Source organism: Arcobacter sp. LA11, from assembly GCF_001895145.1.
In the GTDB taxonomy this organism is placed as follows: Bacteria; Campylobacterota; Campylobacteria; order Campylobacterales; family Arcobacteraceae; genus Halarcobacter.
This window is the reverse complement of sequence record NZ_BDIR01000010.1, coordinates 1-57671: the sequence shown is the minus strand read 5'-3', so window position 1 is coordinate 57671 and position 57671 is coordinate 1. Positions and strand designations below refer to the sequence as shown.

59 protein-coding genes and 1 pseudogene (1 of these 60 running past the window's edge) are annotated in these 57671 nt (G+C 27.6%); 37 read left to right on the top strand and 23 right to left on the bottom strand.

The window, feature by feature from the left end; all coding sequences use genetic code 11:
- The 7 genes from aspS to BT997_RS11430 form a co-directional block, all read left to right on the top strand.
- A protein-coding gene (aspS, locus tag BT997_RS11460; RefSeq protein WP_072682039.1) for an aspartate--tRNA ligase crosses the window boundary here: on the top strand, positions 1-896 show its 3' portion. The gene continues 856 nt to the left of window position 1, outside the view; 896 of the gene's 1752 nt are visible here — the last part of the coding sequence; its start codon lies off the left edge, out of view; the stop codon is at positions 894-896.
- 23 nt (positions 897-919) lie between these two features.
- Entirely contained in the window at positions 920-1714 is a 795-nt protein-coding gene (locus BT997_RS11455; protein WP_072682038.1) for a metal ABC transporter solute-binding protein, Zn/Mn family, read from the top strand.
- A gap of 69 nt (positions 1715-1783) precedes the next feature.
- Positions 1784-3514, top strand: a complete 1731-nt coding sequence (locus tag BT997_RS11450; protein ID WP_072682037.1) for a YgiQ family radical SAM protein — start codon at positions 1784-1786, stop codon at positions 3512-3514.
- A gap of 14 nt (positions 3515-3528) precedes the next feature.
- Positions 3529-4818 carry an adenosylmethionine--8-amino-7-oxononanoate transaminase gene (locus tag BT997_RS11445; protein ID WP_072682036.1) on the top strand — a complete coding sequence of 430 codons (1290 nt, stop codon included), beginning with the start codon at positions 3529-3531 and terminating at the stop codon, positions 4816-4818.
- Positions 4819-4877: 59 nt separating this feature from the next.
- Complete coding sequence (locus BT997_RS11440; RefSeq protein ID WP_072682035.1) at positions 4878-5462, top strand: adenylate kinase; 585 nt, start codon at positions 4878-4880, stop codon at positions 5460-5462.
- On the top strand, positions 5463-6197 hold the full coding sequence (locus BT997_RS11435; protein ID WP_072682034.1) for a molybdopterin-binding protein: 735 nt from the start codon (positions 5463-5465) through the stop codon (positions 6195-6197).
- Between the two features lie 128 nt (positions 6198-6325).
- Entirely contained in the window at positions 6326-8986 is a 2661-nt protein-coding gene (locus tag BT997_RS11430) for a methyl-accepting chemotaxis protein (RefSeq protein WP_072682033.1), read from the top strand.
- Positions 8987-9002: 16 nt separating this feature from the next.
- On the opposite strand, the gene BT997_RS11425 is transcribed toward BT997_RS11430, so the two are convergent.
- From BT997_RS11425 to BT997_RS11410, 4 genes are read right to left on the bottom strand one after another with little or no spacing between them, the layout of a single operon-like run.
- Positions 9003-9665: a tetratricopeptide repeat protein gene (locus BT997_RS11425; RefSeq protein ID WP_072682032.1), complete on the bottom strand. Its 663-nt coding sequence runs from the start codon at positions 9663-9665 to the stop codon at positions 9003-9005.
- The gene (locus BT997_RS11420; protein WP_072682031.1) at positions 9662-10684 is read right to left on the bottom strand and encodes an alanine racemase; all 1023 of its coding nucleotides are present in this window, start codon (positions 10682-10684) and stop codon (positions 9662-9664) included. The genes BT997_RS11425 and BT997_RS11420 overlap by 4 nt, the downstream gene beginning before the upstream one ends.
- Before the next feature lie 5 nt (positions 10685-10689).
- A complete protein-coding gene (gene uvrC / locus BT997_RS11415; RefSeq protein ID WP_072682030.1) occupies positions 10690-12522 on the bottom strand; it encodes an excinuclease ABC subunit UvrC in 1833 nt (610 codons plus the stop codon).
- Positions 12523-12580: 58 nt separating this feature from the next.
- Positions 12581-12979, bottom strand: a complete 399-nt coding sequence (locus BT997_RS11410; RefSeq protein WP_072682029.1) for a hypothetical protein — start codon at positions 12977-12979, stop codon at positions 12581-12583.
- Between the two features lie 110 nt (positions 12980-13089).
- On the opposite strand from BT997_RS11410, the gene BT997_RS11405 reads away from it, so the two are divergent.
- Complete coding sequence (locus BT997_RS11405; protein WP_083568712.1) at positions 13090-13776, top strand: SOS response-associated peptidase; 687 nt, start codon at positions 13090-13092, stop codon at positions 13774-13776.
- A 4-nt stretch (positions 13777-13780) separates the two neighbouring features.
- Here the strand turns inward: BT997_RS11405 and BT997_RS11400 are convergent, their stop codons facing one another.
- Positions 13781-14263: a glutathione peroxidase gene (locus BT997_RS11400; protein WP_072682091.1), complete on the bottom strand. Its 483-nt coding sequence runs from the start codon at positions 14261-14263 to the stop codon at positions 13781-13783.
- Between the two features lie 154 nt (positions 14264-14417).
- On the opposite strand from BT997_RS11400, the gene BT997_RS11395 reads away from it, so the two are divergent.
- Both BT997_RS11395 and BT997_RS11390 read left to right on the top strand, forming a co-directional pair.
- Positions 14418-15218 (top strand): AraC family transcriptional regulator, encoded by an 801-nt coding sequence (locus tag BT997_RS11395; RefSeq protein WP_072682090.1) that lies wholly within the window; start codon positions 14418-14420, stop codon positions 15216-15218.
- 62 nt (positions 15219-15280) lie between these two features.
- Entirely contained in the window at positions 15281-15889 is a 609-nt protein-coding gene (locus BT997_RS11390; protein WP_072682028.1) for a LysE family translocator, read from the top strand.
- Between the two features lies 1 nt (position 15890).
- Here the strand turns inward: BT997_RS11390 and BT997_RS11385 are convergent, their stop codons facing one another.
- Complete coding sequence (locus tag BT997_RS11385; protein ID WP_072682027.1) at positions 15891-16388, bottom strand: SprT-like domain-containing protein; 498 nt, start codon at positions 16386-16388, stop codon at positions 15891-15893.
- An 11-nt stretch (positions 16389-16399) separates the two neighbouring features.
- Entirely contained in the window at positions 16400-16891 is a 492-nt protein-coding gene (locus BT997_RS11380; RefSeq protein ID WP_072682026.1) for a J domain-containing protein, read from the bottom strand.
- Positions 16892-17077: 186 nt separating this feature from the next.
- Here BT997_RS11380 and BT997_RS11375 point away from each other — a divergent pair, with 186 nt between their 5' ends.
- Positions 17078-18769 (top strand): L-lactate permease, encoded by a 1692-nt coding sequence (locus BT997_RS11375; RefSeq protein WP_072682025.1) that lies wholly within the window; start codon positions 17078-17080, stop codon positions 18767-18769.
- Between the two features lie 212 nt (positions 18770-18981).
- Positions 18982-20910, top strand: a complete 1929-nt coding sequence (locus tag BT997_RS11370) for a cache domain-containing protein (RefSeq protein ID WP_072682024.1) — start codon at positions 18982-18984, stop codon at positions 20908-20910.
- Between the two features lie 16 nt (positions 20911-20926).
- Here BT997_RS11370 and BT997_RS11365 read toward each other — a convergent pair whose 3' ends face one another.
- Positions 20927-21550 (bottom strand): DsbA family protein, encoded by a 624-nt coding sequence (locus tag BT997_RS11365; RefSeq protein WP_072682023.1) that lies wholly within the window; start codon positions 21548-21550, stop codon positions 20927-20929.
- Positions 21551-21658: 108 nt separating this feature from the next.
- Here BT997_RS11365 and BT997_RS11360 point away from each other — a divergent pair, with 108 nt between their 5' ends.
- Genes BT997_RS11360 through BT997_RS11340 form a run of 5 tightly spaced genes read left to right on the top strand, consistent with a single transcriptional unit; the run spans position 21659 to position 25587 of the window.
- Positions 21659-21922 carry a DnaJ domain-containing protein gene (locus tag BT997_RS11360; protein WP_072682022.1) on the top strand — a complete coding sequence of 88 codons (264 nt, stop codon included), beginning with the start codon at positions 21659-21661 and terminating at the stop codon, positions 21920-21922.
- A 4-nt stretch (positions 21923-21926) separates the two neighbouring features.
- Positions 21927-23396, top strand: coding sequence for a DUF4139 domain-containing protein (locus tag BT997_RS11355; protein WP_072682021.1), 1470 nt, complete (start codon positions 21927-21929; stop codon positions 23394-23396).
- Positions 23397-23406: 10 nt separating this feature from the next.
- Entirely contained in the window at positions 23407-24273 is an 867-nt protein-coding gene (locus BT997_RS11350; protein ID WP_072682020.1) for an ADP-ribosylglycohydrolase family protein, read from the top strand.
- A gap of 8 nt (positions 24274-24281) precedes the next feature.
- Positions 24282-24707 (top strand): phosphate-starvation-inducible PsiE family protein, encoded by a 426-nt coding sequence (locus tag BT997_RS11345; RefSeq protein WP_072682019.1) that lies wholly within the window; start codon positions 24282-24284, stop codon positions 24705-24707.
- Complete coding sequence (locus BT997_RS11340) at positions 24700-25587, top strand: radical SAM protein (RefSeq protein WP_072682018.1); 888 nt, start codon at positions 24700-24702, stop codon at positions 25585-25587. Before BT997_RS11345 ends, BT997_RS11340 begins: the two co-directional genes overlap by 8 nt.
- 60 nt (positions 25588-25647) lie before the next feature.
- Here BT997_RS11340 and BT997_RS11335 read toward each other — a convergent pair whose 3' ends face one another.
- From BT997_RS11335 to BT997_RS11325, 3 genes are all read right to left on the bottom strand, one after another.
- A complete protein-coding gene (locus tag BT997_RS11335) occupies positions 25648-26751 on the bottom strand; it encodes a hypothetical protein (RefSeq protein WP_072682017.1) in 1104 nt (367 codons plus the stop codon).
- 114 nt (positions 26752-26865) lie between these two features.
- Entirely contained in the window at positions 26866-28194 is a 1329-nt protein-coding gene (locus BT997_RS11330) for a serine dehydratase subunit alpha family protein (RefSeq protein WP_072682016.1), read from the bottom strand.
- A 354-nt stretch (positions 28195-28548) separates the two neighbouring features.
- Positions 28549-29097 (bottom strand): helix-turn-helix domain-containing protein, encoded by a 549-nt coding sequence (locus BT997_RS11325; protein WP_072682015.1) that lies wholly within the window; start codon positions 29095-29097, stop codon positions 28549-28551.
- 357 nt (positions 29098-29454) lie between these two features.
- Between BT997_RS11325 and BT997_RS11320 the strand changes: the two genes are divergently transcribed.
- Entirely contained in the window at positions 29455-30660 is a 1206-nt protein-coding gene (locus tag BT997_RS11320) for an NAD/NADP-dependent octopine/nopaline dehydrogenase family protein (protein WP_072682014.1), read from the top strand.
- 55 nt (positions 30661-30715) lie between these two features.
- Here BT997_RS11320 and BT997_RS15370 read toward each other — a convergent pair whose 3' ends face one another.
- Both BT997_RS15370 and BT997_RS11310 read right to left on the bottom strand, forming a co-directional pair.
- On the bottom strand, positions 30716-31033 hold the full coding sequence (locus BT997_RS15370; protein ID WP_258239480.1) for a hypothetical protein: 318 nt from the start codon (positions 31031-31033) through the stop codon (positions 30716-30718).
- A gap of 132 nt (positions 31034-31165) precedes the next feature.
- Positions 31166-32191 (bottom strand): cytochrome-c peroxidase, encoded by a 1026-nt coding sequence (locus tag BT997_RS11310; protein ID WP_072682013.1) that lies wholly within the window; start codon positions 32189-32191, stop codon positions 31166-31168.
- 234 nt (positions 32192-32425) lie between these two features.
- Between BT997_RS11310 and BT997_RS11305 the strand changes: the two genes are divergently transcribed.
- Complete coding sequence (locus BT997_RS11305) at positions 32426-34087, top strand: GGDEF domain-containing protein (protein ID WP_072682012.1); 1662 nt, start codon at positions 32426-32428, stop codon at positions 34085-34087.
- Positions 34088-34109: 22 nt separating this feature from the next.
- Here the strand turns inward: BT997_RS11305 and BT997_RS11300 are convergent, their stop codons facing one another.
- The 6 genes from BT997_RS11300 to BT997_RS11275 all read right to left on the bottom strand — a co-directional run bounded on the left by BT997_RS11300 (position 34110) and on the right by BT997_RS11275 (position 37482).
- Positions 34110-34895, bottom strand: coding sequence for an exodeoxyribonuclease III (locus BT997_RS11300; protein WP_072682011.1), 786 nt, complete (start codon positions 34893-34895; stop codon positions 34110-34112).
- Between the two features lie 10 nt (positions 34896-34905).
- Positions 34906-35478, bottom strand: a complete 573-nt coding sequence (locus tag BT997_RS11295; protein WP_072682010.1) for a TetR/AcrR family transcriptional regulator — start codon at positions 35476-35478, stop codon at positions 34906-34908.
- Positions 35479-35526: 48 nt separating this feature from the next.
- A complete protein-coding gene (locus BT997_RS11290) occupies positions 35527-36201 on the bottom strand; it encodes a haloacid dehalogenase type II (protein WP_072682009.1) in 675 nt (224 codons plus the stop codon).
- A 12-nt stretch (positions 36202-36213) separates the two neighbouring features.
- Complete coding sequence (locus BT997_RS11285) at positions 36214-36867, bottom strand: peroxiredoxin-like family protein (RefSeq protein ID WP_072682008.1); 654 nt, start codon at positions 36865-36867, stop codon at positions 36214-36216.
- Between the two features lie 113 nt (positions 36868-36980).
- Positions 36981-37241, bottom strand: coding sequence for a hypothetical protein (locus BT997_RS11280; protein WP_072682007.1), 261 nt, complete (start codon positions 37239-37241; stop codon positions 36981-36983).
- Positions 37225-37482 (bottom strand): hypothetical protein, encoded by a 258-nt coding sequence (locus BT997_RS11275; RefSeq protein ID WP_072682006.1) that lies wholly within the window; start codon positions 37480-37482, stop codon positions 37225-37227. The genes BT997_RS11280 and BT997_RS11275 overlap by 17 nt, the downstream gene beginning before the upstream one ends.
- Positions 37483-37531: 49 nt before the next feature.
- Between BT997_RS11275 and BT997_RS11270 the strand changes: the two genes are divergently transcribed.
- A complete protein-coding gene (locus BT997_RS11270) occupies positions 37532-38320 on the top strand; it encodes a sulfite exporter TauE/SafE family protein (protein WP_258239479.1) in 789 nt (262 codons plus the stop codon).
- Positions 38321-38374: 54 nt separating this feature from the next.
- Positions 38375-38974, top strand: a complete 600-nt coding sequence (locus BT997_RS11265) for a DUF3365 domain-containing protein (protein WP_072682005.1) — start codon at positions 38375-38377, stop codon at positions 38972-38974.
- A gap of 38 nt (positions 38975-39012) precedes the next feature.
- On the opposite strand, the gene BT997_RS11260 is transcribed toward BT997_RS11265, so the two are convergent.
- A complete protein-coding gene (locus BT997_RS11260; protein ID WP_072682004.1) occupies positions 39013-39717 on the bottom strand; it encodes an SDR family NAD(P)-dependent oxidoreductase in 705 nt (234 codons plus the stop codon).
- Between the two features lie 131 nt (positions 39718-39848).
- On the opposite strand from BT997_RS11260, the gene BT997_RS11255 reads away from it, so the two are divergent.
- The 10 genes from BT997_RS11255 to lhgO all read left to right on the top strand — a co-directional run bounded on the left by BT997_RS11255 (position 39849) and on the right by lhgO (position 52678).
- Positions 39849-40454 (top strand): transcriptional regulator, encoded by a 606-nt coding sequence (locus BT997_RS11255; RefSeq protein WP_072682003.1) that lies wholly within the window; start codon positions 39849-39851, stop codon positions 40452-40454.
- Between the two features lie 138 nt (positions 40455-40592).
- Entirely contained in the window at positions 40593-41774 is a 1182-nt protein-coding gene (locus tag BT997_RS11250; RefSeq protein WP_072682002.1) for an MFS transporter, read from the top strand.
- Positions 41775-41942: 168 nt separating this feature from the next.
- Positions 41943-42734 (top strand): ABC transporter substrate-binding protein, encoded by a 792-nt coding sequence (locus BT997_RS11245; RefSeq protein ID WP_072682001.1) that lies wholly within the window; start codon positions 41943-41945, stop codon positions 42732-42734.
- A 95-nt stretch (positions 42735-42829) separates the two neighbouring features.
- The gene (locus BT997_RS11240; RefSeq protein WP_072682000.1) at positions 42830-44263 is read left to right on the top strand and encodes an ATP-binding protein; all 1434 of its coding nucleotides are present in this window, start codon (positions 42830-42832) and stop codon (positions 44261-44263) included.
- 95 nt (positions 44264-44358) lie between these two features.
- Entirely contained in the window at positions 44359-46977 is a 2619-nt protein-coding gene (locus tag BT997_RS11235) for a PAS domain-containing protein (RefSeq protein WP_072681999.1), read from the top strand.
- An 8-nt stretch (positions 46978-46985) separates the two neighbouring features.
- A complete protein-coding gene (locus tag BT997_RS11230) occupies positions 46986-47690 on the top strand; it encodes a response regulator transcription factor (protein ID WP_072681998.1) in 705 nt (234 codons plus the stop codon).
- A gap of 118 nt (positions 47691-47808) precedes the next feature.
- Positions 47809-48825, top strand: a complete 1017-nt coding sequence (locus tag BT997_RS11225) for a TAXI family TRAP transporter solute-binding subunit (RefSeq protein WP_072681997.1) — start codon at positions 47809-47811, stop codon at positions 48823-48825.
- A gap of 123 nt (positions 48826-48948) precedes the next feature.
- Entirely contained in the window at positions 48949-50898 is a 1950-nt protein-coding gene (locus tag BT997_RS11220; RefSeq protein ID WP_072681996.1) for a TRAP transporter fused permease subunit, read from the top strand.
- Complete coding sequence (locus BT997_RS11215; RefSeq protein WP_072681995.1) at positions 50882-51478, top strand: lactate utilization protein; 597 nt, start codon at positions 50882-50884, stop codon at positions 51476-51478. Before BT997_RS11220 ends, BT997_RS11215 begins: the two co-directional genes overlap by 17 nt.
- A gap of 3 nt (positions 51479-51481) precedes the next feature.
- Positions 51482-52678, top strand: coding sequence for an L-2-hydroxyglutarate oxidase (lhgO, locus tag BT997_RS11210; protein WP_072681994.1), 1197 nt, complete (start codon positions 51482-51484; stop codon positions 52676-52678).
- Positions 52679-52891: 213 nt separating this feature from the next.
- Here lhgO and BT997_RS11200 read toward each other — a convergent pair whose 3' ends face one another.
- On the bottom strand, positions 52892-53473 hold the full coding sequence (locus BT997_RS11200; RefSeq protein ID WP_072681992.1) for a hypothetical protein: 582 nt from the start codon (positions 53471-53473) through the stop codon (positions 52892-52894).
- A gap of 121 nt (positions 53474-53594) precedes the next feature.
- On the opposite strand from BT997_RS11200, the gene BT997_RS11195 reads away from it, so the two are divergent.
- Positions 53595-54221 carry a TetR/AcrR family transcriptional regulator gene (locus BT997_RS11195; protein WP_072681991.1) on the top strand — a complete coding sequence of 209 codons (627 nt, stop codon included), beginning with the start codon at positions 53595-53597 and terminating at the stop codon, positions 54219-54221.
- Here the strand turns inward: BT997_RS11195 and BT997_RS11190 are convergent.
- Positions 54218-55045 (bottom strand): LysR family transcriptional regulator, encoded by an 828-nt coding sequence (locus BT997_RS11190; protein WP_072681990.1) that lies wholly within the window; start codon positions 55043-55045, stop codon positions 54218-54220. The two genes, BT997_RS11195 and BT997_RS11190, sit on opposite strands and share 4 nt — an antisense overlap.
- A 98-nt stretch (positions 55046-55143) precedes the next feature.
- On the opposite strand from BT997_RS11190, the gene BT997_RS11185 reads away from it, so the two are divergent.
- The 3 genes from BT997_RS11185 to BT997_RS11175 are packed head-to-tail and all read left to right on the top strand — an operon-like array spanning position 55144 to position 56873.
- Positions 55144-56334 carry a YbfB/YjiJ family MFS transporter gene (locus BT997_RS11185; protein WP_072681989.1) on the top strand — a complete coding sequence of 397 codons (1191 nt, stop codon included), beginning with the start codon at positions 55144-55146 and terminating at the stop codon, positions 56332-56334.
- Between the two features lie 12 nt (positions 56335-56346).
- Positions 56347-56553 carry a 4-oxalocrotonate tautomerase family protein gene (locus BT997_RS11180; protein ID WP_072681988.1) on the top strand — a complete coding sequence of 69 codons (207 nt, stop codon included), beginning with the start codon at positions 56347-56349 and terminating at the stop codon, positions 56551-56553.
- Positions 56553-56873, top strand: a complete 321-nt coding sequence (locus tag BT997_RS11175; RefSeq protein ID WP_072681987.1) for an antibiotic biosynthesis monooxygenase — start codon at positions 56553-56555, stop codon at positions 56871-56873. Before BT997_RS11180 ends, BT997_RS11175 begins: the two co-directional genes overlap by 1 nt.
- Here the strand turns inward: BT997_RS11175 and BT997_RS15720 are convergent.
- A complete protein-coding gene (locus BT997_RS15720) occupies positions 56870-56992 on the bottom strand; it encodes a hypothetical protein (protein ID WP_258239478.1) in 123 nt (40 codons plus the stop codon). The two genes, BT997_RS11175 and BT997_RS15720, sit on opposite strands and share 4 nt — an antisense overlap.
- Before the next feature lie 156 nt (positions 56993-57148).
- On the opposite strand from BT997_RS15720, the gene BT997_RS11170 reads away from it, so the two are divergent.
- Positions 57149-57337 carry a sodium-dependent tyrosine transporter gene (locus BT997_RS11170; protein WP_072681986.1) on the top strand — a complete coding sequence of 63 codons (189 nt, stop codon included), beginning with the start codon at positions 57149-57151 and terminating at the stop codon, positions 57335-57337.
- Between the two features lie 120 nt (positions 57338-57457).
- Positions 57458-57671, top strand: a pseudogene (locus BT997_RS11165) (sodium:alanine symporter family protein); the annotation flags it as partial.

Sequence of the window (57671 nt, the reverse complement as noted above, 5' to 3'; positions counted from 1 at the left end):
CAGATACTAGATTTGAAATGCCACTTGTTGATGTTATTGATATTTTTGCAAACTCAACAAATGAAATTTTTGCTTCTATAGCTAAAGATAAAAAGAACAATAGAATTAAAGCTCTTAAATGTCCAAATGGAGATAATATTTTCTCTAAAAGACAAATGAAAGGTTTTGAAGATTATGTAAGAAAATTTGGAGCTAAAGGTCTTGGTTACTTCCAAATGAAAGAAGATGGACTTAAAGGACCTCTTACAAAATTCTTCTCAGAAGCTGATTTAGAAGAGATTGTAAAAACTACTGAACTTGAACTTGGAGATGTTGTATTCTTTGGAGCTGGAGATAAGAAAACTGTATGGGATTATATGGGTAGATTTAGACTTTATCTTGCTGAGCAAATGGATATTATTCCTGCAGATGCATTTGAATTCTTATGGGTTGTTGATTTTCCAATGTTTGAAGTTGAAGATGGTAGAACAAAAGCACTTCACCATCCATTTACAATGCCAAAATCACTTGAAGATACATCTGATTTAGAAGCTATTGAATCTATTGCTTATGATATTGTTTTAAATGGTACTGAGCTTGGTGGTGGTTCAATCAGAATTCATAAAGAAGAGATTCAATCAAAAGTATTTGAACTTATGGGAATCTCTGATGAAGAAGCTAGAGAGAAATTTGGTTTCTTACTTGATGCACTTCAATATGGAGCACCTTCTCATGGTGGTTTTGCAATGGGACTTGATAGAATGATTATGTTACTAGCAGGAACAGATTCTATTAGAGATGTTATTGCTTTCCCTAAAACTCAAAAAGCTCAATGTTTATTAACAGCTGCACCAAGTGCTGTTGATGCTGAGCAATTAAAAGAATTAAGCTTAAGAATTAGAAAAGTAGAAGCTTAGTATTTTATGTAGAAAGTAATAATATGTTTAAAATCTTAACACTATTATTGCTTTCTATCTCTTTTTTATATTCAAAAACACATATTACAGTAACTCTTCCTGTTCAAAAATACTTTATTGAAAAGATTACAAAAAATGATTTTGTTATTCATGTAGTAGAAGATAGATATAAAGAGTTTGATAAAAAAAATAAAGATATTATTGAGCCTCTTGCTTATAGTAAAGTTTATTTTACTTTAGCTCTTGATAGAGAAAAAGAGTATATAGATATTCTTAAAGCAAAAAATAAGCACCTAAAAATTAAAGATTTAACAAGAGATATAAAAAAAGATTTTACAAATGGTGAAATAAATCCTTATATTTGGATAGATCCTTTAAAAGTAAGAGAGTTATCAAAGAATATTTTAAATGAGTTAATAAAACTTAAATCACATAGAAAAGAGTTCTTTCTTGAAAACTATAATACATTTTTAAATGAAATTGATGAAATGTTTTTATATATAAAAGGAAGACTAGATAAAAGTGAGTCTTATAATATCTTTGTATATGAACCTTATTGGCACTATTTTGCAAAAAGATTTAGATTAAATTTATATTATAGAGAAAATAGATACACAACTTTAGAAGAAGTTTCTTCAGTTATAAAGTTAGCAAAGAAACATGATATAAGAAAACTTATTATTGAAAAAGGCACTTCATATGAACAAGGAAGATCTCTTGTTAGTCATATAAATGCAAGTATCGTGGAGCATGATGTAAATGCTTACGAATGGCGGTCAAATCTATATTTTTTGACAAGAGAAATTACAAAGAAATAAACTAATCTAGATTTTATATATTAAGTTAACTTTCTTTTGGCAAAATTACAAAAAAATAAAAGAAGATAAATGTTTTTACCTACAACAAAAAAAGAGATGGATAGTCTTGGTTGGGAACAGTGCGATGTTATTCTTGTAAGTGGTGATGCTTATATTGATTCTCCATTTATTGGAGTTGCAACTGTTGGACGTATTTTAGAAAAATTTGGATATAAAGTTGGAATAATAGGTCAACCTGATATCGAAACTGATGATATAAAAAGACTAGGCGAACCAAAACTTTATTGGGGAGTTAGTGGCGGAAGTATTGATTCTATGGTCTCAAACTATACAGCTACTAAAAAATTTAGAAATACAGACGATTATACTCCAGGTGGAGTAAATGATAAAAGACCAGATAGAGCTACACTTGTTTATTCAAACTTAATTAGAAGACATTTTAAAGATACTGTTCCTATTGTTTTAGGTGGAATTGAAGCTAGTTTACGAAGAGTTACACATTATGATTATTGGAGTAATAAGCTAAGAAAACCAGTTTTATTTGATGCAAAAGCTGATTATTTGATTTATGGTATGGGTGAAATAGCAATTGAAGAGTTTACAAATGCTTTAAGAGATGGAACTGATCCAAAAGTTGTACGTGGAGTATCTTATATTTCTAAAGAGCCAAAAGAGGGGTATATCAAAATGCCTTCACATGCTGATTGTTTAGAAGACAAAGAAAAATATATTGATCTTTTTGATATCTTTTATGACAATAACGACCCTATATCGGCACGTGGAATATACCAACAAGTAGATTCTAGATATATGATTCAAAATCCGCCATGTGATTATTTAGATGAAAAAGAGATGGATGAAGTTGCTTCTTTACCATATACAAGGGAATTGCATCCTTATCATGTTCCCCAAGGGAAAGTTAAATGTTTAGAAACAATAAAATTCTCAGTTCAAACTCATCATGGCTGTTGGGGAGAGTGTAACTTTTGTGCAATTGGAGTACACCAAGGGCGAACAATACGTACAAGAAGTGAAAAAAATATTATAGAAGAAGCCAAAGAATTTACTAAGTATAAAGATTTTAAAGGAATTATTTCTGATGTAGGTGGACCTACTGCAAATATGTATGGTTATGAGTGTGGAAAAAAACTCAAGAAGGGAACTTGTGATGATATTAGATGTGTAGACTTTGATAGACTTTGTAAAGTTATGAAAGTTGACCATTCTAGACATCTTAAATTATTAAAAGATATAAGAGAAGTTCCTGGAGTTAAAAAAGCATTTGTGGCTTCTGGAATAAGATATGATTTTATAGCAGCAGATAAAAAACATGGTTATGATTATTTAAAACAATTAGTTAATCATCATATTTCTGGACAAATGAAAGTTGCACCTGAACATACTTCAGATAGAGTTTTAAAACTTATGGGAAAACCTGGGAAGCAACCACTTATAGAGTTTAAAAAGATGTATGATAGATTAAATAAAGAAGCTGGGAAAAAACAGTTTTTAACTTACTATCTAATTGCCGCACACCCTGGATGTGAAGAAAGAGATATGCATGAGTTAAAACAGTTTACTACTCATGAGTTAAAAATGAATCCAGAACAAGCTCAAGTTTTTACACCAACACCTAGTACATATTCAGCAGTAATGTACTATACAGAAATGGATCCAGTAACTAGAAAGAAAATCTTTGTTGAAAAAGATAGAGCTAGAAAAGAAAAACAGAAAAGTATTGTGATTGATAAAAAATATCATCAAAGAAGAAAATGTAGCTCTGCTGGAATGCAAAGTTAAGGAGAAAATATAAAATGACAAATGAAGAATTAATGAATGAGGATTTAAAACATATTTTTCATCCTTGTTCACAAATGAAAGATTATGAAACATTACCATTAATCCCAGTAAAAAAAGGGAAAGGTTCATATATATATGATTTTGATGGAAATGAGTTTTTAGATTGTATTAGTTCTTGGTGGGTTAATATTTTTGGACATAGTAATGATTTTATTAACCAAAGAATTAATGAACAGCTTCAAGATTTAGAGCATGTTATTTTTGCAGGTTTTACTCATAAGCCAGCTATTGATTTAGCTAGAAGATTAGTAAATATGACTGCTGAACCTTTACAAAAAATATTTTTTGCTGATAATGGTTCAAGTGCTATAGAAATATCTTTAAAAATGGCATTTCAATATTTTAAAAACAAAGGTGAAAGTAAACCTTTATTTGTTTCTTTAACAAATTCATATCATGGAGAAACTATGGGAGCCCTTGCTGTTTCTGATACAGGATTGTATAAAGATATTTATGAAGATATTTTAATTAAAACAATACATGCAAAATCTCCTGCTCTTTATGATGAAGATGAAGCTATAGATGATATGAGAAGAGTTTTAGAAGAAAATGCAGGAAAAGTAAACTCTGTAGTAATAGAACCACTTATTCAGTGTGCAGGTTCAATGAAAATGTATAATCCAAGTTATATTGCAAGGTTAAGAGATGTTTGTGATGAATTTGGAGTATTTTTAATAGCAGATGAAATTGCAGTAGGTTTTGGAAGGACTGGAACAATGTTTGCCCATGAACAAGCTGGAATTTCTCCTGATTTTCTTTGTCTTTCAAAGGGTATTACTGGTGGTTATATGCCTTTATCTGTTGTATTATTTACAGATGATATTTATAATGCATTTTATTGTGATTATAATGAAGGTAAATCATTTTTAGATTCACACTCTTATACTGGAAATACAATTGCTTGTGCAGTTGCAAATGCAGTTCTTGATATATTTGAAAATGAAAATATAATAGAAAAAAATCAAGAAAAAATTGAATTTATAAAAGAGCAAACAAAAAAATTTACTGCCTTAGATAATGTAACAGAAGTTAGACAAAGAGGAATGGTATGTGCAATAGAACTTCAAGGTTATGAATCAAATAGAAGAATTAACTTAGAAATTTTCCAAGCAGCCTTAAAAGAAGGGGTTTATATAAGACCTTTAGGTAATGTAATATATTTTATGCCGCCATATTGTTTTACAAAGGAACAACTATCTAAGATGATTGAAGTAACTTATGAAATAGTCTCATCAAAGTTATAAATGGACTTAGATATAATTCCATTTTTTAAATATATATAGTAATGATAAGGAAACAATAAATGAAAAAACTTTTTTTAATTATCGGAGCTCCTGGTTCAGGAAAAACTACTGATGCAGAGTTAATTGCAGCAAAACATGATAGTATTACTCATTACTCAACAGGTGATATGTTAAGAGCAGAAATAGCAAGTGGAAGCCAAAGAGGTCAAACTATTGATTCTTTTGTATCAAAAGGTAAGATAGTGCCAATAGAAATTGTAATCGAAACAATTGTAGGTGCTATTAAAAGTGCTCCAACTAATATTGTAGTAATTGACGGTTATCCAAGATCAATTGAACAAATGACTGAATTAGATAAATATTTAGAAAATGAGGCTGAAGTTTCATTAACAAATGTTATTGAAGTTGAAGTATCTCAAGATACTGCATTTCAAAGAGTTCTAGGTCGTGCAGCAGATGCAAAGGTTGTTAGAACTGATGATAATGAAGAAGTGTTTTTAAATAGAATGAAATTATATATTGAACCTTTATCAGAAATAAAAACATTCTATACTGAAAAAAATCTATTAAAAGTTATCTCTGGTGAAGGTACTATTGAAGAAATTGTATCTGAAATGGATATATTTATTCAATCAAGAGTTTAAATGAACTTTTATAGTGTTATTATTGGCACTGAACTTTTAAATGGGCGTCGTAAGGATGCTCATTTTGCTTTCTTAAATGAACAACTTCTTAAACGAGGTTGGACTCATAAAGCATCTTTTGTTATAGAAGATGATGTAGATTTAATGAAAAATATTTTTGAATTAATTCTTGCAGATAAAGATTCCGTTATGTTTTGTTTTGGAGGTATTGGTGCTACTCCTGATGATTATACAAGAAAAATTGCAGCTGAGGTATTTCGTAAAGGTAAAATGGAATTTCACCCAAAAGCAAAAGAATTAATAGAGAATCAATTTAAACAAGAAGCATATCCTCATCGAATAAATATGTCATATTTACCCACAAAGGCAAAACTTTTAAAAAATGTTGTAAACAATGTTCCTGGATTTTATTTAGATAATAGATTCTTTTTTACACCAGGTTTTCCATCTATGAGTCAATCAATGATAGTTGAAGCATTGGATAAATACTATTTAAAAAATGATATAAAAAAATATAGAAGTACATTAGTTGCTTCATGTGGTGAAAATGAATTAATAAATATAATGCAGACAATTCCCTATAATATAGAGCTTTCTTCCCTTCCTAGAATAAAAGGTGAAAAAAGAGAAGTAGAGGTTTCTTTACTATCAAAATCTAAAGAAGAAACAAATAAGTATTTTAAATTATTTCTTGATTACTTAATCAAGAATAATATCGAATATCTAGTAAAATAACTATTCATTCATAAAAATGTATATTTAATACCTTTCCATATCATTGACAAATAGGCTTAAATATTATATTATTATTTTAAGAATGAAAAAATAATAATTTTTATGAGAAAATTATTTTAGGATATGCAATGTTTAAAAATCTATCAATAAAGAGTAAATTAACAATACTCGTACTTTTACCGACACTATTTATTTTGTTTCTTGCATCTAGGTCAATTATTTCTGACTTTAGTAATGTAAATAAATTATCAGACTTAAAAAATGGAGTGACTTTATCTACAAAAATATCAGCTTTAGTTCATGAAACACAAAAAGAACGTGGTATGACAGCTGGGTATTTAGGAAGTAAAGGTAAGAAATTTGTAGATACCTTACCCAAACAAAGGGCTTTGACAAATACAAGATTAGAAGAATTGAATAAGTTCTTAACTAAAATTGATATAAAAAATATAAGTATAGATATGTCAAAATCTCTTGATTTGGCTATGAAGGATATCTCAAAAATCAAGGATATTAGAGCAAAAGTTACAAATCTAAGTTTACCTATTGGAAAAGCTTTAGGTTATTACACAAAGATGAATGCTAAATATTTAAATGTTGTTATTGAAATCTCTAAAATTTCTAATTCACCAAATGTAACTAAACAATTAGTAGCTTATTCAAATTTTTTACTTAGTAAAGAAAGAGCAGGAATTGAAAGAGCAGTTGGTACAAATACTTTAGCAAAAGATAAATTTGGTGAAGGTATGAGAATCAAATTTAGTAATTTAATCTCTTCGCAAAATTCTTTTATGAATAATTTTATAAGATATGCATCAACTGATGCTAAAAATTTTTATGAAAATACTTTAAAAGGAAAAGATGTAGATGAAGTAAATAGAATTAGAAATACTCTATTATTTTCAGCGAAAAAGCATGAAATAGTCTCTGAAATGAAAAATACATTAGGATATGGAGGATTAATCCATAATTATAAAAACTATGTAATAAATGGAACAGATAATTATTCAAAAAAAGTAAATGAATTTTATTCTAAATTATTAGTAGAAATTAAAAAATATAAATCTATTGAAAATTTATCACAGAAAGAAACTAAACTATTATCAGATTTAGAAAAAGTATTTACAACATATAATAATGGATTAGCAGAAATACTGACAGGAGTTGAAGAAGGTGTTTCTATTAAATCACTTGATAAAATTGTAAAAATTAATGACGAACCTGCAGTAAAAGCTTTAAATACTTTATCTAATAGTTTATTTAGTGATGAAGCAACATATTGGTTTCAAACAATAACAAAAAAGATTAATCTATTAAAGAAAATTGATGATTATTTAGCAAAAGAACTACTTGTGACGATTAATGAAGAGTATAAATCTTCAAATAGCAACTTTTATTTAGTATTGATATTTACTGTGTTGGCTGTTATCGGATTATTCATTTTATCTATGATTATGTTAAAAGGTATAAGTACTTCTCTTCATGATTTTAAAGATGGTTTATTAAACTTCTTTAAATATGTAAATAAAGAGAGTGATGATATTTTAGTACTTAAAGAATCAGGTGATGAAATAGGTGAAATGGCAAAAGCTGTTAATCAAAATATAAAGAAAGTAAAAACTGGTGTAGAAGAAGAAAAAATTGTCATCTCTAAAACAATCGAAGTTTTAAAAGAGTTTGAAGAAGGTGATTTATCCAAAAGAGTAAATATTTCTGTTGGTAATGAGGCATTAAATGAATTAACTTCATTGCTAGATAAAATGGGAGATAATTTAGAAAAAAATATTGATAATGTATTAAAAGTATTAGAAGAATACTCTTCATATAAATATTTAAATAAAGTTGAATCAACAAACTTGAAATCTCATTTAAAAAGATTAGGTTCAGGTGTAAATATGCTTGGTGATTCAATCACAGAAATGTTGATTTTAAATAAAAGAGCAGGATTAACTCTTGATTCATCTTCTGATGTTTTATTAAATAATGTAAAAACAATGAATCATTCTACAAATGAAGCTGCTGCTTCTTTAGAAGAAACATCTGCTGCACTTGAAGAGATTACAAGTACTATTGTTAGTAATAATGAATCAATAGCACTTATGACTAAATATGCTAAAGAATTAAATGGAAAAACTACATATGGACAGGAACAAGCTAATAAAACAATGAATTCTATGTCTGAGATAAATGAACAAGTAAGTGCAATAAATGATTCTATTGGTGTTATTGATCAAATTGCATTTCAGACAAATATCTTATCTCTTAATGCAGCAGTTGAAGCTGCTACAGCTGGTGAAGCAGGTAAAGGTTTTGCAGTTGTTGCTCAAGAAGTAAGAAACTTAGCAAGTAGAAGTGCAGAGGCTGCAAAAGAGATTAAAGATATTGTAGAAAATGCAAATGAAAAAGCTAATGATGGTAAAAATATTGCTGAGAATATGATAAAAGGTTATAGTGAATTAAATGAGAATATCACAAAAACAATTGGATTAATCACTGATGTTGAAACTTCTTCAAGAGAACAACAATCTGGAATAGAGCAAATAAATGATTCTGTTGCAAGACAAGATCAACAAACTCAACAGATTGCTAATGCTGCGAGCGAAACTTATGACATTGCAATTAGTACTTCTAATATCTCTAAAAAAATAGTTGAAAGAGCAAATGAAAAAGAGTTCCATGGTAAAGATGATATAGTTGATAGAAGAGAAAAAGATATCAATCCAAATTATGATGGTGCAGAAAAGAGAAGTTCAGAAAGAGAAATAAGAAAATTTCATAAAAATATGTAATTGATATTTTAAAAGATTAAGGTTTGGTATAAAAATTAAATTTCCAACCTTTGTCTTTTGCATATTTATTTAAATTATAATCTTTCCAAACCTTTTTGCATTTTTTATTTTCTTCTTCATAACCTTTTTTAGCAAATTGATGGGCTCTTCCAAAATTTGGAAATACACCTTTTCCACTTGCATACATAAAAGCTAGGTTACATTGCGCATCAACAAGCCCTTGTTTAGATGCTTTTTCAAAAAGATTTACAGCTTTTTTATAATCTGTTTCAACAACTATTCCATTTGCAAAAAATTGACCTATCATATTTTGAGCAGGAGCATAGTTTTCATTTGATGCTTTTATAAAAGTGTTAAATGCTTCAGTTAAATCATAATAAGGTGATTTTTTTGATAAATATAATTTACCTAGATAATATGTAGATTTATGATGATTTAATTTACTTGCTTTTTCTAATAGTTCTTTTGATTTTGAGAGATTCCGTTTTATATGTTTACCATTTGAATAAATTATTGCAAGTCTAAATATTGATTGTATATCATTCTGCTTTGCAAGAGTTTTATACATAGAAAGAGCTTTCATAACTCCATACTCTTCTTCTGCCTGTTTGGCATCATTAAAAGTCATTGCATTTAGACTACAAATTAATATAGTTGATACAATGATTTTTTTTATCATCGTATTTCTTTTGGGATATTTGGATTTAAAGTTGTTGTGATTTCATAAGTAATTGTATTTTGTAATTTTGCAAGTTCTTTTACATCATCAAAAATACAAACTTCATCATCATCACTGTTTATAGAAATGTTATCCATCGAAACTCTTCCTAAAATTTCATAGCCTTTAGGAGTTGTATATTTTTGTGTTCCATTTAGTCTTAAAAATCCATCTCCATATCCAAGATCATATGTAGAAATTTTCATATCATTTTTTGCTAAATATGTTCCACCGTATCCAACTTTTTGATTTTTTTTGATAGTTCTTGTTGCGATTTTATTTGCCCAAAGTGACATAACTGGTTTTAATTTTGGGTTAGAAAAAATTATATTTGTTTCTAAATACCCATATTGGGCAATACCTACTCTTACTAAGTCCTCATCAAAATTCTTAAACCTAAATAAACCTGATGAATTAGCAGAATGAAACTTAGGAATGGGTAAAAAAAGTTTTTCACATATTATTTTTGTTTCACTTTTCACCTGTTTAAAAACTGACCTTTGCCAAAAGAAGTCACATGAGAGCTCATCAGCACTTCTGTAGTGGGTTAGGATACCAGTTAAATTCAACTTTTTCTTGTAGATACCAAGAATAGCCTCTTCTAGAGTTTCTATAGAAATTCCATTTCGATGCATTCCTGTGTCCACTTTTAGGTGAACATTCGTATTTTCGGGTAACCTTTGAATATCTTCTAATGTATTAATAACAATGTGAAAAGAATGTGAATAAGTGTTTAAATTATTATCAGCTAGGATTAAGATTTGCCTAAAGAATGGCTCAATTTTTTTTGCTTCTTCTATTGTTCTTACTACAGCATTTTCTATTCCAAACTCATTTGCAAGCTTGGCAATCTCTAAAAGTCCATGACCATAAGCATTGTCTTTTAACACTACAGCAACTTTTTCTTTTGAACCAACATGTTCAGATATAATTTTTAAATTGTGAAAATAGTGTGATTTGTTTAAAACAATTTTTGCCAAAGATTTTAGCCTTCTAAATTTTTGAAATAATTAAGTAGAAGCATAGCATCTTTTTCGTTTAGGATTTCTTTCAGTTCTTTCAAATTTGCATTTTTTATATTGTCAAATGTTCCAAAATATAAAAGTAGTTTTTTAACTTTTGCTTCACCAATTCCTTTTATTTGTAAAAGTGAAATTTGAGTATCTTCTTTTCTTTTTTGTTTTTTGTGAAAAGTTATTGCAAATCTATGAGCTTCATCTCTAAGTCTTTGAATAAACTGTAGTCTTTTATCAGAAGGTAGAAGTTCAAGTTTTAATATTTCTCCAGCTCTTTCATAGAAAATTATATCTTTAGCGCTTCCTTTAGCCCTGTGAGCTTTAAAATCAAGTTTTTCTTTAGCTATTGCAACAATATCAAGATTTACTCCACATGAGTCTCTTATGTCTCGTGCTAGCTTCAATAAAGTCTCTCCTCCATCAATAACCCACATATCAGGAGCAGGGTTTTTTTCAAAACTTTCTACTCTTCTCATAAGTGTTTCTCTCATTTGTGCATATTCATCTTTTGCTTCAAGGTTATAATGTCTAAAATCAGATTTTACAAACTTTTCTTCCCATGTAACCATTGCTCCAACAGTTGCTTGTCCCATCATATGCGAATTGTCAAAACATTCAAATCTATTAGGAGTTTTTTCAAGATTGAATAATAGTTTTAAATCCTCATATAAAGAAGTTTCGGAACTTGTATTTTGAAGTCTTAATAATTCATCACAATTATTATGTGCAACTTGAATTATCTCTTTTTTCTTTCCTCTTTTAGGATTTAGAATACTGATACTTTTTGAAAACTTCTGTTTAATAAACTCTTCTATATCTCGCTTTTCTTCAATTTCATCTGCAATGAGTATTTCACTAGGAAGTAGGGGAAGTTCATTGTCATAATAGTTTACTATGGCTCTACTGTAGGCTTCATTTATATCTATATTTATATCATCTTTATTTTGTTTTATGTAGTTGTGATTACTTGAAGCTAGTTTCCCATCTCTAAAGAACATTCTTACAAGTACTGCTTTGTTATTTATAGCTTTGATTGCAAATAAATCTAAGTTTTCATTTGTTGCTAAATCCATACCCGTTTGGATTTGAGATTTTTTAATAGATTTGATTCTATCTCTTAGTTTCATAGCTTCTTCAAATCTAAAATCAGCACTATACTCTTCCATCTTGCTATTTAGTTTTGTAACTAATTTATTTTTATTGTAAATAAAACCTAAAGCTTCATCTACAAGTTTTGCATAATCCTCTTTAGTAATCTTCCCTTCACAAGGTGCATGACATTTATTTATTTGGTGAAAAAGACAAGCCTCTTTACCTTTTATACACGATTTTTTTTGTACAAGTGGTACTATTTCATATATAGAATCTAACATATCTCTAGCACCAATAGAATAGGGACCAAAATATTTAATGTTTTTTTCTTTTAAAACTTTTCGCGTGATTTCAAGTCTTGGAAAATCTTCATTTAGATTTATATAAATATATGGATATGTTTTATCGTCCCTAAGTAAGATATTGTATTTGGGTTTAAGTTGTTTGATTAAAGAGTTTTCTAAAATTAGAGCATCGTGCTCATTTGGTACAACAATCCATTCTAAAGATTCTACTTCTGTAATCATCTTATAAATACGAGGACTAAGTTTATCTGCTGGAAGTAATTTTGGTGTAAATTTAAAATAAGATTTTACACGGTTTTTTAAAACCTTAGCTTTTCCAATATAAAGTAAATGACCATCTTTATCAAAGTATTGATAAACACCAGCGTCATTTGGTAATTGTTTTAGTTTTTCTTCCAAATTCATTTTGGAATTTTATCAAAATATTCTTTTTTAAACCTTTTTTAATTTAATAATCTAAAGGTTAATAAAGTGATGCATTTGGAATTTTTAATTCTTGCCTTAATCTTTCTCTTACTAGTTCGGTTAATCTTTTAAAATGAATATTCGTATCTGGAATATTATTAATCTCTATAGAATCTATAAGTTTATGGAATAAATCTATTTCATCTTTTAATCCATATAATTGGAAATTAATTCTTGCTTCAATGATTTTTTTATTTAAATTCTTATCCTCTTTAAATGGATTAAGAGAAGATGACATTGAAATAAAAACGGGAAGAAATGAATGTAGCATTTCAAGTCTATAATTTAACCTTTTTTTAGTTATTTCATGTCTTCTATTAAGTTCGTTATTAATAAACCATCCTAAAATAATTATTAATGTTGATATAATAAACTGATATTCTTTTATAATTTCCATCATGTTCCTTTTATTATTTTAAGCATTATATATAAACTAAAATAAAATTTGAAAATATTAAATTTTTTAATAGTTTTTTTTGATAGAATACAAAAAAACTTAGGAAGAATATGCCCGGAAGATTAGCAGTTTATGATGATAAAACTTTTAAGATTGATGTAAAAGATTTAATAAAAAATGATATGATTGGAGAACTAAATCCAAGATATAATATTGCTCCAACTATTCCTATCCCCGCTTTATTAAACAATGGCAATTACTTATATGCTCATTTTGGATATTTACCTTCTTGGGCTAAAAATAAAAAGTCTATGAATATAAATGCCAGAAGTGAATCAATCTTTGAGAAGATGACTTTTAGAGATTCTTTTAAATCTAGGCGATGTATTATTCCTATAAATGGTTTTTATGAATGGGAAGTTGAAGATAAGGAAAAGACTCCTTTCTTTGTTCGTGATATGAAAAATGATTATATGGCACTTGCAGGTATTTGGGATGAATGGTTTGATATTGAATTAAATATGAAAATAGTTACTGTGGCACTTATTACTTGTGATGCAAATGAAAAATTAGGGAAAATCCACCATCGTATGCCTATAGTTTTAGATAAAAAAGATTTTAGCACTTGGCTTTATAGCCAAAAGATAAAAGAAGTAAATGAACTTTTTAAAATCTATCCAAGTGAAAAACTTGATTTGTATGAAGTTACGAATGAAGTAAACAAAGTATTGTTTGATGAAGCTTCTTGTATAGAAAAAATAAAAAAAGAACCAGTAGGGCAGTTGGCCCTTTTTTAAACTTTTACAGACCTAGAAGTCTTTTTATCTCTGGCTCTATCTCTTTTGGTTTTGTTATTGAACCATATCTATCTATAACTTTTCCATATGGGTCTATTAGAAATTTAGTAAAGTTCCATTTGATATTTTTTGTTCCTAATATTCCACTAGCTTCACTTTTTAGATGTTTATATAAAGGAATTTCCTTTTCTCCATTTACATCAACTTTTGCAAACATATCAAAACTTACGCCATAGGTGAGTTGACAAAACTCTTTTATATCTTTATTTGATCCTGGCTCTTGATTTGAAAATTGATTTGATGGAAATCCTAAAATCATAAAATCCTTATCTTTGTATTTATCATATAGTTTTTCTAAACCTTCATACTGTGGGGTAAATCCACATTTACTAGCTACATTTACTATTAAAAGAACTTTTCCTTTATATTTTGATAAAGATATATCTTCTCCATCAATATTTTTTACTGTAAAATCGTAAATACTCATTTCTTTTTCCTTTGTAAATGATGAGGTTAGAAGAAGTGAAAAAATTAATAAAATTTTGTACAACATTCTTTATCCTTATAAAATATTTTTTAACTTTATAAATATAGCAAATTTTTACAATATAAAAAATTTAATTTTTAGTATACTTATAATTATGCAGAAATCTAAAATACTAAAACTTAAAAATATAGGTAGTATTCAACTACTTGAAGCCTCTTTTACAAATCATAGTTTTAATAAACACTTCCATGAAGAGTTCTGTTTTGGTGTGATTCAATCAGGGAAATTAGATTTTAACTATAGAGGTGAAAAAGTATCAGCGAATAAAGGTGTAATAAATCTATGTAATCCTGGTGAAGTTCATGATGGTTTTACAAAAGATGGCTGGGCTTATAAAATGTTTTATGTTGATACAAAACTTATGAGGGAACTTAGTTCTAGTATTAGTGGTAAAAAAAATGATATTCCTTTTTTTAAAGATGGAGTTATTGAAGATGAGGATTTAGCTAAAAGAATAGAAGAACTTCATACTATTATGTTTGATGAATACTCTTTTACAATAGAAAAAGAAGAGATGTTTTTAAGTGTTGTTACACAGTTTATAAAAAAACATGCGGATAGTTTTATTCCTATAGAAAAATTATATAAAAGTAAAGAGGTTATTAAAAAATCACTCGAATATATAAATGATAACTTATCTTCAGAACTTACCGTTTCTTCTCTTAGCGAGCTTGCAAATCTTAGCTTGTATTACTTTATTCGAGTTTTTAAAGAAGAGCTTGGACTTACTCCAAAAGAATATATTCTTCAGCAAAGAGTTAAAAAAGTAAAAGAGCTAATTTTAAAAGGTTTACCTTTGAGTTTTATTGCATTGGAGTGTGGTTTTTATGATCAAAGTCATATGATAAAATATTTTAAAGCTTACACGGGATTAAATCCATCATTTTATAAATAACAACTTTTTACAATACAAAGAAATCTATTTATTTTATACTATTAAAAAATATAGGAAAATAGATGATAACTTTAGACTTTCTAATCACTTCTTTAATCATAGTACTTATACCAGGAACAGGAGTAGTTTTTACGATTAGTATTGCACTTTTTAAAAGTAAACATGAAAGTATTATGGCAGCTTTAGGCTGTACTATTGGAATATTACCTCATTTGATTATTTCAATGTTTTCTCTTTTAGCATTATTTAGTTTAGATAGTATTTTTTTTAATATAGTAAAGTATTTAGGAATATCATATTTGATTTATCTTTCCTTTTTACTTTTTTCTGATAAAGGGATATTAAAAATAGAAAATAAAAATATATCATCAAATAGCTATGAAATAGTATTAAAAGCAATTATGATAAATCTTTTAAACCCTAAGTTATCTATCTTCTTTTTATCTTTTTTACCTCAATTTATATCTTTAAATACAAACTCTTTGATTTTGGATATCTTAGTTTTAAGTTTGATATTTATGTTAATGACTTTTATTGTATTTGTGATGTACGCTATTTTTGCAAGTAGTATGAAAAATAAATTATTTAATTCAAAAGAAAAGTTAGAACTTGTTCAAAAAGTATTTGCTGTTATTTTTGCTGTCTTTGCATTTAAGTTAGCTTTTTTTTAGTTTAAAAAAAGTTTGTTTTTCCAATGATTATATCATCAATGTTGACAAATCTATCACATCTAAGACCATTTAAAGATTTACAAATATTTTGCCACTCTTTTGTATGTCCACCTTTTTGATTTGTTGTATTACCCTTTACAAACATTAAAGCATGAGCATATTCATGGGGAAGGACATCATCAATCATATATTCAAGACTCTCTTGAAAATATTTTTTATTTAGAAATATTTGAATTTGGCCACTCTTTGAGAAAGTTGCTGCGCCATAAAGTTTTGATGGCATTTTATCTGAAACTGTTACAGGAATTTTTCTTTTTATATTGAACTTTTGATATGTGAGAATTTCTAATTCTTTGTGTTTTTTATTAATCTTTTCTACAATATTTTGATTTAGAGGATTATTTTTAAATTGGTAATTCTTATACCAACTATAAACTAGAAATAAAGTTCCTAATATAACAACTATAATAAAAAATATTTTTAATTTTTTTAAAAACATAAAAGCTATTCCTAGTTAGGATAAGCTTGTAGTAAAACATCTTTATAATGATTTAATTGTTGCATTAGTTCATCCCCGTGGTCATTTATATCTGGATGATATTTTCTTGCAAGTTCTTTATATTTTTTCTTGATTTCATCTTTTGTTGGATCACTTGTAAATCCAAAAAATTCCTTTGCTTTACTTACTTCTCCAAAATTTGCAGCACCATGTTGGAAATTGCCTTGTCTAAATTGTTGTTCAAAATCATTAAAGTTAAAATTCCCATGTGTTCCTTGGCCTGCTTGTCCAAAATCTTGCCCATTGAAAGTAAACTTAAATCCGTTTGGATTACCTTGTTTAAGCTTTTTCTTAAATTGACTAATAACATAATAAATGATAGCTATGATTACAAATAATATAATTAAAAATGTTCCAAAATTAGTAAAGATTAGATAGAGTATTCCAAAAAATATACCCCATTTGATTAAACTACTAATAATAAATGACAATTCTCTTCCCATATTTTATAAAGCCTTAAAATTTTAGTTTGATATTATAATATTTTATCTTAAATTATAAGCTTTTATTGTGTAGCTTTTGTGAGTAAATTTTGGTCATATGATAAAAACGCTATGCTAATGCTACTTTTATCATGCGAATATCATTTCTTTTTTTTATCATTACAACATCGAAAGAAGGAGAATATTATGGAAGTAGGTACACAAGCATTTTTTGCTGCACTACCAATCTTAGTTGCAGCTGTACTTCTAGTTGGTTTTAGATTACCAGCTAAAAAAGCGATGCCCGTTGTTTATATCGTAACAAGTTTAGTGGCATTATACGTTTGGGAGGTAACTTTTAATAGAGTTTTAGCCTCAACTTTTCAAGGTCTATTAATCACTGTGGCAGTATTATGGATTATTTTTGGTGCAATATTACTGTTAAATACGCTTAAACACTCTGGTGCTATAAAAGTTATTAGAGAAGGGTTTAACAATGTAAGTCCTGATAGAAGAGTTCAGGTTATTATTATTGCATGGTTATTTGGTTCATTTATTGAAGGTGCATCTGGATTTGGTACGCCTGCAGCTATTGCAGCTCCACTTATGGTAGCAATTGGTTTCCCAGCTATGGCAGCAGTTATGATTGGTATGATGATTCAATCAACTCCTGTATCATTTGGTGCTGTTGGTACACCAATCTTAATTGGTGTAAATAAAGGTTTAGACTCTGAAGGTATCGCAGCAACTTTACAATCAATTGGTTCTAGTTGGGATGTATATTTACAAATCATTACATCTGAAGTAGCAGTTGTTCATGCAATTACGGGAACACTTATTCCTCTATTTATGATTATGATGATGACTAGATTCTTTGGTAAAAATAAATCTTGGACTGAAGGTTTATCAATCTTACCATTTGCTATTTTTGGTGGTTTAGCATTTACTATCCCTTATGCTTTAACAGGTATTTATTTAGGTGCAGAGTTCCCATCACTTATTGGTGCATTAGTTGGTCTTCCAATTGTTACATTAGCAGCAAAAAAAGGTTTCTTAATTCCTAAAAATACTTGGGATTTTGCTCCAAAAGAAGAATGGCCAGTACATTGGGTATCAAAATTTGAATTAAAATTAGATGCAATGAGTGCAAAAGTTCCAATGTCTTTAACAAAAGCATGGATACCTTATGTATTAGTTGCTGTTATTTTAGTATTAACAAGAGTATCTGACGAAGCTAAGGCATTTGTTAAGTCTTGGGTTATTCCATTTAAAGATATTTTAGGTGAAGGTTTAGGATATTCTATTACGCCACTTTACTTACCAGGTGGTATCTTAGCATTTGTTGTAATTATTACTTACTTCCTACATAGAATGGAATTTAAAGAGATGAAAGAAGCTATTTCTGAATCTTCAAAAGTTATGTTAGGTGCTGGTTTTGTACTTATCTTTACTATTCCATTAGTAAGAATCCTTATTAACTCAGGAGTTAATGAAGCTGGATTTGATTCTATGCCTGTTGCTATGGCAAACTTTGTTGCTACATCAGTTGGTGAAATTTATCCATTATTTGCTCCAATGGTTGGTGCACTTGGTGCATTTATTGCTGGATCTAACACAGTTTCAAATATGATGTTATCTCAATTCCAGTATGGTGTTGCAGATGCACTTACAATTTCTACTGCATTTATGGTTGCACTTCAAGCAGTTGGAGCAGCAGCTGGTAACATGATTGCAATTCATAATGTTGTTGCGGCATCAGCTACTGTTGGTTTATTAGACCAAGAGGGTGAAACATTAAGAAGAACAGTAATCCCTACAATTTATTATTGTTTAATTGCTGGTATCTTAGGTTTAATTGGTATGTATACATTAGGATTAACAGATCCATTAATGAAATAATATCAACAAAAGAGGAAGAGTATTCTTCCTCTTTTAAACAATTAATTCTTCAAGTTTTTTAACTTTTATTTTCTCTTAAAACAGTACAATTCTTATAAATATTTTTATTAATCAAAAGTTTATAGTATACTTACATTATATGTACATTATTTTTATATAAAATAGCTTTAATAATAACAAATTAGAAAATTATTTGTTCTGAAAGATTTATTATGAGTATTCTAAAAAATGAAAATACCATTCTTAATATAATAAAGTTTGGACCAATATTTTTTGTTATTATCCTATCTTTTTTAATCACACAAATTTTTTTAAATGAAAAACGTAAAAGTTTTTTGCATGAAGTCCAACTTATAGAAAATAGCTATTTAGATAATAATAAAAAAAGAGTAAAAAATGAAATAGAGAGAGTTTATAATTTAATAAAAAGTGAAAAAGAGAAAGCAGAAGAACTACTACGTATAAAATTAAAAGAACGAGTTTATGAAGCTCACCAAATAGCTACAAATATATATAACAATGAGATGAAGTATGTTGAACATCTTCATTCAAAAGAAGATATTTTTCAGATTATAAAAATAGCATTGGGTGGAATAATTTATAATGAAGGAAGAGGTTATTTCTTTATTAGTGATGAAAATGGAACAAATTTATTACAACCTTTAAACAAGGAACTTGAAGGTAAAAATTTTTCAGAGTTTACGGATATAAATGGAAATAGGTTTGCTAAAAAGTTTATTGATGTTATTAAAAATAAAACTGAATCATATGATACCTATTTTTGGTATAGAGAAAAAGATGATAATGCAGCATATATGAAGATTAGTTTTTACAAATATTTTGAACCTTTTAATATTGCAATAGGAACAGGTGAATATATAAAAGACTTTGAAATTAAATTAAAAAAAGAGTTATTAGAAAGAATCAAAAGTATTAGATATGGAAATAATTCATATATTTTTGTTTATGATACAAAGGGAAATAGTTTAGCCCACTTAAATGATTCCTTAGTAGGAATAAATAGAATGGATGTAAAAGATAAAAATGGTCGATATATAGTTAAAGACGTAATTGATTTTGCAAAAGAGTCTAAGAGTGGGTTTATGACTTATGATGCTACTGTTAATCCAGATAAAGAATTAAATAGTAATAATAAGATTTCATATATAAAGTTATTTGAGGATTGGAATTGGGTTATTGGTTCAGGCTTTTATTTAGAAAATTTAAATAAAAAGTTAGATGAGAGAAAAGCTTTTTTAGAGCAAAGAAAGAAAAAAGCTTTTAATAAAATTATTGTAACAGTACTTGTTATTACTCTTATTTTTATTATCATTTCATTTTATATTTCAAAGATTATTGCAAATAGGTTTAAAAAATATAGAGCAGATATAGAAAAAGAGATGCAAAAAGCTATTGAAAAAGAAAAACTACTTATTCAACAATCAAAAATGGCAACTATGGGAGAGATGATTGGAAATATTGCCCATCAATGGAAACAACCTTTAAGTGTAATTAGTGCTTCAAATGGTATGTTGAAATTTAGTAAAGAGTTTGATAATTTTACTGAACAAGAGTTTGATGATGCAACAGTAGCTATTGATGATTCTGTGAAAAACTTATCCACTACAATCGATGATTTTAGAAATTTTTTTAATCCAAATAAAAAACATATAACTTTTAATTTAGAAGAAGCGTTTTCAAAAACTTTTAAACTTATAAGTTCACAGTTTAAAAACAATAATATAGAGATAATAGAAGATATAAAAAGTGTAGAAATATATGGCTTAGAAAATGAACTATTGCAAACTTTGATAAATATATTAAAAAATGCCAAAGAAGAGTTGGTTAAAAAAGATAAAAAAGAAAGAAGGCTTCTTTTTATAAAAACTAAAGAAAAATCAAATCAAGTTAAGATAAAAATAAGAGATAACGCTGGTGGAATACCAGAAGAGATATTGGAAAAAGTTTTTGAAGCATATTTTACTACTAAAGAAGAAGAGGGTGGTACAGGTATTGGACTATATATGAGTAAACAAATAATTGAAAGAATGCATGGAAAACTAATTGTTCGTAATGTAAACTATACTTATGAAGATGTAGAGTACAAAGGTGCAGAGTTTGTAATAACTCTATACCTATAAATAAAGTTTTTATTTTTTAAAAATAAACGTTTTGTGTAATATTTTCTATTTGGTCTAAAATAGTCTTTGGTCCATTATATTTTATATTTATTGGATAAATCTCTTTTTTATATTTTATTGCTAAAGATGGAAAACTATTAAGAGCAAGTTTTCTTCTTAAATTCATCATTTCTGTAAAGTTTTTAATAGTCTCTTCTGATGTTAGACTATTCTTAAAAAGTTCCATATCAAGGCCTAGCTCTTGAGCTAGTTGAATCATTGTCTCTTCTTGGCTAGGGTTCATAGCTCTTAGATAATAAGCTTCTTGAATAGCTTTTATCATAGCTTCTTCACTATTTTGTATTTTTGCTGCAAGTGTTGCTTGACAAGCTAAATAAGTTGAACGTTTTGGTGTACATTTTGTCCAAAAATCATGATTGAATTTTGTTCCTACAACTTTTTCTATTTCATACCAGATTGATTCTATCTTTTCTCTCATTATTTGTGGCATTGGTTCACTTGTATGTGGAGCTAAACCTCCCGGAACATATATAATCTTGATATTTGAGGGCAAACTCTCTTTTACTTTTTCAAAAGTTGGAGCAAATGCATAACACCAAGCACACATTGGGTCATAAACATAATATAAAGTATGTACCATTTTTTTCTCCTAAGTTTTTTTTTAATAATATATTAATAAATATAAAGTATTATTAATTCACAGATTATATACGATTATTTATAAAAATATTATCTTAGGGAAAATTAGATGGATTATGAAGAGTTTGAGAAGGCAGTAGACTTATTTGGAATACTTATAAAAACTTCAAAAAAAGATTTAAAAAAGAAGTATTTAGCATTGTCTAAAAAGTATCATCCTGATATGCCAGAGGGTAGTCATGAAAAGTTTCAAGAACTTCAAGAAGCTTATGATTTATTAAATGCTTACATGGATTCATTTGCATTTTCTTTTGATGAGGAAGAGTTTAAAACTCAATTTCCTTCATTTACAAATTATAAAAACTGGAGATAAAATTATGATAAATATAGGTAAAAAGATTGCATTGTTAGCTATTGTTTCTGTATATGGATTCGCAAATACAAATATAAATAGCATAGATATTTTTACAAATAGAACTTTTGTAAATCAAGAAATTTCTTTAAATAAAACAAGTGCAGATTTACTTGGTCAAGTAAGACTTGAAGATGTTAGATTTAAATTAGAGGATGGTTGTCAAGTTTTAAATTCAAATATAGACTATGTCGCTTTTTCAAATGATAGTTTGAGTAAAGACATAGAGACTTTAAAAGATACTATTTCAAATAAAACAAATACTATTAAGTCATTGAAAAGTAATATTGCATATTTAGAAAGAACTTCTATTACTAATATTTCAAATGCAAAGAATTTAGAAGTAACTTCAAAATTCTTAAAAAAAGAGATTTTAGATAGTCATAATAAAATTTATAATATTGAAAAAGAGTTAAAAAAAGATAATGAGTCTTTAAATAAATTAGTTAAAAAAAGAGTAAACACTAAGTTCACAAAACTTGATTATGATATTACTTGTAAAAAAGGAAATGAAGTAACAATTTCATATCCAATTTATAATATTTCAAGAAATGGTTTTTATGATATAAATTATGATTCAAGTAAAAAAAGCATAGGTATTAAAAACTCATCTTTTATTACTCAATCAACAGGTGTTGACTTTAAAAATATTGATATAAATTTTTATACATACAATTTTGTACATCAATTAAAACCAAATATTTTTAGACCACAATACTTAGATATATATAAACCAAGAAAAGTGGCTTATGCCCAAGAAGCTGAGGTTATGATGGATAGTATGATATCAAAAAATATGGTTCGAGCAAAAACATCAGCTCCTAGGCCTACTTTTGCGTATATTGAAAGTACAACGAAATCATTTTTTAAAGCTTCAAATATAAATTTACCAAGTGGTAAAAAAACAGAGGTTGTTTTTTCAAAAGATAATTATAAAGCAAATGATAGTTTAGAAATAGATGGATATTCACAATCACAAGCTTTTTTCAAAGTAGAATTTAAGAGTAAAAAATTGTATGGTATTTTAAATTCAAAACTGTATCTTGATGGTACATATATTGGAAGAAGTAATATAAATGAGATTAAAAAAGATAAAAAAAGTTCAATCTTTTTTGGTACAAATAGATTTATAGATATAAAAAAAGAGTTAGTAAAAGATATGAAAGAAGAACCTTTCTTTAGTATGAATACTTTAAAAACTCAAAAGGTTTGGAAGTATAAAGTTACTAACAATCATAAGAAAGTTCAAAAATTAACTTTGATTGAAAGATTACCTATTTCAAAGCATGAAGATATAAAAGTTAAACTTATTGGAAAAACAAAAGAGACAAAATTAGATAAAAATGGTAAGATTTATTTTGATTTTGAATTAAAACCAAATGAGAGTAAAGAAATTGAGTTTGGTTATGAGATAGAAAAACCAGCAGATAAATAAAGGGGTTTGTATGTTTGATGAAAAAAAAGTAAAAGATTTAGTATTAAGTTCACTAGTTGCAGACGCGTATTCATTGGGAGCTCACTGGATATATGATGAAAAGCAATTACAAACATTGGATATTGATTGGAATAATTTAAATGATGCAAAAGTAGTTTGGCATAAAGGTAAGGTTGCAGGTGAGTTTACTCACTATGGTGACCAAACTTTATGGTTATACCAATTTTTAGAAGGTAAAGATACTTTTGATGTAAATGAATATATAGAGTTTTGGAAAACAAAAATAGAGGTTTACAATGGATATATTGATGGTTCTACAAGGGAAACTTTAGAAAATATTGAAAATAAAGTTACTCCTACTGGTTCTGCATCTACTGATTTATCTATTATTGGTAGAATTGCACCTTTACTTTTAGTTTCAAATTCAAAAGAAGAGTTTTTAGAAAATGTGAATAAATTTGTTACTTCAACTCATAATTCAAATGAAGCTATTACAGCTTCTAAGTTTTTTGCATCATTACTCTTAGAAGTACTTGATGGAAAAGGAATTGAAGAATCAATATTATCTTTAAAAGATAATTTTGATACAAAAATCCAGTCATATATTTATAGTGGAGTTGCATCAAAAACAGACGACACTTTCCAAGTTATAAGAGAATTTGGTCCAGCTTGTGATATTAGTGGTGGATTTGAGGGTGTTATTCATCTTCTTTGTAAATATAATAATTTAAAAGATATGTTAATTTGTAATGCAAAAGCAGGTGGTGATTCAAGTGCAAGAGGAATGATTGCAACAATTATTTTCATGGCTCAAAAAGATATATCTATGAGTCAAATACCAACTTCTTGGTTAAATATAAAAGCAAGTATTGTATAGGGAGTCCTATGAGAAGAATTATTAGATTTTTTAAAGATAAGTTTTATATAGAGTTAGGCTTAGCTTCTTTTCTTTTTGTAATTGCATTAATGTTAGATATGTTAATGGAATTTATTATCTATATGCTTTACTTTATAATTTTTTTAGAAATTGTAAGAGCTGTAGTAAATTACATAAGAGAGCAAAGAGTTATTTTATCACTCCTTGTAGATGCTTTTATAATACTTGCTTTAAGGGAACTAATAGTCAATGTGGTAAAAATAAATACTGAGAAGATAGATTCTGTAGAAGCTTTATTTGCAAGTAGTCTAAATTATAATATCCTAATTATTTCTGGAGTGATTATATTTTTACTTATTGTTAGGTATTTATCAGTAAAAACTTCTCAAAAATATTTGATGGATAAGATGAAAAATTGCGATTGTCATGATTGATTATCATCAACCTGTTTTTAGGCCACCAGCAGAAGCTAACTCAATAATTATACAAGTTGCACTTGGTTGTAGTTTCAATAAGTGTAGCTTCTGCTCTATGTATGAAACTAAAAAATTTAAAGTACGAGCCTTAGAAGATATTTTTGATGATATAAAAACTTTATCTATTTATGATGATACGAGAAGAGTGTTTTTAGCTGATGGAGATGCTTTAGCTTGTGATACTGATTTTTTAGTAAAGGTATTAAACTATTTAAAAGAGTGCTTTCCAAAACTTCAAAGAGTCTCATCTTATGCAAGTCCATATAATTTATTAGAAAAGTCACTTGATGATTTGAAAATTTTACGAAAACATGGTTTGAGCTTGGTTTATTATGGTATGGAAAGTGGTAATCATGAATTATTAAAATATATAAATAAACCAATGCATCCATTAAAAATTGTAGAAGGCTTAGATAAAGCAAGTGATGCGAATATGAAAACATCTGTAACTGTAATCCTTGGCCTTGGTGGAAAAAACTTAACTAAACAACATATAGAAGATAGTGCAAAGATAGTAAATGAGTGTAAACATATCAATTACTTATCCACATTGCAGTTAGGACTTAGTGATACAAAAGAGGATAATTTTTTTCAAAGATTTGAAAAGAAAAATCAAGAGTTTATTTTTTGTTCAGATGAAGAGATGTTAGATGAACAAAGACGATTTATATCTTTAATAAATCCTAAGAAATCAATAATATTCCGATCAAACCATGCTTCAAATGCACTTCCGTTAAAAGGTACATTACCAAAAGACAAAGATGAGTTATTAAGTGTTTTAAATATGGCCTTAGAAGATGACTCTTTACTAAGACCAAGTTTTTTGAGAGGTTTTTAAAAGATTGAAATATATATAAGAAGGTCTGTAAAAAGGATATTTTTTCAGACCTTCGATTTTTTAGGTAGTTTCTACATTTTGCTCATTAACAACTTCTTTAGAAAAAAATTGTTTGTAAACAATAAAGATAGCAAAAACAGCACCAACAAAACCTGCTGGTGGTAAGATAAGACCAATTAGTTCATTAAATGGTAAAACTCCACCAAAAAATACCCCAATAACTGATAATACTACTGTGATTGCATAAGATTTTCTTGTTCTATCTTTTGCAAACTTTCTAACACTACTCCATAGTAAACCAGCTCCAGTAGTATAAAGACCAATTACAATAATAACTGCAAAAGCCATACCAAATATAGGAGAGAATTGTTCGGCAATTTTAAGAGTTGGTACTTGGAAACCTGCTACTTGTTGAATATAGATGTGTTCTGCAGCTACAATCATAGCAGCAGCTGCACAATAGGCAAGAACTCCAACTACACTAGCAATTTTGGCTTCTTTTATACTAGATAGTTTACTTCCTGTTGCTATCATTAAAGGAACTGACATAATAAAACAAAGACCCATATAGGCTATACCACTTGTAATAAAGTGTGAATATGGCTGACTATCTTCTATTAGATGTACATGTTCTTGAATATGCGCTATAGCTCCTACATTTGAGAAAATTGATACAAGTCCAATTGAAATTGCAAATATAATCATAACGGGACCAATAAACCCTAAGATATTCATTAGTTTATCTAATCCCATTAGTACAGTAACCATCATCAATATTGCAACTGCAATTCCTCCAAAGGTTGGATTTACCCCAAAGTATTGCTCTGTTGCAGCCCCAGCTCCAGCAACCATAATTACGTAAATTGCATAGAAAATTATTGTGTTATACCATTCATAAAAAGTACCTATAACTTTACCTGCAAAGTAATGATATCCTTCATATGGATTATTGAAAGTTTCGGTTTTACTTGCAGTATATACTGCATTTGCACAGTAAAGAAAAAATAGTGCTCCTAAAGCTAAACCAATATATCCACTTAGTCCATAAGAACTATAAAACTGTAAAAGTTCCTGTCCCGTAGAAAAACCAGCTCCAATTAAATATGAACATAGTGTTCCCGCTGTGATTATTATTAACTTGATATTAATAGACGAATTATTCATTTTTTCCTCCGTATTCTTTATCTTGAAGAAGTTACGTGATATAAAGTGTTTTCGCCAAATCTTTGGATCCTAAGTATGGTTTAAAAACTTTATAATCGTTGGCTTAGCTAATCTCTAGCAAAGCGTACCTTGCCTTTTCTTAACATCACATACAAACTCATCAGTATCAGACATACAATTTTTTTGAAGTTTATAGATATTATCAATTGTACCTTCTACTGTTTTATTTACAATTCCTTCAACATCTGTAGATGCGATACCTTTTTCTGCCATAAGCATAGCCATTAGTGCTCCATAAATTCCTGTGTGTGCTCTATATGCACAACTTGGTTTTGCACCATCACAAATCGCACCTGCAAAGTTACCAAGTGTAGTTCTAACCATGTCAGAGATTTGTTCTTTATTATGACCGTGTAAATATGCAACTCCACTAACACCAGCTGCTGGTGCAACACCTGCACAATAACACATAGGAGAAAGGTGAGCATATTCGTTTGATTTGTAATCTAAATAAATATTCACAAGGTTAGAAAAAGCTACTGCTCTTAAAACTGCCTCTTCATCTTTTTTAAGGAAGTCTCCACAAGCGATTGGAGGCATAGAACATACCATACCTTGATTTCCACTTCCTGTGTTACTCATAGCTGGAACATCACTTCCTCCCATTCTTGCATCTAAGCCTGCAACTGTCCATTTAAGAATATGTGCAATTTCATCATCTGCAATTATTCCTTTATCGATATTTTCTTGAATAATACGACCAGTTTGAAGACCAAATTTATTGTCTAAACCATCTTTACAGATAACTTTTGTTAGTTTGATAGCTTCTTTAGCCATAGTTAATTCACTAATGTCAGCAGTATCACAGAAGTCATAGATACTTTCAATTGATAAAAATGAAGAATCTACATTATGACCTTCAAGTTCAGCTTTAAATGCATTTTCCTCTTCTTCTTTGTTACCCATAATAACTTCGCCATCAACTTCAATATATTTAACACCATTGTGTTCACTCCACATACTTACAATTGCTGTATGTTTATCAGTTTTAAGTACAGTTTTTAAGTAAATAGATGGTGCAGGTGTAACCATATCAATTTTGAGACTACCTTCTGATTGAAGTTTTGCAATTAATGCCTCTGCATCCTCAACATCTTTTGGAGTTACTTTATTTAGTACTTCCATATCTAAATCAGCATCACCAGCTAATACTCCAAGTACAGTTGATAAATATCCACCAGTTTTTCCACCAGTATTTGGAATACCAACAGACTGTACCCCAATAGTTACTAATCCAGAACCTATGATCTCAATACTTTTAATTTCTCCAGGTGCATGTTTTCTAGCAACTGCGCCACCTAATGCATATAGTACTGGTTCAGTACAACCTAAAGCTGGTATCATTTCAGCTTCCATAACTTTTACAAAAGGACTTTTCCCCATAATTACTCCTTTTCTTTATTTTCATAAAGATTTTTTATTTAACGGTAAATACCGTTTATTTATAAAATAAATAGTACTAACATTACTTTTGTTCTTTATAAAGAACGTCTTTTATAAAGTATATATATACGTTATAACGGACATTGTGTGCAGCAAAAGTAGCAGAACTATTTTTTTACTAAAGAGAAGCATAACATAATGAAAATAAACTGTCAAGAGTAAAATGAAAAATTTATTATAAATTAAGAATAAGAGAAAAATAAGGTATTTTTAAGGTAATTAAAGTGTATAAAAAATGTAATTTTATTAAAAATTCCGTTATAAAGGAAAAGTCATATATTTAATTATATAACTTTACTCATATGATACTATGAAGTGAGCTAGTGTATCAATTTCGCCATTATTTATGTAAGTATGGTCTTCCCTTGGATCAAATTCTATAGTACTCCCAGCTTTTAATTGATAGGAGTTTGAGCCAACAACTAGTTCTAGTTCACCTTGGAAAATTGTTAAATGCTCTTTTATACTATTTCTATGGTCAACTGCTGGATAGTGCGCACCTGGTTTAATAATTCCATAAAAACATTCAAAACCACTAATAGGTGAAAATGGTGAAATGCAGTATATTAAAAATCGGTCGTCATTGTCTCTTAATGGAGTCATTGTTTCAATATTTTTTACATCATAAAGTTTATTTGTATAATCTAATAGTGTTTCAAATTTTATTTTTAGTCCATTTGCAATTTTCCAAACAGTTGCAAGTGTAGGGATAGATTCAGAACGTTCTATTTGACTTAGCATTGTTTTACTAACTCCTGTTCTTGAAGCAACATCACTAAGACTTAATCCCATTTTATTTCTAGTATTTTTTAGTTTTTCTCCTAATGCAGAAAAATCATTCATTTATTTTACCTTTTTATTATTTTATATAATCTATTAATATTTTTGCTTGCGTAGTATACATCATTAAATATTTGAAATCAAGAAAAGCGAACAAATATCCTTTAAAACGAATTTTTTTAAATTCTAAATTTTATAAAAGAAGGTAGAAATGGTGCTTGTAAAGCTTCTATATTTCAATACTCCTTCATAAATATATCTTTACTATTGACAAAATAAAAGTTTTTGTATTATACTATCACGAACAAATGTTCAATATAACGGACAAATATTTTTGGAAAAAACTATTTGTTAAATAAATTTTATAAAATTATTAGTCTTTATAAAATTAATATTTTTTATTTTAAGGAGGGTGATTAGATGTCAATTATCACTGTTATAGGTGCTGGAAATGGGGCACATGCGTTAGCTGCTGACTGTAAACTTGGTGGAGCAGAAGTTAGAATGTATGAATTTACAAGATTTAATAACAAAGTAAAAGGTATTGTAGATTCACGAAGAATTAGGTTTGAAGGAATTGAAAAAAATCATGAAAACTTTACTAGAAATGGTACAGTTGTTTTAGATATGGTTACTTATGATATGAAAGAAGCAGTTTTAGGATCAAATCATATTTTAATATCAGTTCAAGCTCAAGGCTTTGAAGAAATTTTTGATGAGTTAGCACCTTTACTTGAAGATGGTCAAACTATAAGTATTTTTCCTGATAACTATGGGAGTCTTATTTTAAGAAGAATAATGAAAGAAAAAGGTTTAGAGACAAAGGTTATTATAGCTGGTTACTCATCGCTTGTTTATGGTGCTAGATTAACTGATTTTAATAATTTAGAAACACAAACAGATGTTGTTAATGTAATGTACCGTGAAAATGAAATTAGAGTTGATACTTTGCCTTCAAGTGATTTTGATTCATATATGGATATTGTAAAAGAAATACCTGCTCTTGATGCAACTTCTAATTTAATCAAAGGTGATACAGTTTTAGATATTGGACTTTCAAATGTAAATGTTTTACTTCATGTTCCAGCAGTAGTTTTAAATGTAGGAACAATTGAAAACTGGGGGATGATACCAAATATTGGTTCAGATGAAGCTGTTTATGATATCTATGCTCATGGGGTATCTCCTAGTGTTGGAAGAATTCAGTACTCTTTTTATGAAGAGCAAGTAAATATCGCAAAAGCTTTTGGTGTAGATATTATGCCTGTTGAAGCAGATGTTTTACAATCAAGAATGGGACTTATTGGACAAATTATGTTTGGAGAGGATTTTAGACAACCTTTTTCAGAACCTTTAGACCAAACTACTTGGTTACCTGTTCCAAAAGGAACTAGATTTACTACTGATTCTAGATATATTACAGAAGATGTTCCTGTTGGTTGTAGTGCTGCAATTAGTTTTGCGAATGTTTTAGATGTAAAAACTCCTACAATTGATGCAATGACAATACTATCGAATATAATGAAAGAGACTGATTATCTAGAATCTGGATTTAATCTTAAGAATTTTGGTTTAGAACACATGGATGCTAAAGAGATGATAGAATTTATGAGAACAGGAAATTAATTTTCTTTAAAAGGTACGATTTATCGTACCTTTTTTTTAAGAGGCTTTTAAAAGCTTATTTTTTTGCTTTTTTCTTAGCAGATTTTTTAGCTACTTTTTTTGTTTTTACTACTTTTTTTGTAGTTTTTTTCTTAGTAGGTTTTTTTTCTACTTTTTTTGTAACTTTTTTAGTAGTTTTTTTCTTTGGTGCTTTTTTTGCAGTTTTTTTCTTAGTTACTTTTTTAGCAACTTTCTTTTTTGCTGCTTTTTTAGCAATTTTTTTCTTTTCTACTTTCTTAGCTGCTTTTTTTGCAACTTTTTTCTTTGTAGGTTTTTTAGCAACTTTCTTTGCAACTTTTTTAGCTTTTAATTTTTTTTCTTCTTTTTTTGACATATTATGTCTCCTTTTAAGTAATAATTATAGAATAGTACTACTTTTTATTAATAATGTCAATAAAATATGACTTTTTTCTTTAATATATATATAAATATAATACCTTTAGGGAGTTACCCTAAAGATATTTTCTTAGTCAAATGTTGGTTTTGGAGTCTTATTTGTAGACTCTGGAAGTTGAGGATATGTGATTTGAGGTTTTCTACCTTTTAAAGCTTTTAAGAATGATACAATTTCATTTGCTTCTTTATCAGATATCTTAATTCCTAGTTGTACAGACCCCATCTCTTTAACTGCTTGTGCTAAAGACCATATTGCACCGTTATGAAAATATGGAGCTGTTTCAGTGATATTTCTAAGAGTTGGAGTTTTTACCATACCATTTTTATCTCCTTTGAAATCACCAACTTTTGCAAAAGTATATTTTGCTGCTACTTCAAACGGTTGCATAGTACCACCTAGTGCAATTCCTGTATGACAAGTAGTACACCCTTTTGATATAAAAGTCTCAAGCCCTTTTTTCTCTTCTTTTGATAGAGCCATCTTTTTTCCATTTAAGAAATCATCAAATCTAGATGGTGTTATAAGAGTTCTTTCAAAAACTGAGATAGTTGAAGTGATTTTTTCAAAATCTATTTTTACATCATCTCCATAAGCATTTTTAAATTCTTCAATATATTCTGGAATAGAATTGATTCTTTTTTCCACAAGTGATGGAGGAGCTGCCATTTCTGGACCAGCTTGAATAGGACCTTGAGCTTGGTCTGCTAAGTGAGGACTTCTTCCATCCCAAAATTGAGCTTTAAAAAATACTGAGTTGTAAACAGTAGGTGAATTTAAGTGATGTGGATTTGCAGTCCATTTATGTCCAATAGCTGCACCAATTCCATCTGCTCCACCTAATCCTAAATTATGACAAGTGTTACATGAAATAATTCCACTACGTGAAAGTCTAGGGTCAAAATATAATTTTTTACCTAACTCAACTTTTGAATCTGTAATAGGATTAGATTTATCATCTATCATCTGCGAAAGTACAGCCTTACTTTCTGGAATAGCAATTAACCCCATATCTTTAGCTTTCGTCATTAGAGGACTACTTGCAAACATTAAACTTGCACTAAGTGCACTGATTGTTAAATTTCTAACAATTTTCATTTCTCTCTCCTTATAAAAGATAAGTAAAATCATAGGATAATTTTTATTAAATAGAAATTAATATAAATAAAATATTTTTATTATTTGATAAAATTAATCAATAGTTAAGAAAAGAGTTATAATTACTATATGTTTTTACTTCTTTATAACTATCATAGATATTATTTATTAATTTTTATAATAAATTATGATTTAATAAAGACTATTTAAAATAAAATGTTTAAAGAAGTAGGAATGAAAAAGTTATTATTGTTTTTTTTAATATTATCTTCTGTTTTTAACTCTTATGCAAATGAATTAAAAGTAATTGATGTAGCAGAATTGAAGTGGGAATATAGATGGGGTGACTCGCCTTTTGAGCATGATATTCCTCTTTGGACAAAAAACGAAGCTGATACTTCCTCTTGGAAGACAATATCTTATCCTACTAATCCTCCAAATAGAGGTGCTCAAACAAATGTTTGGTATAGAGTAAAAATTCCTGAAACTCTTCCCTTAAATCCCCATCTATATATATTTAGTATGGATATTATTCCTGAAGTTTATTATAAAAATAAATTGATTTATAGTTTTGGAAAACTAGATAAAGAAGGGAAAGGTAAATTTGCAGGATGGCCATGGCATATGTTTTCTATTCCTTCTGATAGTATGGGAGAGTATCTTTATTTTAGAATTTATTCAAATTATCTTGATATAGGATTCTTTGGTGAAATATCAATAGCCTCAAAAGGTCAAATAATAAAAGAATTTTTAGATAATGATATTTCTAAGATCATGGTTAGTTCTATATCAATTTTTGTTGCTGTGATATTTTTGCTATCTTTTTTATCAAAATTTATAAGAGTAGAATTATTTATCTTAGGTTCTCTTTTTTTAACTCAAGGACTTAATATATTATGTTCAGTCAAAGTGATACAGATGTATCTATTTTTCCCTTTATTAAATCAATATATTTTAGCAGCATCATTTTTTTATTTTCCTGTAGGTATGGCATTATTTATGGATAAAACTATTGATATTAAAGTACCATTAAATCTTATCAAGAGAATATGGCAAGTTCATTTATTGTATATTTTTGGTGCTTTTAGTGGTTCTATACTTGGTTTTTATGAGATACCTGCTACTTATGAATATTTTGATATGCTTTATTATTTTGGAACACTTCCTATTTTGACTATATTTATGATTTATTTTTTTATAAAAGGAAATAATGAAGTTAAACTTATTACTTCAAGTTTTTTAATTATATCTATTTATTGGATTTACTCATTTTTAGTTGCATATCATATTGTTCCATGGACAGAATATCCAAGTGATTTAGCTATTTTTTTATGTTTACTTTTTTTATCTTATTCGATAATAAAAAAGTTAAATTATACAAATGAATTGGAAGATGAAAAGAAAGAGTTAACTATTCTTTCTTCTACTGATTACTTGACAAAACTTTACAATAGAAAAGAGATAGATGAACTTTTAAAAACGAATGAAAACTTTTTTAAAAGATACAAAGATGATTTTTCAATTATTCTATTAGATATTGATGATTTTAAAAAGATAAATGATACAAAAGGCCATTTGATTGGAGATAAGTTTCTTGTGGATTTAGGAAATATTCTAACTACATTTACAAGAGATACTGATCAAGTGGGAAGATGGGGAGGAGAAGAGTTTATAATAATCTGTTCTAAGACTAAAAAAGAAGAAGCAATAAAAGTAGCAGAAAACTTAAGATTTAAAATTGAAAACCATAATTTCAATAAAGCAGGGCATAAAACAGCGAGTTTTGGAGTATCAACTTATATGGAAGAAGATTCTATTGCTAAGCTTTTATCAAGAGCTGATGAAGCAATGTATAAATCAAAAGAACAAGGTAAAAATAGAGTGAATTTCAAATAAGAATAAAGTAAATACTTTATTCTTAAATTTTTATTTCTAAAGCAATAGGACAGTGATCACTTCCCAAAATATCATCTAAGATATAAGCATCTTTAATATAGTCTTTTAAGTCTTCACTTACATAAAAATAGTCAATTCTCCAGCCAACGTTATTTGCTCTTGCATTTGCTCTGTAAGACCACCAGCTATATTTATCTTTAATATCACCATGTACATGTCTTAGTGTATCAACATATCCATGATCTAAGAATTTACTTATCCATTCTCTTTCCATAGGAAGAAAACCTGATGTTTTTTCATTTGCTTTTGGACGTGCAAGATCTATCTCTTTGTGAGCTGTGTTAACATCTCCACAAACAATAATAGATTTTCCTTCTTTTTTCAGATTTTCACAATGTTCTAAGAATCTATCATAAAATTCCATTTTATAAACTAGTCTTTCTTCTTTTGATTGTCCATTTGGAAAATATACATTGAAGAAAGCTATATCTTTATCTGCTAATGTAAAGTGAACCTCATTGATTCTCCCCTCATCTAAAATATCTACAGTTGGACAATTACATTCAAAGGTAGTTTCAATATCAGTAAATAGGGCAGTTCCACTTCTTCCTTTTATCGCAGATTCTGAAGCAAAAAGTGTTTTATATTCTTTTTCAAAAATAGAGTCAGGAATTTGTGATTTCATTGATTTTGTTTCTTGAATTCCTAGTAAGTCAACTTTATCTTCATCTATCCATTTTAGAGCTTCTTTTTTATCAACAGCCCTAATTCCATTTACGTTCCATGATATAAATTTATAAGTGTTCATTAAATACCTTTTATTTTCTAAGAGAGTTTAAGTAGTTTGTTAATTGAATCATACAATCTTCAAAATCTTTGTTATCATTTGATTTTTTTGAAAGTAAAATTGCTCCTTCAATTGAAGCAATTAAAAAAGTTGCACATTGTACTATGTTTATATTTTTATTAATTTGATTTTTTTCTTTTGCTTTTTGTAAAGTCTTAGTAAAAATCTCTTTCCATTTATCTAAAATAGAATTTAATATATTTGCAAAATCTTCATCTTGATCTAAAGATTCTTGAAGAAGATTACCTAAAGGGCAACCTTCTGTTAAATTAAAACCTTTCGTATCTTGAATAATAGAGATTAGAACATCAATAAGATTTCCATCTGCATCAATTACAGGCTTCCATCTTTTTTCAACTCTTTGTTCTAGTTTTTCATCAATCATTGCTAAAACCATATCTTTTTTTGATGGAAAATAGTGGTACATTGCACCTTTTTTAACTTCTGCACGATTTAAAATGTTTGATAAAGAAGCAGCACTATATCCTGTTGTAAACACTTCATGAAATGTTGCTTCTATTAATCTTTCTTTAACTGTACTCATATAACTCTCTTAAGAATTTTTTCGTATTATATCAAATATTAATTTATTTCATATAGTATTTATTTTTTTCGTAAATTCTAATAAAGAATTTACCTTCATTGTTGGTTTGATTTCCCAAGGATCGAAAACTGTATCACTTGAACGTTGTATCCATGCTGCATTCATACCAGCAGAAATTGAACCTGTTACATCAAATGGATTACCTGATATCAACCAAGATTCATTTGCTTTAGCCTTAGCACTTTGTAAAAAATGAGCGTATACATCAGGAGAGGGTTTGAAAGTTTCAATATCATCTACACTAACAACTCCTAAAAATAAATTTCTTATCCCTGCTTGAGTTAAAAGCATTTCTACAGCATCTGCTTTTCCATTTGAAAATGCATAAAGAGGAAACCCTTCTGCCTTTAATTTTGATAATGACTCTTGAACTTCATCAAATGCAGGAAGTACTTTATAAATTGATAATAACTCATTTTTTTGCTCATTAGTAAGAGATATTTTGTAAAAATCACAGGTATAATCCAAAGCTTGAGCTGTACAAACTGCAAAACTTACATAGTTTTCCATAAGACCACGCCTAAAAGAGTATTCTAATTGCTTATCTCTCCATGTTTGTGAAAAAAGCTGTGCTTTATCTTTTATATATTTTTCTAAAAGAGTTACAACTGCATTTGTATCAATCAATGTTCCATAAACATCAAAGGCAAGGGTAGGTCTCATAATATATTCCTATTAAGAGTTTTTTCTAATAATATCTAATATTTCTTGTGGTTCACATCTTTTAGTATAATCTTCATCTATAAATGAAAATATGATTTCTTTCTTTTTATTTATTACATAAGTTGCTGGCATTGGTAGTTCAAAGCTTTCTTCTTGGTTTAGTCCAACAATATCAATTCCAAAACTTGCATAAATAGGTCTTAATTCTTCATCTAATGAAAATACAAGTCCGTACTCTTTTGCTACTTTATTATATGAGTCACTTAAAACTTCAAAGGCTAATTCATTTTTTTCTTTTGTACTTAAACTTGCATCTGGTGTTTGTGGTGAAACAGCAATAAGTTTCGCTCCAAGGTTATTTAGTTCTTCATTTATATTTTGTAAAGCTTTTAATTCTAAATTACAATATGGACACCATAATCCTCTATAAAAATTAACAACTACAAATTCGTTTTCTTCAAGTGTATCATAGAGTGAAACATCATTGTTTAATGCATTTGGCAACTTAAAATCTTTTGCTACATCTCCAATTTTTAGAGAATTCTTGCTAATTCTTGTATTTTCTAATTTTTTAGTTGCCTGTAACATCACTTCTTGAACTTCTACAGGGACTTTTTTTCTAAAGCCTTCTTGATAATTTTTAATTTCATCTAGTAATCTTGACATTTTTAATCCTTTAAATTTCTATTAATTAAAACCAACTAGTTGGTCTGTTGAAATTGTAACAAATTAAATTTAAAGTGTCAAGGCTTTTAAAAAATTAATTTGTTTTCTTATTGTTATTTGTTGATATGGTCTATTTTTTGGATAGTTTCTTTTTCTTCAAGAGGAATGAATTTTTTATCATCTTTTATTTTATCTGAACCTTTTTTATTTAAAACAGCTCCTAATCCAACTGCTACATCAAAAGCATTTCCAGATCTTAGTGCATCACCTTTTCCTCCATGCATATCAATCTTCCCTTTTTGTGTATCATATGCATTTGTGATAGTTATAAAAATTATAGATATAATAAATAAAATACTAAGTAAGTTTCTCATTTTTCTTTTCCTTTAAATTTTTATACATTCCATATAGTGTAATAATTATCCAAAATACTTCAATAATAAATGAACCTAAGTTAAAATGTACAAATAATGATATAAGAAGTAATATTGCACCAACTAGGTTTAAAACTTGATAAGGAAATGAAGTTATAGTATATTTTTTAATTTGTAATAATAGATATGCATATACTATAAAAAGCATACCTACAAAACCTATAAACTGGTAAATGTCCAAGATAATTCCTTTAAAAAAATAGATTATACTACACTTAATATAAAATCATATGTTCATATCAATTTGGGATGATAAGGTATATTTTGATATTTTAGGAAAAAATTTTGAAAGAAGTGAAGATATGCCAGACGAAATATTATTAGGAATTATTACATTTTTTACATCGACAATTGCGGGCGTAGTTGGTCTTGGAGGAGGTATGATTCTTATTGCAATACTTCCATCTTTCTTACCAATTAATGCTTTGGTTCCAGTGCATGGACTAACTCAAATGTCAAGTAACTTTTCTCGAGCAGTGTTTGGATATAAAGATGTAAAAGTAGAAGTTATTCCAAAGTTTTTATTAGGTTCTCTTTTAGGAGTTTCTTTTTTTGCAACGATTTTATATTTTATCTCTTTAGAATATGTTCCTTTATTTATTGGTATATATATATTGTTATCTTTATGGAGTCAAAAATTTAATGAAAAGATTAAAAGGTTTGAAAATTATATTGTAATAGGTTTTTTCCAAAGTGGTTTTTCAATTGTTGTTGGTGCAACTGGACCACTTGCAACAACGCTTTTAGTAAAAGATTATAATGACAAACATACAGTAGTCGCAACTGCTGCAGCACTTATGAGTATTACTCATATGTTAAAAGTATTTGCATTTATGATTTTTGGTTTTGTATTTTTTGATTATATTGGAGTATTAACTGGTATGATAATTGGAGCAGTTGCTGGAAGCTGGACTGGTACAAAACTAAGAGATAAAATTGATGGTAAAAAGTTTATGCTTGCACTTAAAATCTTGTTATCACTTATGGCAATTAAATTGATTGTCAGCTTGTTTATTTAATAATATAATATATATAAAATTAACTTTATATTATAATTTAAATAAGGAAATAATATGAAAACGCAAAAAAAATTAATATTGTCTACACTAAGTATTGTTTTATTATTTACTGCCTGTTCAATTAATCAACCGCAAGTTGAACCAATAGATACAAAAACTGAACAAGAAATGAAGTTAAAAGCAATGAAAGCAATAAAGACTGTTGCAGGTTCTTTACAAAGTACTCTTAATATGAAAGTAAAAGAGGGTGGTTTACTTAATGCTGCTACTTTTTGTTCTACTCATGCATCATCTTTAACAAAGAATGTATCTAAAACTTTAGATGAAGGTGTAAAGTTAAAAAGAATTACTGATAAGCCAAGAAATTCAAATGCTCAAGCAACTAAAGAACAATTAGAAGTTTTCAAAGAATTCAAAACAAAATTATCAAATGGTGAAAAAATAGATATGATAGTAAAACAAAAATCAACTAATCATTATCAAGTATATAAACCAATTATAATTTCAGGTAAATGTTTAAATTGCCATGGAAATGATGAAAAAAGAAACCCAGAAGCGTACAAGATAATTTCAAAAAAATATCCTAATGATAAAGCTATAAACTATAAATCAGGTGATTTTAGAGGTGCTTTTTTAGTTGATATTATAAAATAGTTATAAAATTAAAAAGTTTGAGCAAGATAGACAAAAGCCTATCTTGCATATGAACCGTTGTTAAAATCAATTGTTGTACCATTTACATATTCGGGACAAGTTGTAGCTAACCAAAAGATAACTTCTGCAGCTTCTTCAGGTTCTGCAAATCTTCCACAAGGAAGTATTTTTTTAAACTCAGCTTTTCTTTCTTCTGAATTATCTTTTTGCATATTAGTTTCTACTGGAGTTGGTGCTATACAATTTATAATAATTCCATGGGATCCTAATAGTTTTGCAAATATTTTTGTAGCATTAATAATTCCAGCCTTTGCAATACCGTACCAAATATCTGGATGTCCAATTTGACCCGCAATAGAAGCAGTATTTACAATCTTTCCATATCCTCTTTTTTTCATGCCTTCTGAAAAGATTGTTATTAATTCAACAGGAGTATGAAGATCTACATTCATGATTTTTTCTTTTGCCTCTTTTGGATAATTATCATAAGTGTATTTTGGTTGCATAAATCCTGCATTATTAATTAGTGTATCTATTTCGCCTACTTGCTCTGCAAGTTTAGGTAAACCTTCTACATCTGACAAATCATATTCAATCATAGTTGTTTTTTCATTTTCTTTATATGGAAAGTCTGAAAAATCTCTAGCAACTACAATTACTTCATAGTCTATTTCAAGAAATCTTTTTACAACTTCTAATCCAATACCTTTATTTCCACCAGTTACTAATACTCTTCTTAACATGTCTGTCCTTTTAATTTTTTCTTTTATGGAGGAATTATGACATTTAATAGACAAAATGTCAAGATAGTATAGTTTAATAGACAAAATATCTATATATTGTATTTAATTTCTTTTATTGTATTATTCATCTTATGAATGAACAACTAAAAACTTTTATTCCTTTATGTGACTCAATAGGAAAACTTTTTCATCCAAATGTAGAAGTCGTTTTACATGATGTTAAATCTAGAAAAGTAGCTCATATAGTAAATTCTTTTTCAAAAAGAGTAGCTGGTGATGCTATGATAAGTGATCCTAAAGACTTAAACTCTGTAGATAGTGATATTATTGGACCATATAGTAAAGTAAATATTGATGGGACAAGATTAAAAACTATATCTACAATCCTTAGAGATAACAAGCAAGATGCTATAGGAATACTTTGTATAAATTTTAAAGTAGAAGTTTTTGAAAAGATGTATGATTCTTTAAAAGTGTTGTTAAATATAGAAGAAGAGAATCAACCTCAAACTCTTTTCTCTCAAGATTGGAAAGTTCATACTCATGATTTAATAAATAAATATCTAAATGAAAAGAGTCTTTCTTTAGAAAAGTTAAAAACAAAAGAGAAAAAAGAGTTAATACTTCATCTAAATAGTGAAGGTATTTTCTCTATTAGAAATGTTATTCCCTATCTTTGTAAAGCCTTAGATGTATCTAGAGCTGCAATTTATAAATGGTTAAAAGAAGTAAAATAGACTTTTTTTAGCTAATAGATTGTGCTTGAAGTTTTAGAATAGTATTAAAAATTTATATATCAAGTATCACTATTAAATATTTGACATAATTAACCTTTAGTGATACTATTCGCAAAAATTAATAAAAAGTATTATTAAATGAAAAATTTATTTAAATCAAGAGAAGCCTTACTTTATGTGATGGCTATTTCAATGGTATTTTCATTTTCAGCTTGGATGAGTCTTCTTAATAATTTTGTTATTGAAGTTGCATCTTTTGATGGAAGTCAGATTGGTATTTTACAGAGTCTTAGAGAAATACCTGGATTTTTGGCTTTTACTGTTATTCTTGCAATTATGTTTATAGCTCAACAAAGATTAGCTTATATATCTATGATAATGTTAGGTATTGGTGTTATGCTAACTGGATATTTTCCAACTGCTATAGGGCTTTATATCACTACTGTGATTATGTCAATAGGATTTCACTATCTTGAAACTTTAAATCAATCTTTATCTCTTCAATGGTTGAGTAAAGATAAAGCACCAATAGTTTTAGGGAAAATTACTGCCGCAAAATCTTTTACAGGACTGGTAGCTTTTGTGATAATTTATATTATGATGAAATTTTATTCAGTTGAGTATAAGTATGTGTATTTGTTTTTTGGTGGTTCTACATTTTTAACTGGAATTTTGGCATGGATAGCATTTGAGCATTTTAAAGATGATGTAGTTCAAGAAAAAAAGTTAGTTTTGAAAAAAGAGTACTGGTTATTTTATGTTCTAACATTTTTTGCAGGTGCTAGAAGACAAATTTTTATAGTATTTGCGGGTTTTTTACTTGTTGAAAAGTTTGGTGTAGATATTCATAACATGGTTGCGTTACTTTTTATAAATTCAATATTAAATATGTATTTTGCGCCTAAAATTGGTAGATTTATTGCTAGATTTGGAGAAAGAATTACATTAAGAATTGAGTATCTAGGGTTGATGTTAGTATTTTTCTCTTATGCTTTTGTAGATAATGTATATATTGCATTTTTTCTATTTGTGATTGATCACATATTATTTTCTATGGCTATTGCTCTTAAAACATACTTTCAGAAAATTGCAGATCCAAAAGATATTGCAAGTGCAAGTGCTATTTCATTTACGATAAATCACATTGCAGCTGTTTTTTTACCAGTATTATTAGGATTAGTTTGGTTATATTCTCATTCTTTAGTATTTATAATAGGAACTGGTATTGCTTTATTGTCATTTGGTTTTTCTTTTTTAATTCCACAAGCTCCAAAACAAGGGCTTGAAACTACCTTAAAGAGTAAAAGAATCGAAAGTTAAATTAATTAGTACCAGCTTATCAGATTTATATGCTAAAATATGTTATTAGATAATAACAATAAAAAATGCTTAAAAATAATATGCTAAATAATTAGTATCTGATTATTTAGTTGTTTTAAATTGTCAGAAGAAACTATATGAAAATATTAGTTGAAGGGAAAATTTAACATGTTAAAAAGTACTCAAGTTCAAAAAAACAAAAACATTTTCCAGAATATATTTACTATTTATTCTCTTATATTGATTTTAGTGGTAAATTGTTCTGCGGACCTTAACAACAATATTGAAAATAAAACTGAAATAAAATATGGTTATCCAAACCAGTCAATATTTATTGCAACAGTTAATGGTAAAGAACAACCAATAACTCCTATGTTGTCTGTTGCTAAAGAGCTATTTGAACGAGCAAACTTATCATGGAATTCTACAGCATATCCTGCTAAACGTCTATTTCGTAATTTAAAAAATGGTGAAACAGATTTTTCAATTTTAGTTCGGGCATCATCTTTACTTGAAAGTTGTATTTTTAGTAAAAAGCCAGTGTATAGTACAGATTTGAATATATATTATATTGGTGATAAGCCACCTGTTATTACTAAAGAGGATTTAATTGGAAAGAGTATTGTAACAATAAGAGGTTATAGTTATGGAAAACTACGAAAGTTTATTGAAGACCCAAAAAACAATATCACCAATGAAGTTACAAATACACACAACAGTGCTTTTCGTATGCTAGAGTTGGGCAGAGTAGACTATTTATTAGATTATGAATCTGCTGCAAAGGATATAATATCAAAAAATTCTATTTCTAAAATACAATCAAATACAATAAATCAGCTCAATGTTTTTCTTGTTCTTTCTAAATATTATCCAAATGCTGATGAATTAATGAAGAGACTTGAATCAATTGTAGAATCTATAAATATCAATGAAATTATAAGTAAAACTAGCAATAATTAGTTACTAGATTATAATAAATGCAACACTTAATTTAATATTGACTTAGTAAGACTATTATTGCTACAATGTACTATATAATGTAATAAAAGAGCAGTATGCAGAATAAAATTTCTTATAAATTAATATTTTTAATATTTTTGATTAGTTTAGTTGTAACTTCTATATCAGTATATATTCAAATAAAAAAACAATATGAAAACCAACTTAATAGTTTTGAAAAAAGCTTAAATAGTATAGAGAAAAATCAAGTTCCAATACTATCCCAATCTTTATGGAATATAGATGATCTTGCAGTTAATATTTTTTTAAAAAATCTTGTAAACAATGAAAAAGTTATCTATGCCGAGATTATTGAAAATGATGAAAAGACAATTAGTGTAGGTAAAATAAAAAAGATTAATATTATAAAAAAAGAGTTTGAAATAGAAAAAGTTATTGATTCTAAAATACATAAAATTGGGGAATTAATTGTAATAGCTGATTTAGCTCCTATGTACAAAGAGTTAAAAAGTAATGTAATTAGTATAATTTTTACAGAAATTATAAAAATGCTTTTAATATCACTATCAATTATATTTTTTATGAAAAAACTATTGACTAACCCACTTGAAAAAATGGCATTGTATGCAAATCAACTCTCTTTAGAAAATTTACATAAACCTTTAAAAATCAATAATACTACAAAGGCTAAATTTAATGAATTAAATATACTAACAGAATCTATAAATACTATGAGAGTAAATTTAATTAAGCAAATTAATCAAAGTGAAGAAAAAAACAATATATTAGCTCAACAATCAAAACTAGCTGCTATGGGTGAAATGATTGGTAATATTGCTCACCAATGGAGACAACCTCTTTCTTTAATTACAACAACAGCAAGTGGTATAAAACTAAACTATGAGATAGGAGCATTAGATAAAGAGAAAGTAGATAATTACACAAGTAAGATTATAAACTCTGCATATTATCTTTCTGATACCATTGATGACTTTAAAGATTTTTTTAAACCTAATAAAAATAAAAAATATTTTAAAATTTCGAATGCTTTTGAAAGAACATTTACACTTTTAAATTCACAGTTTATAAATAACAATATAAGTTTTATAAAAAATATTGAAGATATTGAGATATATGGATTTGAAAATGAACTTATTCAAGTATTGATAAATATTTTAAATAATGCAAAAGATGAACTAATAAATAAAAAAGATCAAAAACTTTTTATATTTATAGATGTTTTTTTTAAAGATAACAATGTCTGTATTTGTATCAAAGATAATGCAGGTGGTATAGAGGATAGTGTAATAAATAGAATTTTTGAACCGTATTTTACTACTAAACATCAATCACAAGGTACAGGAATTGGTCTATATATGTCAGAAGAAATAGTTTCAAAACATATGAAAGGCAAATTAAGTGTCCAAAATGTTGATTTTGAATATGAGCATATAAATTATAAAGGTGCAGAGTTTAAAATAGTTATAAATAAAAATGAAAAAAAAGATCAAAAACTTGAAGATATTTAACTTAGCATAAAAAATATAGGCAATATTTCCAAACAATAATAAAACATTAATGAAACAATTTTGACTTTTTTGTGTTTTCTATGTTACCATAATATATGAATTCAAAAAAATATAAAAAAGTTTATAACTTAGAATACATAGAGAAGATATTTAAAATAATACCTCTTTCTTTTATAGTAATACTCTCTCTTTTTTCAATAATCATCACATATATTATTTTAGAATCAAAACAAAATAGAGATTTAGATCTTTTAAATCAAAAAGAGATATTACATAATCAGTTTGATAAAAAAGAAAAACTAATAAACTTTTCTACTTTAATTGATAAAAGAGTAAGTGAAGAGTTACTTGGTTTAAGTAAAATACTTGAAGAACATACTTATAAGATTATAGGTAGTTTAAAATCAAATTTTTTTAATATGCCTTTAGATAAAACAATAGAGTTTCTTCAAAGTTATGAAGAATCAAATGATATAAATATTGTGCTTTTCCAAAAAGAAAATTTAGATATCTTTTATGGGCATGATAGAATAGAGTTTTTATCAAATCTCATATTTGGGAAGTATGAAAAAGAATATAGAAACATAGTATTAAAATATATATATTCTCAAGGAAGATACAATCTTCAAGAGTGGAAAAATGATTTAACAGGAGCTTTGAGGTTAAGTTTCTTTGATATTATAAATATAGATGGAAAAACTTATTATGTAGGAACATTTTCTCAAATAGAAAATATTAGATTTATTACGAAAAATCTTATTATTGAAGAGATAGAATTACTAAATAGAACAAATGATTATAGTATTTGGTTTTATGATTTACTTTCTAAAATGACTTATAATTTTAAAAATCAAAACTTATATGATAATGTAAATGTATTACTTTCAAATGTAAAAACAAGTAAAAAATATGAAATATTAGAATATTTTGATGCAAATGAAGAAATAGCTTTTACTTTTGATAATCATAGTTTATATAATTCAAAGTATAAGTTTGTGATATCAATAGATTATGATGAAAATATTAAGTTTAATACAAAAGATATTGTAAATAAATACAACACGCTATTTTTGACAATTGTCACTTATATTATATTAATAAGTACAATTCTAATACTTTTCTCTCTATTTTTCTCAAATTTCACAAAAAATGTTTTAAATAGATATAACAAGAAACTTCAAATTAGGACAAATACTTTAAAACACTGGAAAAATAGATTTGAACTTGCAATTATTGCCTCAAATGATGGACTTTGGGATATTGATTTTGACAATAATAAAATCTACTTTTCAAATAAGTGGCTTGAAATAGCTGGATATGACAAGGGTGAGATTGAAAGTTTTTCTGATTGGTTTGGCCTTATTCATAAAGATGATAAAGATAAAGTAGAGCAAATTTTTGAAGAGATATTTGCAAATAAAAAAGAGGACTTTTTTTGTGAATATAGACTTAAAACTAAAAACGATGGTTTTAAATGGATTCTTGCTCGAGGTAGATTATTTGTAGATAAAAAAACTAGTAAAAAAAGAATGCTTATGATGTCAATGGATATTGACAAAAATAAGAGAATGAAAAAAGAACTTTTAGATGTTGAATTACTTGTTGAAGATGGAAAAATAGTTATATTTAAACTTCTAAACAATGAAAACTTAGAAGTAAAATATATTTCAAATTCAATAAAAAATTATGGTTTTACAAAGCAAGATTTTGAAAATGGCGATATGAATTTTCTAGACTTAATACATAAAGAGGATATAGACATAGTAAAAGTAGCAATGAATGCAGCTATAAATAAAGATTTGAGTGATTTTACTTTTGTATGTAGAGCTTTAAACTTAGCAAATGAAATTAGATGGATTTCATGTAGAACATTGATTTTAAAAGATCACTCTGGAAATATAGTAAATTTTTATGGATATATAAATGATATTACAAAAATCAAAGTTAGTGAAGAGGAATTAAAATTAAAAGTTGAAGAAGAACTAAGTAAAAATAGACAAAAAGATAGATTATTAATACAACAAAGTAAACTTGCCGCTATGGGAGAAATGTTAGGAAATATAGCCCATCAATGGCGACAACCTTTAAATAATGTATCTTTATTTTTACAGTTTTTAAAAGACAATTATAAAAATGAAAATGCAAATTTAAATATGCTAAATAAGTATTTTGATAAGTCTTTTACTCAAATAGAATACATGTCTCAAACAATTGATGATTTTAGAAATTTTTATAGACCTTCGAAGTCTATGAGTGAATTTACAATTGGTCATGCTATTGCTTCAACTTTAGAAATCATTAGAGCACAATTAAATAGTGATAATATAAGGTTATCTACGAATATAAAAGACATGAAGATTTTAAATTATGAAAATGAATTAAAACAGTCTTTATTAAATATTCTTAATAATGCTCAAGATGCAATAAATCTAAGAAAAGAGACTGAAGAGTTTGAATCATATATAGAAATTAATACTTTTAAAGAAAATGGAAAATTAAATATAAATATTTCTAACAATGGTGGACAAATAGATGATGATATTATTTCACGAATTTTTGAACCATATTTTACAACAAAATTTGAAACGCAAGGTACAGGAATAGGTCTTTATATGACTAAATCAATTATTGAAACAAATATGAAAGGTCATATTGAAGTTGAAAATATTGAAAATGGAGTTTGTTTTAAAATTTCTTTACCTTTAGAGATGTAGGAGTAGTAATGAGTAGAATCACAAGAGTTTTATTAGTAGAAGATGAAGAAGATGCAAGGGAGATACTTGGTTTTTATCTTGATACTATTTTTGATGAAGTTGAAGTAGCAGCTAATGGACAAGAAGGTTTTGATAAGTTTTTAGAAGATTCAAAAAAAAATAAATATTTTGATGTAATTGTTACAGATATAAAAATGCCAGATAAAGATGGGCTTACAATGCTTGAAGAAATAGCTTCAATACATGAAGAACAAAAGTTTATAATAGTATCAGCTTTTAAAGATGAAGAATATCTTTTCAGGTCAATAAATTTAAATGTAATAAGTTATTTTGTAAAACCACTTGTTGTGGAAAATATTATGCAGATACTAAAAAAAGTTAAAAATTCAATATTAGAATCAGCTCCTTTAGAAAAAAAACTTGATGAGAAACCAATAAAGATTAATTCTACATATACATATGATATAAGTAAAAAGCTTTTATATGATGGAAAAGATATTGTTAGCCTATCAAAAAAAGAAACACTACTTGTTCATGCAATGATTTCAAAAAAAGGTGAAATAAATACTAACGAGATTCTAAAAAAAGAAGTATGGCAAGATACAAATACTTCAGATGCAACGCTACGTACAGTTATTAAAAGAGTAAAAGATAAAATATCTAAAAATGACTTTATTGTTTCAAAAAAAGGACTTGGGTATATTGTAGAATAAAATTAAAGCCCTATTTAAAGTGCTTTTAAACTAAATTTATAAATTTGAAACAATTTTGAAACAATTTCTATCGATTCTATGTTATACTTTCATTGTAGAAAAAAAAAAGGGGATTACAATGAAATTAGATTTACTTAAAAAGCTTGCTATTTCTTCTGTATTAGCAGCATCATTAATTACTGTTGCTAGTGCAAAAAAAGCTGAGCAAAAATATGTTATTGCAACTGCAAGTACAGGTGGAACTTATTATCCAGTTGGAGTAGGGATTGCAACAATTGCATCTTTAAAATTAGCTAAAAAAGAAAAACTTACTTTCTCAGCAATTACATCAGCAGGTTCGGGTGAAAATGTTGATATGTTAGAAAAAGGTGAAGTTGACTTTGCAATTTTACAAGGTCTTTTTGGTTCAATGGCATGGCAAGGAAAAGCTAAGTATGAAGGTCAACCAAAGAAAAACTTAAGATCAGTATCTATGTTATGGCAAAATGTTGAGCAATTTACTATTAAATCGGATTTTGCAAAAACAGGTAATATTATGGATTTAAGAAATCTTTATGGTGAAAGATTTTCAATTGGTGGAAGAAGTTCAGGTTCTAGAGTATCTGCTGAAACTATCATGGGTTCATTAGGTGTTGATTTTAATAAAATGAATGTACAATATTTAGGATATACTCCAAGTTCAACAGCACTTCAAGATGGAAAAGTTCAAGGTATGAATACACCGTCAGGACCTCCTACATCAGCTGTTACAAATGCATTTGCTTCAATTGGTAATGATAAAATTAGAGTACTTGATTTTGATGCAAATAATTTAAAAGCAATTAATGATAACTATCCTGTATGGACTCCATTTACTATTAAATCTGGAACATATCCAGGTCAAACAAAAGATATTAATACAATTGCACAACCAAACTTATTAGTTGTAACAAAAGATACTCCAGAGCAAACTGTTTATTTATTAACTAAAACTATTTATGAAAATCTACCTTTCTTAAATACTGTTCATAAAGCAACAAAAGCTATGGCTTTAGAAAAAGCAATTGCTGGTTTACCAATGCCTTTACACCCAGGTGCAGCAAAGTTCTATAAAGAAAAAGGTATCAATATTCCTAGCTCTTTAATGGCTAAATAAATATAAATTTTAAGAAGAGTTTTTTACTCTTCTTGAAAATACTACTAGCTTATAAACTACATAAGTGATTGCCTATTGTTTATGTAGGTTATAAATTTAATTATAAATTTCGAGGATAAAATAATGATAACAATAAAATATTTTAAAGAGATAACTTTTGTGTATGCAATTTTTATTTCACTTTTTCATTTTGGTGTAAATATTTGGGGTGGAATTAGTGATTTATGGTTTAACTCAGCCCACTTTGCACTTCTTGCATCTTTAGGTTTTTTAACATATGAAGCTGCAAAAGAAGAAAATAAAGTAAGTATTTTAAACTTGATTTTTGCAGTTTTATCTCTAAGTACTTTCTTTTATATGATGTTTTTTGAAGAAAGTTTATATGCAGTTGCAAATTCTCAAATGAGAATGAGTGATTTAATAGTTGCAGGTATGACAATTGCTTTGGCAACTATAATGGTGAAAAAATCAACAGGATATATCATCCCTGGTATTATTATTTTTTGTATAGCTTATTTATTATTTTTAGGACAACATTTTGAAGGTGTTTTTGCTTTTGGTGGAATGAGTGTAGAAAGATTTCTTTATAGAATGTTCTATACAAGTGAAGGTTTATTTGGGCCTATTGCAACAATTTCTTCTACTTATGTATTTATGTTTATTCTATTTGCTGCTTTTTTATTAAAATCAGGAGCAGGAGATTTTATAGTTGATCTATCAGATGCTGTAGCTGGGAGATTTACTGGTGGAACTGGTCATGTTGCAGTTTTTTCTTCAGCTTTAATGGGAACAATCTCAGGATCAGCAGTTGCAAATACAGTTTCAACTGGTTCTATTACAATTCCAATGATGAAGAAAGCAGGATTTAGAGGAACTTTTGCCGCTGCAGTTGAAGCAGCAGCGAGTACGGGTGGGCAAATCATGCCTCCAATTATGGGAGCAGGGGCATTTATTATGGCTCAAATGACTCACATCCCATTTGTAACTATTATTGCAGTTTCTGTTTTACCTGCAATTTTATATTTTGCTTCAATTTCTGTTTATATTCATATTCATGCAAAAGAGAATGATATTAAAGGGAGTAATAATAATATTAAAATTCTTCCACTTTTAAGAGAAGGTTTCCATTTTATTATTCCATTATCAACTTTAGTTGGGCTTTTAGTTTATGGATTTACTCCTACTTATGCAGCAGGTATTGCCATTGTTGCAATTATTGCTTCATCATATTTAACAAAAAATAAAAGAATGGGTGTAAAGGAGATTTTAGGAGCTTTAGCACTTGGTAGTCAAAATATGATTGTAACTGGTGTTTTACTTATTGCAGTTGGTGTTATTGTTGGTATTATTAATATCTCTGGTGTTGGTATTACTTTTTCTCAGCTTATTATGGAGTGGTCAGGTAACTCTTTACTAATAGCTATTGTTTTAATAGCTATTGCTTCACTTGTACTTGGTATGGGATTACCTGTTACTGCTTCATATGTTGTTTTATCTGTACTTTCTGCTCCTGCGTTAGTTGGGCTTATGTTAAGTCCAGAAATGGCAGCACTTGTAAATGCAGGTATTGATATCCCAGAAGTTACAATGTATCTTTTATCAGCACACTTAATAATATTTTGGTTATCTCAAGATTCTAATCTAACACCCCCTGTTTGTCTTGCAGCATTTGCCGCAGCTGCTATTGCAAAAACTCCACCAATGAAAACAGGTCTTGTATCATGGAAGGTAGGAAAAGGGATGTATATTATTCCTTTACTTTTTGCTTTTACTCCTCTTGTAACTGGAACATGGATTGAAAGATTTGAGATTTTCTTTTTTGGTATCTTTGGTATTGCTGCTTTTGCAATAGTTATGGAAGGTTATTGGGACAAAAAGATGTCAATTTTAGAAAGATTTGTATTTGCTGTATCAGTAGTATTACTTTTAACTCCTGATAGTGCATTTGATATTGAAAGTTACTTTGGTATTGTTAATAACACACATATTATAGGGATGATTATATTTGTTGTTTCTATGGGCTTACATAAGATGATGTATAAAGAAGGAAAAGAATATGAAAAAGTTAATTGAAACGCTTGAAAGTTGTGGTTATAAAGTTCATTTTGTAGAGAGAAAAGAAGAAGCCTTTGACTTAGCAAGTTCCATGATAAAAAGTGGTATGAGTGTAGGACTTGGTGGTTCTACAACTGTAAAAGATATTGGTCTTTTAGATTCTTTAGTTAAAAGAGAGGATATAACACTTTTTAATCAGTATGAAAAAGGTATTACTATGGAAGAAAATACCAATAGAAGAAGAAAAGGTATGTTAACTGATATTTATGTAACAGGAACAAATGCAATTACAAGAGATGGAAAACTTGTAAATGCAGATGGTAGTGGCAACAGAGTTGCTGCATTAATCTTTGGACCAAAAAAAGTTTTAGTTATTGCTGGAATAAATAAAATAGTTGATACTTTAGAGGATGGATTTAAAAGACTAATGGAAGTTGCCGCAACAAAAAATGTAGATAGAATGAATAATCTTGCAAAAATAAATGGAAAAGAACCAAGACATAATCTTGATAATATTGCAAATAAATTTACATATATAAAAGCAGATGAGCAAGATAGAATAAATATAATCTTAGTAAATGAAGAGTTAGGATATTAAAAAATGTATGATTATCTAATAATTGGGGCTGGAATTATTGGGCTTAACATTGCAAAGAATTTAAAAGAAAGATTCCCTGAATCGAAAATACTTGTAATAGAAAAAGAAAACGAAGTTGCAATGCATAGTAGTGGAAGAAATTCTGGTGTTTTACATGCTGGATTTTATTACACTGCAAATTCTCTTAAGGCTAAGTTTACTAAAGAAGGAAATGCAGCACTTAAAGAGTTTTGTGAAGAGCGAAACTTAAAAGTAAATGCTTGCAAAAAAGTTGTTGTTGCACAAGATGAAAAAGAACTTGAAGGTTTAGAAGAGTTGAAAAAAAGAGGAGATGTAAATGGTGTAGAACTTCACTGGTTAGACGAAGAAGAACTTGATAGAATGTACCCAAATGTTGCAACTTATAAGAAAGCACTTTTATGTCCAAGTACTGCAACAGTAAATCCAAAAGAAGTAACACAAGAGTTTGCAAAAGTTATTCAAGAACTGGGTGTTTTTCTTATAATGGGTTGTGAATATGAATCTTCAACTGGAAATAAAGTGTTTACTTCAAAAGGTGATTTTGAAGCTAAAAAAGTTATAAATTGTGCAGGTTTATATGCTGATAAAATTGCTAATGATTTCAATTTTTCAAAAGATTTTGTAATTATTCCATTTAAAGGAATATATTTAAAAGATAAAGATAATATTTCACAGTTAAAAACAAATATATATCCAGTACCAAATCTTGCAAATCCATTTTTAGGAGTTCATTTTACTCTTACTGTTGATAATGAGAGTAAAATAGGACCAACTGCAATACCAGCTTTTTGGAGAGAAAATTATAAAGGCTTTGATAATTTTAATATAAAAGAGTTTTTTCAAATCATTTATTATGAAGCAAAACTATTTTTAACAAATGCTTTTGGATTTAGAGAATTAGCCTTTACAGAAGTAAAAAAATATAGTTTTTCTCATTTAAAAGGATTAGCTAGAAAATTAACTAAAAATATGGATGATATAGGATTCGATTCTTGGAGTACACCTGGAATAAGAGCTCAACTTCTAAACAAAAAAACTTTAGAGTTAGTTCAAGATTTTGTAGTAGAATCTGATGAAAATTCTGTTCATGTATTAAATGCCGTAAGTCCAGCATTTACTTCTTCAATACCTTTTGCAAATTGGGTAGTGGAAGAACATGTTTTGAAAAATAAAAAGTAGTTTTTTATTTTTTAGAATAATTATTTAAATACATTTTTAGGATAAAAAGCTCTAAATATTAGAATAAAAAGAAGCAATAATAAACTAACATTAAAAGAAAATTCAATATTTAAAATTATTGTAAAAATAAAATATATAGAATTTATTGTTAAATACCAAAAAATGATAAGTGATAGAAAAATTCCTACTATTCTTATCATTGTTCCTACGATATTAGTATTGATCACAATCTTCTCCTAATTTTTTTATGATAGCTTCAATTTGTCTTCTATGGATAAAAGTATGCATAAACATAAATATACTCCAGTCATAGTTATTAAACTCGATAAACCAAGGGTGTTTTTTCTTTGTTTTTGATTGTTTTTTTGGATGTTTATTTATATATTCAAAATATTTGTTATAAAATTCCAAAAACTCAGATAATTGTTCCTCTTTATTTTTTTTAGGTTTTACATCTTCAATCTTAATTTCTTTTTGAAACTCTTCTTCTTGTGATAAGGTTTCTATTACAAGCATAACAGCATTACCTGCAATTGTAAGATGTTCTAATACCATATTGATTGAAAATTGTCTTGTATTATCTTCTATAGCAAATACTCTATCAATAATAACTTGTTTTTGATGTAGTTCTTTGGGAAGTTTTTCTACTAAAGATTTAATAAGTTTTATCTCTTTTTTTAGATACAAAAGTGCAATATCCCAAGTAAATATAATACGAACGGAGGGTACTAATATATTTTTTATTATCAATCTTTCCATATTTGGAAGTCCAGCACCAGGTTTAGATAGTTTCATTTTAAGTCCTTAGTTTATAATTGTAATAGTTAGTTTATAACATACAGCTTAAAATTAGAGTAATTACTCTAAAAATAAAGAAACTAATAGTGCAATTACTCTAATTATGGTAAACTTTTATATGGAAAAAAAGAAATTATCTAAAACAAAACAAAAAATAAAAAAAAGTGCAATAGATCTTTTTAATAACTCAGATACATTAAGTGTAACTACAAATCATATAGCAAAATCTGCAAATATTAGCCCAGGGAATCTTTATTATCATTATAAAAATAAAGAAGATATTATTAAAGATTTATATAGTGATATGTCTTTTTCATTTGAAAATTTCAATAGTTTTGAAATTATATTAAATAGTGATAATCCCATAAAAGAGCTTGACATAATGTTTGATAGATATGGGGAGTTATTTTGGGAATATAGATTTTTAATGAGAGATATAAATACACTTATGGCTATTTATCCCCAATTAAAAGAAATGTTTTTAAAAAATCAAAAAAAAAGGATTACTCAAATAGAGAGTTTGATACGATATTTTATATCTTTAGAAATAATGGAAAATGCAAGTATTGAGGATATTAGTTTAAGAGCAAGATTAAATTGGTTTATATCTTCATATTGGCATTTTTTTGCACAAACTACAGGGAAAAATGTAAAAGAAGCTATCCAAGAAACAAAAAAAATTGTTTTTAAAATAAATATATATCCTTACCTTACAGAAAAAGGAAAAAAAATGATAGAGAATTAAAACTCTAAGTTTTTTAAATAATCTGCAATTTTAGGAATATAATCTTTTCGACATACTAAACAAGTAGGGATATAAGCAGTGTTTTTATTAAGTTTAGTAATTTTTAATTCATCTTTAAATCCTAGTTTTTCTACAAGGTTTGTTGGCAGTAAAGTTTTACCCATACCTGATTTTACGCAAGCAAGTATAGTTTCTAGGCTCCCAAACGCAAGAGATTTTTCTGTTTGGATTCCTTTTTCTTTATAGTAGTTTTTTAAAAATTCATCATAAGCACAACCTTCTTTAAAGGATAAAACTACATTTTGTGATTTTCCTTTTTTTGTTTCTAAGATCGCTATCTCTTCTTCATATTTTTTTAGAACCATTAATTCTTCATCTTTTGGTTCCCCACTTATAAAAGCAATATCAACTTTATAGTTTAAAAGTAATTGTGTAACATCTCTTGTTGTTCCTGTTAAAAGTTCTAGTTGTGTATTTGGATAGTCTTCATGAAGTTTCATTAAAAAAGATGAAATTCTTACCGCTGCATTACAATCTGTTGAACCAACGATTAATTTTTTTTGTTCTTCAATATTTTGCATATCTAGTATGGCATCTTCTACTTTATGTACTATTTCTACTGCATGTTTAAAAAGTTTTTCTCCCTCTTGCGTAAGAATTACACCTTTTGGAACACGATGAAATAGTGCTTGTCCAATTGATTTTTCAAGTTGTTTGATTCTTGAAGTTACATTAGATTGTGCAAAACCTAACTCTTGCGCCCCTAAAGATATGCTTTTATTGTTTGCTACTGCTACAAAAACTTTTAATAAATTTGAATCCATATCGCTTTTCCTTATATCACTTATCACGATTTTATATTTGACATTCTATCGCTTTTGGTGATATTATACAAAATATTTATAAAAAAGGGAAGAGCTTTATGAATTTAAATTTATTAGATAGAAACAATAATATCTCTATATTAATTGCAGGAATTATTGCTGTAATTATTGGCCTAGGGGTTGCACGATTTGCATTTACATCTCTTCTTCCTCCTATGCTTGATGGATTTTTAACAGTTACTTTTGCAGGAATTTTAGCTTCTGTGAACTTTGCTGGATATTTAAGTGGTTCAATACTTTCAATGTTTATAAAAGATATTAATCAAAAAGTGATTTTATTTAGAATGGGTATTGTTTTATGTATAGGAACTACGGTTATTTTAGGTTTAACAGAAAATGAAACAGTATGGTTGATTTCTAGGATTATTGCTGGATTTGGAGCAGCTATGACTTTTGTCGTTGGTTCTGCAATTGTAATGTCAAAATTAAATTTTGAAAATAAAACAAAAGCTATGGGAATTCATTTCTCAGGAATTGGATTCTCTATTTTAACCACTGATTTAATATCTAGAGCTGTTTTAAACTCAGGTGCAGATTGGAAAGATTCTTGGATTGTATTAACAATATTTGCAACAGTTGCATCAATTTATTCTATGTATATACTTTGTTTTGATAAAAAAGTAGAAACAAAAATTGTAAAACATAAGTTTGATAAATCACTTTTTAATTTTTTTGTGATTTTAATTATTGTTGCATATTTTACAGAAGGTGTTGGTTTCGTAGTTCAAGCTACATTTTTACCGGACATTATTAATTCATTAGAAGGCTTAGAAGGATATGGAAATTTAACTTGGACATTAGTTGGATTAGCTGGGATACCATCTTGTATTATTTGGATGAGATTAGCTCATAAGTATGGAAGTGTTAATATTATTATGATTACATTATTCATACAGATGATAGGTATTTTGATTCCAACAATGACTTCTAATATTTACTTAAATTTATTAAGTGGAGTTCTATATGGTGGGACTTTTGTTGGATTAGTTGCTTTATTTATGAATTTAGGTGGCAAACTTGCAGGAAACAATCCTGTTGTATTGATGGGAGCTGTTACAACTTCTTATGGAATAGGACAAGTTGTGGCTCCTCTTTATTCTGTATATTTTGTTGAAAAATATGGAAACTATGATTATGCATTATATTTAACTGCATTAATTGTATTTGGTGGAATTTTGCTATTATTTTTCTCTAAAACAATTATGACTGAAGAACAAAAGAAATTGTAAAAAGGATAAATTTTGCCAATTATAAATGTAAAAATGACACATGAAGATGGTGGTGCTACAAAAGAGCAGAAAGAACAACTGGCAAAAAAATTGACAAATTCTTTTGTTGAAGTTTTTGGACGTGGTGAAAAAACTTGTGTAGTAACTATTGATGAAATATCTACTGATAATTATGCTATTGGTGGAAAAACAATTACTAATGTTAGAAGAGGAAACTAATGTATTCAGTAATATTTGAAGTAGAAATAGCAGATGGAAAGAAAGACCAATATTTAGATATTGCGGCAATATTAAAAGAACAACTTATTAAAATGCCTGGTTTTTTGTCTATTGAAAGGTTTCAGTCATTAGTAAATGAAGGTAAATTATTGTCTTTATCTTTTTGGGAAGATGAAAAATCATTACTTGATTGGAAAGCAAATATTGATCATATGGCGGCACAAAAAAAAGGTAGAGACTCTATTTTTAAAGATTATAGAATTAGAATTGCAGAAGTTAAACGTGATTATACTATGGAAAGTAGTACTTTTACAGACTAGAAGTAGCCTAATATTTTGTGATGTTTATATATAAAGTTTTTACATACTTCAAAAAAATCAACTAATACAGAATTGATTTCATCTATAAAACTATTTTGTGAATAAGGTAAAGAGTTCATAGTAAATCCTTTTAAAAATATATTATAATAAGAATTATAAAAAAAGTAAAGAGATACAAAAGTAAGCAATACATAGATAAATTGAAATAAAAAGTAAAAAATATTTTACCTTTTTTGAATTTTATGTTAAAATCAATAAAAATAAAAAGGAAAAATATGTTTGTACAATTAAATGAAAGAGTTTTTCTTAATATGGCGAAAATCACTAGAACAAAAATCGACCATGTAGAAGATGGAATTAGAGTTAGATTTTATGAAGGTCAAGACCAAGTAGCAAAGTCTCAAAGATTTGAAGATGTAAAAACTGCTGAAAAATGGTTAAAAAAACTTCTTAAAAAATGTTAGTCTAATCATCTAATAAAAAGTAAAGTTAATAATTTTACTTTTTATTACTTTTCAAATACAAAAAACACTTTTAACCCTCTTGCCCATGTTAAACTTCTCTTAACTAAAAAGGAGAAACAGATGTTAGCTGAAATAAATGACTTTTTAAATAACCTTATTTGGGGAAATATTTTAATATATTTACTTCCTGCTTTGGGTATATTTTTTACAGTAAGTTCTAAGTTTGTACAGTTTAGATACTTTTTCAAAATGTTTAATATTTTAAGAGATACTGTTCATGATAAAGAAGGGCATATTAGCTCTTTCCAAGCACTTATGTTAAGTGTTGCTGGAC

Coding starts and splice junctions, on each gene's coding strand:
- BT997_RS11455 (WP_072682038.1), top strand. CDS start 920: ATGTTTAAAATCTTAACACTATTATTGCTTTCTATCTCTTTTTTATAT.
- BT997_RS11450 (WP_072682037.1), top strand. CDS start 1,784: ATGTTTTTACCTACAACAAAAAAAGAGATGGATAGTCTTGGTTGGGAA.
- BT997_RS11445 (WP_072682036.1), top strand. CDS start 3,529: ATGACAAATGAAGAATTAATGAATGAGGATTTAAAACATATTTTTCAT.
- BT997_RS11440 (WP_072682035.1), top strand. CDS start 4,878: ATGAAAAAACTTTTTTTAATTATCGGAGCTCCTGGTTCAGGAAAAACT.
- BT997_RS11435 (WP_072682034.1), top strand. CDS start 5,463: ATGAACTTTTATAGTGTTATTATTGGCACTGAACTTTTAAATGGGCGT.
- BT997_RS11430 (WP_072682033.1), top strand. CDS start 6,326: ATGTTTAAAAATCTATCAATAAAGAGTAAATTAACAATACTCGTACTT.
- BT997_RS11425 (WP_072682032.1), bottom strand. CDS start 9,665: ATGATAAAAAAAATCATTGTATCAACTATATTAATTTGTAGTCTAAAT.
- uvrC (WP_072682030.1), bottom strand. CDS start 12,522: ATGAATTTGGAAGAAAAACTAAAACAATTACCAAATGACGCTGGTGTT.
- BT997_RS11410 (WP_072682029.1), bottom strand. CDS start 12,979: ATGGAAATTATAAAAGAATATCAGTTTATTATATCAACATTAATAATT.
- BT997_RS11405 (WP_083568712.1), top strand. CDS start 13,090: ATGCCCGGAAGATTAGCAGTTTATGATGATAAAACTTTTAAGATTGAT.
- BT997_RS11400 (WP_072682091.1), bottom strand. CDS start 14,263: ATGAGTATTTACGATTTTACAGTAAAAAATATTGATGGAGAAGATATA.
- BT997_RS11395 (WP_072682090.1), top strand. CDS start 14,418: ATGCAGAAATCTAAAATACTAAAACTTAAAAATATAGGTAGTATTCAA.
- BT997_RS11390 (WP_072682028.1), top strand. CDS start 15,281: ATGATAACTTTAGACTTTCTAATCACTTCTTTAATCATAGTACTTATA.
- BT997_RS11385 (WP_072682027.1), bottom strand. CDS start 16,388: ATGTTTTTAAAAAAATTAAAAATATTTTTTATTATAGTTGTTATATTA.
- BT997_RS11380 (WP_072682026.1), bottom strand. CDS start 16,891: ATGGGAAGAGAATTGTCATTTATTATTAGTAGTTTAATCAAATGGGGT.
- BT997_RS11375 (WP_072682025.1), top strand. CDS start 17,078: ATGGAAGTAGGTACACAAGCATTTTTTGCTGCACTACCAATCTTAGTT.
- BT997_RS11370 (WP_072682024.1), top strand. CDS start 18,982: ATGAGTATTCTAAAAAATGAAAATACCATTCTTAATATAATAAAGTTT.
- BT997_RS11365 (WP_072682023.1), bottom strand. CDS start 21,550: ATGGTACATACTTTATATTATGTTTATGACCCAATGTGTGCTTGGTGT.
- BT997_RS11360 (WP_072682022.1), top strand. CDS start 21,659: ATGGATTATGAAGAGTTTGAGAAGGCAGTAGACTTATTTGGAATACTT.
- BT997_RS11355 (WP_072682021.1), top strand. CDS start 21,927: ATGATAAATATAGGTAAAAAGATTGCATTGTTAGCTATTGTTTCTGTA.
- BT997_RS11350 (WP_072682020.1), top strand. CDS start 23,407: ATGTTTGATGAAAAAAAAGTAAAAGATTTAGTATTAAGTTCACTAGTT.
- BT997_RS11345 (WP_072682019.1), top strand. CDS start 24,282: ATGAGAAGAATTATTAGATTTTTTAAAGATAAGTTTTATATAGAGTTA.
- BT997_RS11340 (WP_072682018.1), top strand. CDS start 24,700: ATGATTGATTATCATCAACCTGTTTTTAGGCCACCAGCAGAAGCTAAC.
- BT997_RS11335 (WP_072682017.1), bottom strand. CDS start 26,751: ATGAATAATTCGTCTATTAATATCAAGTTAATAATAATCACAGCGGGA.
- BT997_RS11330 (WP_072682016.1), bottom strand. CDS start 28,194: ATGGGGAAAAGTCCTTTTGTAAAAGTTATGGAAGCTGAAATGATACCA.
- BT997_RS11325 (WP_072682015.1), bottom strand. CDS start 29,097: ATGAATGATTTTTCTGCATTAGGAGAAAAACTAAAAAATACTAGAAAT.
- BT997_RS11320 (WP_072682014.1), top strand. CDS start 29,455: ATGTCAATTATCACTGTTATAGGTGCTGGAAATGGGGCACATGCGTTA.
- BT997_RS15370 (WP_258239480.1), bottom strand. CDS start 31,033: ATGTCAAAAAAAGAAGAAAAAAAATTAAAAGCTAAAAAAGTTGCAAAG.
- BT997_RS11310 (WP_072682013.1), bottom strand. CDS start 32,191: ATGAAAATTGTTAGAAATTTAACAATCAGTGCACTTAGTGCAAGTTTA.
- BT997_RS11305 (WP_072682012.1), top strand. CDS start 32,426: ATGAAAAAGTTATTATTGTTTTTTTTAATATTATCTTCTGTTTTTAAC.
- BT997_RS11300 (WP_072682011.1), bottom strand. CDS start 34,895: ATGAACACTTATAAATTTATATCATGGAACGTAAATGGAATTAGGGCT.
- BT997_RS11295 (WP_072682010.1), bottom strand. CDS start 35,478: ATGAGTACAGTTAAAGAAAGATTAATAGAAGCAACATTTCATGAAGTG.
- BT997_RS11290 (WP_072682009.1), bottom strand. CDS start 36,201: ATGAGACCTACCCTTGCCTTTGATGTTTATGGAACATTGATTGATACA.
- BT997_RS11285 (WP_072682008.1), bottom strand. CDS start 36,867: ATGTCAAGATTACTAGATGAAATTAAAAATTATCAAGAAGGCTTTAGA.
- BT997_RS11280 (WP_072682007.1), bottom strand. CDS start 37,241: ATGAGAAACTTACTTAGTATTTTATTTATTATATCTATAATTTTTATA.
- BT997_RS11270 (WP_258239479.1), top strand. CDS start 37,532: ATGTTCATATCAATTTGGGATGATAAGGTATATTTTGATATTTTAGGA.
- BT997_RS11265 (WP_072682005.1), top strand. CDS start 38,375: ATGAAAACGCAAAAAAAATTAATATTGTCTACACTAAGTATTGTTTTA.
- BT997_RS11260 (WP_072682004.1), bottom strand. CDS start 39,717: ATGTTAAGAAGAGTATTAGTAACTGGTGGAAATAAAGGTATTGGATTA.
- BT997_RS11255 (WP_072682003.1), top strand. CDS start 39,849: ATGAATGAACAACTAAAAACTTTTATTCCTTTATGTGACTCAATAGGA.
- BT997_RS11250 (WP_072682002.1), top strand. CDS start 40,593: ATGAAAAATTTATTTAAATCAAGAGAAGCCTTACTTTATGTGATGGCT.
- BT997_RS11245 (WP_072682001.1), top strand. CDS start 41,943: ATGTTAAAAAGTACTCAAGTTCAAAAAAACAAAAACATTTTCCAGAAT.
- BT997_RS11240 (WP_072682000.1), top strand. CDS start 42,830: ATGCAGAATAAAATTTCTTATAAATTAATATTTTTAATATTTTTGATT.
- BT997_RS11235 (WP_072681999.1), top strand. CDS start 44,359: ATGAATTCAAAAAAATATAAAAAAGTTTATAACTTAGAATACATAGAG.
- BT997_RS11230 (WP_072681998.1), top strand. CDS start 46,986: ATGAGTAGAATCACAAGAGTTTTATTAGTAGAAGATGAAGAAGATGCA.
- BT997_RS11225 (WP_072681997.1), top strand. CDS start 47,809: ATGAAATTAGATTTACTTAAAAAGCTTGCTATTTCTTCTGTATTAGCA.
- BT997_RS11220 (WP_072681996.1), top strand. CDS start 48,949: ATGATAACAATAAAATATTTTAAAGAGATAACTTTTGTGTATGCAATT.
- BT997_RS11215 (WP_072681995.1), top strand. CDS start 50,882: ATGAAAAAGTTAATTGAAACGCTTGAAAGTTGTGGTTATAAAGTTCAT.
- lhgO (WP_072681994.1), top strand. CDS start 51,482: ATGTATGATTATCTAATAATTGGGGCTGGAATTATTGGGCTTAACATT.
- BT997_RS11200 (WP_072681992.1), bottom strand. CDS start 53,473: ATGAAACTATCTAAACCTGGTGCTGGACTTCCAAATATGGAAAGATTG.
- BT997_RS11195 (WP_072681991.1), top strand. CDS start 53,595: ATGGAAAAAAAGAAATTATCTAAAACAAAACAAAAAATAAAAAAAAGT.
- BT997_RS11190 (WP_072681990.1), bottom strand. CDS start 55,045: ATGGATTCAAATTTATTAAAAGTTTTTGTAGCAGTAGCAAACAATAAA.
- BT997_RS11185 (WP_072681989.1), top strand. CDS start 55,144: ATGAATTTAAATTTATTAGATAGAAACAATAATATCTCTATATTAATT.
- BT997_RS11175 (WP_072681987.1), top strand. CDS start 56,553: ATGTATTCAGTAATATTTGAAGTAGAAATAGCAGATGGAAAGAAAGAC.
- BT997_RS15720 (WP_258239478.1), bottom strand. CDS start 56,992: ATGAACTCTTTACCTTATTCACAAAATAGTTTTATAGATGAAATCAAT.
- BT997_RS11170 (WP_072681986.1), top strand. CDS start 57,149: ATGTTTGTACAATTAAATGAAAGAGTTTTTCTTAATATGGCGAAAATC.